Source organism: Curtobacterium sp. VKM Ac-2889 (genome assembly GCF_015350855.1).
GTDB classification, from domain to species: domain Bacteria; phylum Actinomycetota; class Actinomycetes; order Actinomycetales; family Microbacteriaceae; genus Curtobacterium; species Curtobacterium poinsettiae.
Genome location: NZ_JADKSC010000005.1, coordinates 1 through 57,671, shown reverse-complemented (window position 1 = coordinate 57,671; position 57,671 = coordinate 1). Strand labels below are relative to the sequence as shown.

45 protein-coding genes and 1 other RNA gene (1 of these 46 running past the window's edge) are annotated in these 57,671 nt (G+C 70.9%); 16 read left to right on the top strand and 30 right to left on the bottom strand.

Going from position 1 to position 57,671, the window contains the following annotated elements; all coding sequences use genetic code 11:
- Positions 1-760 carry the 5' portion of an alpha/beta fold hydrolase gene (locus ITJ50_RS15345; protein ID WP_017886109.1) on the bottom strand. 464 nt of this gene lie to the left of the window's left edge, so only the first 760 of its 1,224 coding nucleotides appear in the window; it begins with the start codon at positions 758-760; the stop codon falls past the left edge of the window.
- A 23-nt stretch (positions 761-783) separates the two neighbouring features.
- On the opposite strand from ITJ50_RS15345, the gene ITJ50_RS15340 reads away from it, so the two are divergent.
- The 4 genes from ITJ50_RS15340 to ITJ50_RS15325 all read left to right on the top strand — a co-directional run bounded on the left by ITJ50_RS15340 (position 784) and on the right by ITJ50_RS15325 (position 6,195).
- Positions 784-1,365, top strand: a complete 582-nt coding sequence (locus ITJ50_RS15340; protein WP_017886108.1) for a DUF3000 domain-containing protein — start codon at positions 784-786, stop codon at positions 1,363-1,365.
- Entirely contained in the window at positions 1,362-2,705 is a 1,344-nt protein-coding gene (locus tag ITJ50_RS15335; RefSeq protein ID WP_416354622.1) for an HRDC domain-containing protein, read from the top strand. Before ITJ50_RS15340 ends, ITJ50_RS15335 begins: the two co-directional genes overlap by 4 nt.
- Before the next feature lie 128 nt (positions 2,706-2,833).
- Positions 2,834-4,054 (top strand): thiolase family protein, encoded by a 1,221-nt coding sequence (locus tag ITJ50_RS15330; RefSeq protein ID WP_081612195.1) that lies wholly within the window; start codon positions 2,834-2,836, stop codon positions 4,052-4,054.
- 2 nt (positions 4,055-4,056) lie between these two features.
- Complete coding sequence (locus ITJ50_RS15325; RefSeq protein WP_159556376.1) at positions 4,057-6,195, top strand: 3-hydroxyacyl-CoA dehydrogenase NAD-binding domain-containing protein; 2,139 nt, start codon at positions 4,057-4,059, stop codon at positions 6,193-6,195.
- A 107-nt stretch (positions 6,196-6,302) separates the two neighbouring features.
- Here ITJ50_RS15325 and dxs read toward each other — a convergent pair whose 3' ends face one another.
- The 5 genes from dxs to dut all read right to left on the bottom strand — a co-directional run bounded on the left by dxs (position 6,303) and on the right by dut (position 13,361).
- Positions 6,303-8,240 (bottom strand): 1-deoxy-D-xylulose-5-phosphate synthase, encoded by a 1,938-nt coding sequence (gene dxs, locus ITJ50_RS15320; protein WP_194590858.1) that lies wholly within the window; start codon positions 8,238-8,240, stop codon positions 6,303-6,305.
- 132 nt (positions 8,241-8,372) lie between these two features.
- Positions 8,373-11,210, bottom strand: a complete 2,838-nt coding sequence (locus ITJ50_RS15315) for an aconitate hydratase (protein ID WP_194590857.1) — start codon at positions 11,208-11,210, stop codon at positions 8,373-8,375.
- Positions 11,211-11,338: 128 nt separating this feature from the next.
- Positions 11,339-12,118 carry a DUF3159 domain-containing protein gene (locus ITJ50_RS15310; RefSeq protein WP_017886102.1) on the bottom strand — a complete coding sequence of 260 codons (780 nt, stop codon included), beginning with the start codon at positions 12,116-12,118 and terminating at the stop codon, positions 11,339-11,341.
- A gap of 32 nt (positions 12,119-12,150) precedes the next feature.
- The gene (locus ITJ50_RS15305) at positions 12,151-12,873 is read right to left on the bottom strand and encodes a DUF3710 domain-containing protein (protein WP_017886101.1); all 723 of its coding nucleotides are present in this window, start codon (positions 12,871-12,873) and stop codon (positions 12,151-12,153) included.
- Positions 12,870-13,361, bottom strand: coding sequence for a dUTP diphosphatase (gene dut / locus ITJ50_RS15300; protein ID WP_017886100.1), 492 nt, complete (start codon positions 13,359-13,361; stop codon positions 12,870-12,872). Before dut ends, ITJ50_RS15305 begins: the two co-directional genes overlap by 4 nt.
- Before the next feature lie 63 nt (positions 13,362-13,424).
- Here dut and ITJ50_RS15295 point away from each other — a divergent pair, with 63 nt between their 5' ends.
- A complete protein-coding gene (locus tag ITJ50_RS15295) occupies positions 13,425-13,856 on the top strand; it encodes a DUF3093 domain-containing protein (RefSeq protein ID WP_194590856.1) in 432 nt (143 codons plus the stop codon).
- Positions 13,857-13,985: 129 nt separating this feature from the next.
- Here ITJ50_RS15295 and ITJ50_RS15290 read toward each other — a convergent pair whose 3' ends face one another.
- The gene (locus tag ITJ50_RS15290) at positions 13,986-14,285 is read right to left on the bottom strand and encodes a DUF4193 domain-containing protein (RefSeq protein WP_017886098.1); all 300 of its coding nucleotides are present in this window, start codon (positions 14,283-14,285) and stop codon (positions 13,986-13,988) included.
- A 297-nt stretch (positions 14,286-14,582) separates the two neighbouring features.
- Here ITJ50_RS15290 and sepH point away from each other — a divergent pair, with 297 nt between their 5' ends.
- A complete protein-coding gene (gene sepH, locus ITJ50_RS15285; RefSeq protein ID WP_159556382.1) occupies positions 14,583-15,611 on the top strand; it encodes a septation protein SepH in 1,029 nt (342 codons plus the stop codon).
- Between the two features lie 31 nt (positions 15,612-15,642).
- Here the strand turns inward: sepH and ITJ50_RS15280 are convergent, their stop codons facing one another.
- Complete coding sequence (locus tag ITJ50_RS15280) at positions 15,643-16,809, bottom strand: alkaline phosphatase family protein (RefSeq protein ID WP_194590855.1); 1,167 nt, start codon at positions 16,807-16,809, stop codon at positions 15,643-15,645.
- 43 nt (positions 16,810-16,852) lie between these two features.
- Here ITJ50_RS15280 and ITJ50_RS15275 point away from each other — a divergent pair, with 43 nt between their 5' ends.
- Positions 16,853-19,339 (top strand): DNA gyrase/topoisomerase IV subunit A, encoded by a 2,487-nt coding sequence (locus ITJ50_RS15275; RefSeq protein WP_194590854.1) that lies wholly within the window; start codon positions 16,853-16,855, stop codon positions 19,337-19,339.
- A gap of 176 nt (positions 19,340-19,515) precedes the next feature.
- Here the strand turns inward: ITJ50_RS15275 and ITJ50_RS15270 are convergent, their stop codons facing one another.
- Positions 19,516-21,642 (bottom strand): DNA gyrase/topoisomerase IV subunit B, encoded by a 2,127-nt coding sequence (locus tag ITJ50_RS15270; RefSeq protein ID WP_042537038.1) that lies wholly within the window; start codon positions 21,640-21,642, stop codon positions 19,516-19,518.
- Positions 21,643-21,809: 167 nt separating this feature from the next.
- Here ITJ50_RS15270 and ITJ50_RS15265 point away from each other — a divergent pair, with 167 nt between their 5' ends.
- A complete protein-coding gene (locus ITJ50_RS15265; RefSeq protein WP_017886093.1) occupies positions 21,810-22,034 on the top strand; it encodes a hypothetical protein in 225 nt (74 codons plus the stop codon).
- A 133-nt stretch (positions 22,035-22,167) separates the two neighbouring features.
- On the opposite strand, the gene ITJ50_RS15260 is transcribed toward ITJ50_RS15265, so the two are convergent.
- From ITJ50_RS15260 to ITJ50_RS15240, 5 genes are all read right to left on the bottom strand, one after another.
- The gene (locus tag ITJ50_RS15260; protein ID WP_194590853.1) at positions 22,168-22,941 is read right to left on the bottom strand and encodes a type 1 glutamine amidotransferase; all 774 of its coding nucleotides are present in this window, start codon (positions 22,939-22,941) and stop codon (positions 22,168-22,170) included.
- Complete coding sequence (locus ITJ50_RS15255; protein WP_194590852.1) at positions 22,938-24,197, bottom strand: MurT ligase domain-containing protein; 1,260 nt, start codon at positions 24,195-24,197, stop codon at positions 22,938-22,940. Before ITJ50_RS15255 ends, ITJ50_RS15260 begins: the two co-directional genes overlap by 4 nt.
- 6 nt (positions 24,198-24,203) lie before the next feature.
- Positions 24,204-25,478, bottom strand: a complete 1,275-nt coding sequence (locus ITJ50_RS15250) for an RNA polymerase sigma factor (protein ID WP_017886090.1) — start codon at positions 25,476-25,478, stop codon at positions 24,204-24,206.
- A 193-nt stretch (positions 25,479-25,671) separates the two neighbouring features.
- A complete protein-coding gene (locus ITJ50_RS15245) occupies positions 25,672-26,991 on the bottom strand; it encodes an MFS transporter (RefSeq protein WP_194590851.1) in 1,320 nt (439 codons plus the stop codon).
- A 159-nt stretch (positions 26,992-27,150) separates the two neighbouring features.
- Positions 27,151-28,080: a proteasome assembly chaperone family protein gene (locus ITJ50_RS15240; protein WP_194590850.1), complete on the bottom strand. Its 930-nt coding sequence runs from the start codon at positions 28,078-28,080 to the stop codon at positions 27,151-27,153.
- A gap of 76 nt (positions 28,081-28,156) precedes the next feature.
- On the opposite strand from ITJ50_RS15240, the gene ITJ50_RS15235 reads away from it, so the two are divergent.
- The 3 genes from ITJ50_RS15235 to sucB all read left to right on the top strand — a co-directional run bounded on the left by ITJ50_RS15235 (position 28,157) and on the right by sucB (position 32,753).
- Positions 28,157-29,647: a leucyl aminopeptidase gene (locus ITJ50_RS15235; protein ID WP_194590849.1), complete on the top strand. Its 1,491-nt coding sequence runs from the start codon at positions 28,157-28,159 to the stop codon at positions 29,645-29,647.
- A 156-nt stretch (positions 29,648-29,803) separates the two neighbouring features.
- Positions 29,804-31,177 (top strand): dihydrolipoyl dehydrogenase, encoded by a 1,374-nt coding sequence (gene lpdA / locus ITJ50_RS15230; RefSeq protein WP_111022800.1) that lies wholly within the window; start codon positions 29,804-29,806, stop codon positions 31,175-31,177.
- Between the two features lie 73 nt (positions 31,178-31,250).
- Entirely contained in the window at positions 31,251-32,753 is a 1,503-nt protein-coding gene (sucB, locus tag ITJ50_RS15225; protein WP_194590848.1) for a 2-oxoglutarate dehydrogenase, E2 component, dihydrolipoamide succinyltransferase, read from the top strand.
- An 87-nt stretch (positions 32,754-32,840) separates the two neighbouring features.
- Here sucB and ITJ50_RS15220 read toward each other — a convergent pair whose 3' ends face one another.
- Positions 32,841-33,647 (bottom strand): hypothetical protein, encoded by an 807-nt coding sequence (locus tag ITJ50_RS15220; protein WP_194590847.1) that lies wholly within the window; start codon positions 33,645-33,647, stop codon positions 32,841-32,843.
- A 128-nt stretch (positions 33,648-33,775) separates the two neighbouring features.
- Between ITJ50_RS15220 and ITJ50_RS15215 the strand changes: the two genes are divergently transcribed.
- Positions 33,776-34,492 (top strand): DUF4191 domain-containing protein, encoded by a 717-nt coding sequence (locus tag ITJ50_RS15215; protein WP_042537027.1) that lies wholly within the window; start codon positions 33,776-33,778, stop codon positions 34,490-34,492.
- Between the two features lie 507 nt (positions 34,493-34,999).
- Here the strand turns inward: ITJ50_RS15215 and ITJ50_RS15210 are convergent.
- Positions 35,000-35,455: an RDD family protein gene (locus tag ITJ50_RS15210; RefSeq protein WP_017886083.1), complete on the bottom strand. Its 456-nt coding sequence runs from the start codon at positions 35,453-35,455 to the stop codon at positions 35,000-35,002.
- 142 nt (positions 35,456-35,597) lie between these two features.
- Between ITJ50_RS15210 and glnA (ITJ50_RS15205) the strand changes: the two genes are divergently transcribed.
- Complete coding sequence (gene glnA / locus ITJ50_RS15205) at positions 35,598-37,022, top strand: type I glutamate--ammonia ligase (RefSeq protein WP_017886082.1); 1,425 nt, start codon at positions 35,598-35,600, stop codon at positions 37,020-37,022.
- 339 nt (positions 37,023-37,361) lie between these two features.
- Here the strand turns inward: glnA (ITJ50_RS15205) and ITJ50_RS15200 are convergent, their stop codons facing one another.
- The 6 genes from ITJ50_RS15200 to ITJ50_RS15175 all read right to left on the bottom strand — a co-directional run bounded on the left by ITJ50_RS15200 (position 37,362) and on the right by ITJ50_RS15175 (position 47,120).
- Positions 37,362-38,789, bottom strand: coding sequence for a UDP-glucose dehydrogenase family protein (locus ITJ50_RS15200; protein ID WP_056068455.1), 1,428 nt, complete (start codon positions 38,787-38,789; stop codon positions 37,362-37,364).
- Entirely contained in the window at positions 38,786-40,348 is a 1,563-nt protein-coding gene (locus ITJ50_RS15195; protein ID WP_156463743.1) for a glycosyl hydrolase, read from the bottom strand. Before ITJ50_RS15195 ends, ITJ50_RS15200 begins: the two co-directional genes overlap by 4 nt.
- A complete protein-coding gene (locus tag ITJ50_RS15190) occupies positions 40,341-41,987 on the bottom strand; it encodes a glycosyltransferase family 2 protein (RefSeq protein WP_017886079.1) in 1,647 nt (548 codons plus the stop codon). The genes ITJ50_RS15195 and ITJ50_RS15190 overlap by 8 nt, the downstream gene beginning before the upstream one ends.
- Positions 41,988-42,489: 502 nt before the next feature.
- Positions 42,490-45,441, bottom strand: a complete 2,952-nt coding sequence (locus tag ITJ50_RS15185; RefSeq protein ID WP_194590846.1) for a bifunctional [glutamine synthetase] adenylyltransferase/[glutamine synthetase]-adenylyl-L-tyrosine phosphorylase — start codon at positions 45,439-45,441, stop codon at positions 42,490-42,492.
- A 36-nt stretch (positions 45,442-45,477) separates the two neighbouring features.
- A complete protein-coding gene (gene glnA, locus ITJ50_RS15180) occupies positions 45,478-46,815 on the bottom strand; it encodes a type I glutamate--ammonia ligase (protein WP_017886077.1) in 1,338 nt (445 codons plus the stop codon).
- A 125-nt stretch (positions 46,816-46,940) separates the two neighbouring features.
- Positions 46,941-47,120 carry an SPOR domain-containing protein gene (locus tag ITJ50_RS15175; RefSeq protein ID WP_017886076.1) on the bottom strand — a complete coding sequence of 60 codons (180 nt, stop codon included), beginning with the start codon at positions 47,118-47,120 and terminating at the stop codon, positions 46,941-46,943.
- Between the two features lie 149 nt (positions 47,121-47,269).
- On the opposite strand from ITJ50_RS15175, the gene map reads away from it, so the two are divergent.
- From map to rnpB, 3 genes are all read left to right on the top strand, one after another.
- Entirely contained in the window at positions 47,270-48,133 is an 864-nt protein-coding gene (map, locus tag ITJ50_RS15170) for a type I methionyl aminopeptidase (RefSeq protein ID WP_031259254.1), read from the top strand.
- Between the two features lie 41 nt (positions 48,134-48,174).
- The gene (gene ppgK / locus ITJ50_RS15165; protein WP_042537019.1) at positions 48,175-48,924 is read left to right on the top strand and encodes a polyphosphate--glucose phosphotransferase; all 750 of its coding nucleotides are present in this window, start codon (positions 48,175-48,177) and stop codon (positions 48,922-48,924) included.
- A 173-nt stretch (positions 48,925-49,097) separates the two neighbouring features.
- Positions 49,098-49,458, top strand: an RNA gene (gene rnpB / locus ITJ50_RS15160) — RNase P RNA component class A.
- 722 nt (positions 49,459-50,180) lie between these two features.
- Here the strand turns inward: rnpB and ITJ50_RS15155 are convergent.
- The 8 genes from ITJ50_RS15155 to ITJ50_RS15120 form a co-directional block, all read right to left on the bottom strand.
- Positions 50,181-50,915, bottom strand: a complete 735-nt coding sequence (locus ITJ50_RS15155) for a zinc ribbon domain-containing protein (RefSeq protein ID WP_194590845.1) — start codon at positions 50,913-50,915, stop codon at positions 50,181-50,183.
- 2 nt (positions 50,916-50,917) lie between these two features.
- Positions 50,918-51,763 (bottom strand): Nif3-like dinuclear metal center hexameric protein, encoded by an 846-nt coding sequence (locus ITJ50_RS15150; RefSeq protein ID WP_017886072.1) that lies wholly within the window; start codon positions 51,761-51,763, stop codon positions 50,918-50,920.
- A gap of 165 nt (positions 51,764-51,928) precedes the next feature.
- The gene (locus ITJ50_RS15145; RefSeq protein ID WP_194590844.1) at positions 51,929-53,005 is read right to left on the bottom strand and encodes a hypothetical protein; all 1,077 of its coding nucleotides are present in this window, start codon (positions 53,003-53,005) and stop codon (positions 51,929-51,931) included.
- Between the two features lie 107 nt (positions 53,006-53,112).
- Positions 53,113-53,727, bottom strand: coding sequence for an RBBP9/YdeN family alpha/beta hydrolase (locus tag ITJ50_RS15140; protein ID WP_194590843.1), 615 nt, complete (start codon positions 53,725-53,727; stop codon positions 53,113-53,115).
- 64 nt (positions 53,728-53,791) lie between these two features.
- On the bottom strand, positions 53,792-54,775 hold the full coding sequence (locus ITJ50_RS15135; RefSeq protein ID WP_140448001.1) for a helix-turn-helix transcriptional regulator: 984 nt from the start codon (positions 54,773-54,775) through the stop codon (positions 53,792-53,794).
- Between the two features lie 124 nt (positions 54,776-54,899).
- Positions 54,900-55,313: an ATP-binding protein gene (locus ITJ50_RS15130; protein WP_017886069.1), complete on the bottom strand. Its 414-nt coding sequence runs from the start codon at positions 55,311-55,313 to the stop codon at positions 54,900-54,902.
- The gene (locus ITJ50_RS15125; RefSeq protein WP_017886068.1) at positions 55,313-55,648 is read right to left on the bottom strand and encodes an STAS domain-containing protein; all 336 of its coding nucleotides are present in this window, start codon (positions 55,646-55,648) and stop codon (positions 55,313-55,315) included. Before ITJ50_RS15125 ends, ITJ50_RS15130 begins: the two co-directional genes overlap by 1 nt.
- 59 nt (positions 55,649-55,707) lie before the next feature.
- A complete protein-coding gene (locus tag ITJ50_RS15120) occupies positions 55,708-56,916 on the bottom strand; it encodes a multidrug effflux MFS transporter (RefSeq protein WP_236559467.1) in 1,209 nt (402 codons plus the stop codon).
- Positions 56,917-57,671 lie beyond the last annotated feature (755 nt).

The window sequence follows — 57,671 nt, the reverse complement described above, 5'->3', positions numbered from 1 at the left end:
CGGCGCCACCCATCGACCAGCCCATCAGCACGACGCTCTGGGCGTCCTGCGCGGTGAGCCAGCGGAGCACGGAGTCGACGTCCTCCCACTCGGTGCTGCCGAGGCCGTAGCGACCGTCGACACTGGGCGGGGCGACGCCGTCGTTCCGCCACGAGGCGAGGACGACCGAGTAGCCGGCGGCGCGGAAGACCGGGACGGCGCGGATGGTCTCGGCGCGGGTGACACCACGGCCGTGCACCAGCACGGCCCACGGGGCGTCCGGATCGTCGGCGCGGACGACCCATGCCGGGGCAGGGCCGTTCGGGGTGGGGATGTCGACGTCCTCGACGGGCACGTCGAGTTCGCCGGGTGTCAGGTAGAACCAGCCGCCCCAGCGACCGCGACGGGCGGCGGTCGGGTCGCCGGCGTCGATGGCGATGATGCGGCGGGTGACGGTGGTGTCGGTCGTGCCGAGCACTTCGCCGACGCGCATGTGTCCGGTGCCGCCGCCGAACCAGAGCGAGTAGCGGCCCTGCAGTTCCGTGTCCGCGGTGCGCTCGATCGTGACGGTCTTCCGGACCGGGTCGACGGCGTGGATCGGCACGCGCTCGTTGCGCTTGCGGTCAGGCGTGACGACGGCGCGGGCGACGGCGGCGACGAAGCCACCGATGACGGCCGTCCCCACCGCTGCTGCTGCCAGACCGGCGCCGAGTGCGATGAACCCGGCCGATCGAGCGGTCTCCTGGACGACGTCCTCGGCGGGTCGCGCGGATCGGGACATGGCCCGGAGCCTAGTCTGCATGTGTGTCCGAAACCCGAGAGCCCGACGCCTTCGCGCGGCTCCGCGCGTTCGTGTCCGGCGGCAGCGGCCGTGCCGAGACCACCGTCACCGAGATCCCCTCGCCGACCCGGATCGCACCGTTCTCGATCGCCCTGGCGGCGGACGTGTCCGGCACCGCGCACGGGGTCGAGTCGGACCTGGGCACCGGGCGCTTCATCGCCCTGTACGACCCGGAAGAACCCGAGGGCTGGGGTGGCGCGTTCCGCGTCGTCTCGTTCGCCCAGGCGCCGCTCGAACCGGAGATCGGCGTCGACGAGTTCGTCGCGGACGTGACGTGGAGCTGGCTCGTCGACGCGCTCGAGTCGCACGGTGCGACGTACGACCACGCCTCGGGCACGGCCACCAAGATCATCTCGCGCGGGTACGGCGACCTCGCCGCACAGGGCGACGGCGCCCAGCTGGAACTCCGCGCGTCGTGGACACCACGCGGCGACGACCTCACCGCACACGTCCGGGCCTGGCAGGACATCGTCGCCATGCTCGCCGGTCTGCCTCCCGCATCGGACGGCGTGACCCTGCTGGCCCCGAGGAGGCTCGCCAAGTGACCGATCCCGCTCCCCAGGACGCCGCCAGCCCCGCTGCCGGCTCGGCTGCTCCGGCTGCCGCTGCCGGCACAGCTGCTCCAGCTGCCGCTGCCGGCTCGGCTGCTCCGGCCGCCGCTGCCGGCCCCGCCTTCGAGGCGTCGCACGACGCCGTCAAGGTCATCGACACGCACGACGAGTACCTCGACGCGGTCGCCGCCATCGCCGCCGGGCACGGCCCCGTCGCGGTCGACGCCGAACGCGCCAGCGGCTACCGCTACTCGCAGCGCGCGTACCTGATCCAGGTGTTCCGCCGTGGTGCCGGTGCGTTCCTGTTCGACCCGATCCCGATCGGCGACTTCTCCGCCCTGCAGGCCGCCATCGTCGACGAGGAGTGGCTGTTCCACGCCGCCTCGCAGGACCTGCCGTGCCTGCAGGAGGTCGGCCTCGTCCCGACCCGCATCTTCGACACCGAACTCGGCGCCCGCATCGCCGGCTTCCCCCGTGTCGGCCTCGGTGCCGTCGTCGAGCAGTTGCTCGGCATCACCCTGGCGAAGGCGCACTCGGCCGCCGACTGGTCCACCCGTCCCCTGCCCCAGTCGTGGCTCGTCTACGCATCGCTCGACGTCGAGCTGTTGCCCGATCTGCGAGACGCCCTCGCCGAGAAGCTCGACGAGGCCGGCAAGTCCCGCATCGCGGCCGAGGAGTTCGACGCGGTGCTGCACCGTGCACCGAAGCCGGCCCGCGCCGAGCCGTGGCGTCGGTTGTCGGGCATGCACGCGCTCCGTGGTGCCCGCGCCCTGGCGATCGCCCGGTCGCTGTGGCTCGCCCGTGACGAGTACGCCCGACAGGCGGACATCGCCCCGGGCCGCACCATCCCCGACGCCGCGATCGTCGCCGCTGCGGCCGCCGCACCCGAGTCGCGCGCCGAGCTGGGGGCGCTGAAGGCCTTCACGGGCCGCGCCAGCCGTTCCGAGCTCGACCGCTGGTGGGCCGCCGTCGACGAGGGCCGCACCACCGAGGACCTCCCCCGCCTGCGTGGTGCCGGCGAGGCGACGCTCCCGCCGCCGCGCGCCTGGGCCGACCGCAACCCCGCGGCCGACCGCCGGTACAAGGCCGCGCGCGCCGCGGTGACGAAGCGTGCCGAGGAGCTCGACATCCCGCTCGAGAACCTGCTCACGCCGGAGACACTCCGGCTCGTGTCGTGGGCACCGCCGTCGCCGGTGTCGACCGAACTGGTCGGAGCCGCCCTCGCCGAGCACGATGCGCGCCCGTGGCAGGTCGAGGAACTCTCGTCGATCATCGCGTCGGCCTTTGTCGTTGCTGCACAGCGGCCCGCCGCGACGGACGACGACGAGTCGTAGGAACTGCCCAACCGGCATGCGGCCGCCCAGGGTGGGGGCATAGCGTCGGCAGGGTCGCCGGGCGAGGCCCGGCCAGGCCGGAGCGACCTGCGTTCCGGCCCGATCGAAGAGGATCTGGGAGGCCCGGATTGCCAAAGGCATCAGACGTCGTGTTCGTGGACGGCGTTCGCACACCGTTCGGACGAGCCGGCGAGAAGGGGGTGTTCTGGAAGACGCGGTCCGACGACCTCGCGGTGCACGCGATGCGCGGACTGCTCGACCGGAACGACTCCCTCGACACCGCAGCGGTGGACGACGTCGCCGTCGCCGCGACCACGCAGCAGGGTGACCAGGGCCTGACGCTCGGGCGCACGGTCGGCATGCTCGCAGGCCTGCCGAAGTCGGTGCCCGGCTACGCGATCGACCGCATGTGCGCTGGCGCCATGACGAGTGTCACGACACTCGCGGGTGCCATCGCCTTCGGTGCCGCCGACGTCGCGATCGCCGGTGGGGTCGAGCACATGGGCCGCCACCCGATGGGCTTCAACGCCGACCCCAACCCGCGTTTCGTCGCGGAGCGCATGGTGTCGAGCGACGCCCTCGTCATGGGCGCCACCGCCGAGCGCCTGCACGACCGCTTCCCCGCGATCACGAAGGACCGCACGGACGCCTACGCCGTCCAGTCCCAGCAGCGCTACGCCGCCGCCTGGGCGAACGGCAAGCTGCAGCCCGACGTCATCCCGGTCGAGGTCAACAAGGGCGACGGCTGGGACGTCATCAGCACCGACGAGCCGCCCCGGCCGGGTACCACCCTGGAGGCGCTGGCCGCCTTGAAGACGCCGTTCCGGCCCCACGGACGGGTCACCGCCGGCAACGCAGCCGGACTCAACGACGGCGCGACCATGAGCCTGCTCGCGTCCGAGGACGGTGCGAAGCAGCACGGCCTGTCGACGAAGATGCGCATGGTGTCGTTCGCCTTCGCCGGCGTCGAGCCCGAGGTCATGGGCGTCGGCCCGGTCCCCGCCACCGACAAGGCACTGTCGAAGGCCGGACTGTCGATCGACGACATCGGCCTGTTCGAGATCAACGAGGCGTTCGCCGTCCAGGTGCTCGCCTTCCTCGACAACTACGGCATCGCCCAGGACTCCCCGAACGTGAACGCGTGGGGCGGCGCCATCGCCGTCGGCCACCCGCTCGCGTCGAGCGGTGTCCGACTCATGAACCAGCTCGCGGCGCAGTTCGCCGAGCGACCGGACGTCAAGTACGGCATCACCACGATGTGCATCGGGCTCGGCCAGGGCGGCACCGTCATCTGGGAGAACCCGAACCACAGCAAGTCGGCCGAGCGTTCCGCTCGGAAGGGGGCGTGACCATGACCATCGTCGACAACGACCGACTGGCCGAACTCAGCGAGGACGAGGTCGTCACCCACTCGTTCGTGAAGCACGTGACCATGCCCTCGGGCGGCACGCTGGCACTCATCACGCTCGACAACGGCAAGGACTACAAGCGGCCGAACACCCTCGGACCCCGCACGCTCCGTGAACTGTCCGGGGTGCTCGACACCCTGCGGACCGAGGCCGCCGCCGGCACGATCCAGGGCGTCGCGATCACCGGCAAGGAGTACTGCTTCGCGGCGGGGGCCGACCTGTCCCAGGCCGCAGCGGTCCCGTCGCGCGAGGCCGCGCACGACCTCGCCGCCCTCGGGCACGCCACGCTCCGCAAGTTCGCCGACCTCGGAGTGCCGTCGTTCGCGTTCGTGAACACCCTGGCGCTCGGGGGCGGGCTCGAGATCGCCCTGCACTGCACGTACCGGGCCTTCTCGTCCGCCGCGCAGGGCATCGGCCTGCCCGAGGTGTTCCTCGGCATCATCCCCGGCTGGGGTGGCGCGACACTGCTCCCCCGCCTGATCGGCCCGGAGCGCGCGCTCCGCGTCATCGTCGAGAACCCGCTCAAGAACAACCGCCTGATGGACGGTCCGGCCGCGGTCGAGATCGGCATCGGCGACGTCCTGGTGCCGTCCGTCACGTTCCTGCCCTCGTCCGTTGCCTGGGCCGATCGTGTCATCACCGGCGCGACCAAGGTCGTGCGGAAGAACGAGCCGGGCATGCTCGAGAAGGCGGCATGGGGCACCGTCGTCAAGGTCGCGCGTGGCCAGGTGGCGTCGAAGATCGGCACCGTGCCGAAGTCGCCGTTCCGAGCACTCGACCTGGTGGCCGCCGCCAAGTCGGGCTCGCTCGACGAACGGTTCGCCGACGAGGACGACGCCCTCGCCGACCTGCTGTCCGGCGACCAGTTCGCCGCGTCGATGTACGCCTTCGACCTCGTGCAGAAGCGCGCGAAGAAGCCCGTCGGCGCTCCGGAAGGTGTCGAACCGAAGAAGATCACCAAGGTCGGTGTCCTCGGCGCCGGGCTGATGGCCTCCCAGTTCGCACTGCTCTTCGCCCGCCGTCTCGGGGTCCCCGTGGTCATCACCGACGTCGACCAGTCCCGTGTGGACGTCGGTGTCGAGCGGATCCGCGGCGAGGTCACGAAGCTGCTCGACAAGGGCCGGATCTCCCCCGACGACGCCAACCGCATCACCGCACTCGTCCGCGGGTCGGTGTCGTACGACGCCTTCGCCGACGCCGACTGGGTGATCGAGGCCGTCTTCGAGGAGATGACCGTCAAACAAGAGGTCTTCCGGAAGATCGAGCAGGTCATCGCCCCGGACGCCATCCTCGCCACGAACACGTCGTCGCTCTCCGTCGACGAGATGGCGTCGGTCCTGACGAACCCGGAGCGGCTCGTCGGCTTCCACTTCTTCAACCCGGTCGCGGTCATGCCGCTGCTCGAGGTGGTGCGCGCGGCGAAGACCTCGGACGAGGCCCTCGTCACCGCCCTCGCCGTCGCGAAGACCCTGAAGAAGACCGCGGTCATCACCGCGGACCAGCCCGGCTTCGTCGTCAACCGGGTGCTCGCCCGGGTGCTCGGCGAGGCGATGCGCGGCGTCGAGGAAGGCACCTCGTTCGACACCGTCGCCCAGGGTGCCGCACCGCTCGGCCTGCCGATGTCGCCGTTCGAGCTGCTCGAGCTCGTCGGGCTGCCGGTCGGTGCGCACGTGCTCGACTCGCACCACGCCGCCTGGCCGGAGCGCTTCTACCCCGGCGACGGCCTGAAGAAGATCGCTGAGCACGGGACGATCCTGACCCGCGACAAGAAGGGCAACGCGACCGGGTACGACCCCGCCGCCGTGAAGCTCGTCGCACCGTCCAAGAAGGACGCGAAGCCCGTCGACGCCGCCGAGATGCAGCGCCGGTTCGAGGACGCCCTGGCCGACGAGCTGCACCGCATGCTCGAGGACAAGGTCGTCGAGCACGTCGAGGAGATCGACCTCGGGCTCATCCTCGGCGCTGGCTACCCGTTCCAGGCCGGTGGGATCAGCCCGTACCTGGATCGCTCCGGTGCCTCCGAGCGTGTCTTCGGCGGTACGTTCCACGAGCCCCGGATCGTCGGCCCCGCTTCCCGCTAGGCCCAGTACGCAAAACACCGGTGTTCGCGCACCGAACACCCGTAAACCGCGGAGTGCAGCGCGAACACCGGTGTTTTGCTGACCGGACCCGGGCCCGGGCCGAGCGGTCAGCGGTCGGACGCGGCCGACTCGCGGGAGCGCGCGGGCTTCGCCTGTGGCAGCTTCGTCCCGACGACCTGGTCGATGACGTCGCGGGCGATGGCCTGCGCCGTCAGCCCAGCGTCGGCGAGGATCTGGGACCGCGTCGCGTGGTCGATGAACGCGTCGGGCAGCCCGAGCTCGTTCACCCCGGTGTCGACCCCAGCGGCACGCAGGTCCTGCCGCAGCCGGGTCCCGACGCCGCCGACGCGCACACCGTCCTCGATCGTGATGACGAGCCGGTGTGAGCGCGACAGTTCGATGAGCGAACCCGGGATCGGGACCACCCAGCGCGGGTCCACGACGGTGACGCCGATGCCCTGCGCCTCGAGCAGCGCCGCGGCCTCGAGTGCCACCGGCACCATGGACCCGACGGCGACGAAGAGGACGTCCTCGACGTCGTCCGCGGCGGCGTGCAGCACGTCCACACCGTCGGGGAGACGACGGACCGCGGGGATGTCCGGCCCGACCTGCCCCTTCGACCACCGCAGCACGGTGGGGGCATCGTCGACGGCGATCGCCTCGCGGAACTCCTCACGCAGTGTCGCGGCGTCGCGCGGTGCGGCGATCCGGATCCCCGGCACGACCTGCAGCAGTGCGAGGTCCCACATGCCGTGGTGCGACGGGCCGTCCGGACCGGTGATGCCGGCACGGTCGAGCACGAACGTCACGCCGGCCCTGTGCAGGGCGACGTCCATCAGCACCTGGTCGAACGCCCGGTTCAGGAACGTCGCGTAGAGCGCCACGACCGGGTGGAGTCCCCCGTACGCCAGGCCCGCGGCGGTCGTCACGGCGTGCTGCTCCGCGATGCCGACGTCGTACACGCGGTCGGGGTGCTGCTCCTGGAACAGGTGCAGCCCGGTCGGCCGGAGCATCGCCGCCGTGATCGCCACGATCCGAGGGTCCGAGGCGCCGGCCTCGGCCAGGGAGGACGCGAACACCGAGGTCCACGAGGGGCCCGACGCGGCGTCGAGCGACTCGCCCGTCTCCGGGTCGATGTGGCCGACGGCGTGGAACTGGTCGGCCTGGTCGCGCAGGGCGGGCTCGAAGCCGTGGCCCTTCTCCGTGATGACGTGCACGATCACGGGAGCGCCGTACTCCTTGGCCTGCCGGAGCGCAGCCTCCATCGCCTGCTGGTCGTGCCCGTTCACCGGGCCGATGTACTTGATGTCGAGGTTCGAGTACAGCGCCTCGTTGTTCGTCAGTCGCGACAGGAAGCCGTGCAGGCCCCCGCGCATGCCGCGGTACACCGCACGACCCGGAGCACCGAACCGCGCCGCCACGGCCTGCGTGCTCTCGTACAGGGCCCGGTACTCGCGGCGGGTGCGCACGGAACTCAGGAACCGCGCCATGCCACCGATGGTCGGGGCGTACGAGCGGCCGTTGTCGTTGACGACGATGACCAGGCGCCGGTCGTTGTCGTCAGAGATGTTGTTGAGCGCCTCCCACGTCATCCCACCGGTGAGGGCGCCGTCCCCCACCACCGCGACGACGGAGCGGTCGGTCTGCCCGGTCTGCCCGAACGCGCGGGAGATTCCGTCGGCCCACGACAACGACGACGACGCGTGCGAGGACTCGACGATGTCGTGCTCGGACTCGCTGCGCTGCGGGTAGCCGGCGATGCCACCGCGTTCGCGCAGCTTGGAGAAGTCCTGCCGCCCGGTGACGAGCTTGTGCACGTACGACTGGTGCCCGGTGTCGAAGACGAAGGGGTCGTTCGGCGAGTCGAACACGCGGTGCATCGCGAGCGTCAGCTCGACGACACCCAGGTTCGGCCCGAGGTGCCCACCGGTCTTCGCGACCTCGGCGACCAGGAAGCGCCGGATCTCGGCGGCGAGGTCGGTCATCTGCGCGTCGGAGAGACGCTTCAGGTCGCGCGGCGACGTGATGCTGGCGAGCAGGCTCACGGGCGCTCCTTTCGTGGGGCTGTCGGCCCACTCTATTCTCGGGACCCGACAACGGACGGGAGGCCCGTGGCGGTGTCGCCACGGGCCTCCCGTCCGTCCTGTGGTCGCGTCAGCGACCCGTGCGCACGTCGCTCAGACGAGCGAGCGGAGCACGTACTGCAGGATGCCGCCGTTGCGGTAGTAGTCGGCCTCACCGGGGGTGTCGATGCGGACGACCGCGTCGAACTCCACCGGCTGCTTGCCGGCGGGCGAGTGCTCGCTCGGCGTCGCGGTGACGTGCACGGTCTTCGGGGTGCGGCCCTCGTTCAGCTCGGTCAGCCCGGAGATCGACACGACCTCGGTGCCGTCGAGGCCGAGGGACTCGACCGTCTCGCCCGCCGGGAACTGCAGCGGGACGACGCCCATGCCGATGAGGTTCGAGCGGTGGATCCGCTCGAAGCTCTCGGTGATGACCGCACGGACACCGAGCAGGTTCGTGCCCTTCGCCGCCCAGTCACGGGACGAACCGGAGCCGTACTCCTTGCCGCCGAAGATGACGAGCGGGATGCCCTGCTCCTGGTAGTGCTCCGAGGCGTCGTAGATGAACGACTGCTCGCCGTCCGGCGTCGTGAAGTCACGGGTGTACCCGCCCTCGACGCCGTCCAGCAGCTGGTTGCGCAGACGGATGTTCGCGAACGTGCCGCGGATCATGACCTCGTGGTTGCCGCGACGCGAGCCGTAGGAGTTGAAGTCCTTGCGGTCGACGCCGTGCTCGGCGAGGTACTGACCGGCGGGGCTGTCGGCCTTGATCGAACCGGCCGGCGAGATGTGGTCGGTCGTGACCGAGTCGCCGAGCTTCGCGAGCACGCGGGCACCGGAGATGTCCGCCACCGCGTCGGGCTGCATCGTCATGCCCTCGAAGTACGGGGGCTTCCGGACGTAGGTCGACTCCTGGTCCCACTCGAAGGTGTCGCCCGTCGGGGTCGGCAGGTTCTTCCAGCGGTCGTCGCCCTCGAACACGGAGCCGTACTCGTGGGTGAACATCTCGGTGTCGATCGAGGTGTCGATGACCTGCTGCACCTCGGCCGCGTCGGGCCAGATGTCGGTCAGGTAGACGTCGTTGCCGTCCTGGTCGGTGCCCAGTGCGTCCTTGTCGAAGTCGAAGTGCATCGACCCGGCGAGGGCGTACGCGATGACCAGCGGCGGGGACGCCAGGTAGTTCATCTTCACGTCGGGGTTGATGCGGCCCTCGAAGTTGCGGTTGCCCGAGAGCACCGCGGTGACGGCGAGGTCGTTGTCCTGCACGGCCTGCGAGATCTCCTCGGGCAGGGGGCCGGAGTTGCCGATGCAGGTCGTGCAGCCGTAGCCGACCGTGTAGAAGCCGAGCTGCTCGAGGTAGGTGGTGAGACCGGCCTTCTCGTAGTAGTCGGTGACGACCTTCGACCCCGGCGCGAGGGTGGTCTTCACCCAGGGCTTCGCGGTGAGGCCCTTCTGCGCGGCGTTCCGGGCGAGGATGCCGGCGGCCATCATGACCGACGGGTTCGACGTGTTCGTGCACGACGTGATCGCGGCGATCGCCACGGCACCGTGGTCGATCGTGAACGTGTCGCCGTCGGCGATGGCGACCGAGGTCGGCTTCGAGACGGTGCCGGGCGCGCTCGAAGCGTGCACGGGGACCTCGGACCCGGGGGCGTCCTGCAGGTCGTCCACGGCGTGCTCGTCACCGGGGGCCGCGGCCACCGGGTCGGACGCCGGGAACGTGTCGGCGACGGCCTTGTCCTCTTCGCTGTGGTCGATGCTCGCGTAGTTGGCGAGGTCGACCTCGAACTGGTCCTTGGCCTTCGACAGCTCGATGCGGTCCTGCGGACGCTTCGGGCCCGAGATGGAGGGCACGACCGTGGACAGGTCGAGCTCCATGTACTCGGAGTAGTTGGGCTCGACCGAGGCGTCGTGCCACAGGCCCTGGGCCTTGGAGTACGCCTCGACCAGGGCGATCTGCGCCTCGTCGCGACCGGTCAGGCGCAGGTAGTCGAGCGTGACGTCGTCGACCGGGAAGATCGCCGCGGTGGAACCGAACTCGGGCGACATGTTGCCGATGGTGGCGCGGTTGGCGAGCGGGACGGCGCTGACGCCCTCGCCGTAGAACTCGACGAACTTGCCGACGACGCCGTGCTTGCGGAGCTCCTGCGTGATGGTGAGCACCACGTCGGTCGCGGTCACGCCGGCGGGGATCTCGCCGGAGAGCTTGAAGCCGACGACCTTCGGGATGAGCATCGACACGGGCTGGCCGAGCATCGCGGCCTCGGCCTCGATGCCGCCGACGCCCCAGCCGAGCACGCCGAGGCCGTTCACCATCGTGGTGTGCGAGTCGGTGCCGACCAGGGTGTCCGGGTACGCGTAGGTCTCACCGTCGAAGTCACGCGTGTAGGTGACCTTCGCCAGGTACTCGATGTTCACCTGGTGCACGATGCCGGTGCCGGGCGGGACGACCTTGAAGTCCTCGAACGCGGTCTGGCCCCAGCGGAGGAACTGGTAGCGCTCACCGTTCCGCTCGTACTCCAGGTCGGTGTTGCGCTGCAGGGCGTCCGTGCTGCCGAACAGGTCGGCGATGACGGAGTGGTCGATGACCATCTCGGCCGGCGACAGCGGGTTGATCTTGTTCGGGTCGCCGCCGATGTCCGCCATGGCCTCGCGCATGGTGGCGAGGTCGACGATGCACGGCACACCCGTGAAGTCCTGCATGACGACGCGCGCCGGCGAGAACTGGATCTCGGTGTCGGGTTCGGCGTCGGGACGCCAGGAGCCGAGCGCCCGGATCTGCCCCTCGGTGACGTTCTTGCCGTCCTCGGTGCGGAGGAGGTTCTCGAGCAGCACCTTCAGGCTGTAGGGCAACTTCTCGTGCCCGGGAACCGAGTCGATCCGGTGGATCGCGTAGTCGACACCCCCAACCGACAGTGTGTCCTTCGAGCCGAAGCTATTGACTGCAGCCACCGTGCCGCCTCCCTACTGATCGGTTTGCCCTCATCCTCGCGGGCCGTGGACCGTCCCACCAGCAAGGCAAACCTAATCCCGCGGACACGTGCGCGCCCGGCAGGAACTATCTTGATGTCGAGAGAACTCTACACCGCGGCGACGTCGTCGCGCCGGACGAACACGGTGCGGACCAGCAGCCACGTCACCCAGAGCACCGCCGCGTACAGCGGCACGCCGAGGATGAGCTTCAGCCCGGCGAGCAGTTCGACCTGCGCTGTCAGGTAGAGCGGGACCTCCACCGCGAGCCGGACGGCGAACAGGCCGACCCATATCCAGGTGGCGACCGTCAGGACCCGCCGCTTGACCGGGTCGGCACGCCAGTCGACGTGCGAGCCGTCCTCGTTCGCGGGCAGCAGGAAGCCGACGACGAGCCCGATGAGCGGCCAGCGGATCGCCAGCGTGATCAGCAGCCCGACGAGCCAGACCGCGTTGATGATGATGCCGGGGATGAAGTTGCTCTCCGCGCGGCCGGTGATGAGCGCGAGGCCGGCCGAGACCGCGACGCCGAGGATGCCCGCGAACGACATCGTCACCGACTGCCGCTGCACCAGCCGGAGCACCACGAACACCAGGCCGACGACCACCGGGATCACGACGCTGGGCACGAGCTCCTTCGTGATCGCGTAGACGACCAGGAACGCGAACCCGGGCAGCACCGACTCGGCGAGCCCACGAACCCCGCCGACCGCGCCCAGCAGGGCCCGACCGGACGGTGCCTCGCCGGGCGCGACGCGGGCGATGCCGGCGTTCTGCACCGCGTCACGGAACTGCGCGGAGAACGACGGCGCCACCGACGACTCAGCTGCCGGTGCAGCGGGGTCGGGGCCAGCCGTCTCGGGTCGTGGGGTGTCGTCGTGGTCCGGCACCGTGCCTCCAGGCGGGGTTGCTCGTCAGGCCGTCAGATCGCGGTCTGCGTCGACTTGGGCATGTGCAGCGGGATGAGGTCGCGCGGCGGCATCGGCGTCGTGCCGCGCACGACGACGACGCTGCGGAACAGCTCCTCGATCTCGCTGGCGTCGTCGGGCTGCTCGGCGGCCTTGCCGGCGATCACGCCGCGCAGGAACCAGCGCGGGCCGTCGACGCCGACGAAGCGGGCCGGACGGGAACCGGCGGTGCCGCCGTCACCATCCACGGCGACCGGCACGGACGCCCGGAGCTCGGGGCCGAACGGGCCGTCGACCTCGGTCACGACACCGCCCTGGCGCTCGATCTGCTCGGCGATCTGGGCGCGGATCTCGTGCCACAGGCCGGTGGACCGGGGCGCGGCGAACGGCTGGACCTGCAGCGTGGAGTCGTCGTAGTCGAGCCCGACCGCGACGACGCGCTGCGAGCCCTCCTCGACCTCGAGGCGCAGGTGCAGGCCCTCACGCGGGAGCACCTTCACCCCGCCCAGGTCGACGTAGGGGCGGACCAGGTTCGCCTCGGTCTCGTCGTGGGGGCCGTTCTCGGCCCGGTCGTCCGGAGCGGACTTGTCCGTCGGGGCGACCGCGTCGACCTCGTCGTGGTCCGCGTCTGCATCGGTCGCGATGTCGACCTCGGGGGACGTGTCCGCGACCTCGATGTCGTCGGCGACGGCGTCCGCCACCTCGACCTCGTCCTGCTTGCGTCGGCCGAACTTCATGCGCGCGTCCCTTCCTGAGCGTCTGCGGCGGCACCGTGCACGGCGCCGCTCCGGTCACCGTAGCCCGACGAGCCGAACCCGCCCTGTCCGCGGACGCTGTCCGGCAGCTCGTCGACCCGGGTGTAGGTCACCTGCGGCACCGGCATCACGATCAACTGGGCGATGCGGTCGCCCACGTGGACCTCGTACGGTTCCGTCTGGTCCGTGTTGAGCAGCGCGACCTTGATCTCGCCGCGGTAGCCGGAGTCGACGGTGCCGGGGCTGTTCACGATCGTGATGCCGTGCTTCGCCGCCAGGCCGCTGCGCGGGACCACGAACGCGGCGTACCCCTCGGGCAGCGCGATCCGCAGTCCGGTGGCGGCCAGGTGTCGCTCGCCCGGCTGCAGCACGAAGGCCTCGGTGGAGACGAGATCGGCACCCGCGTCGCCGGGGTGGGCGTGGCCGGGAGCGTGCTCCCCGGTCCAGAGGACGTCGACTGGTTCGGTCACGTGACGAGGGTAGTGCAGCCGTGACCGTTCCGTGACCTCGTCCGCTCGTGATCGAATGGACCCGTGACCCTGTACCGCGAACGACTCTGGGCCCCGCCCGCCCTGTACCTGGCGACGGCGCTCGTGATCCCCGCCACCCTGCTCGTCTTCCTCCCCATCAGCGTCCTGGCCGGCGTCCTCGTGGCGATCGGGATGGAGCTCGGGGTCCTCGTGCTCCTGTGGGTACTCGCACCCACCATCGAGGTCACCGACACCGAGTTCCGCGCGGGCAAGGCACACCTCCCCCGGACGCTCGTGGGCACGACCGAGGCGTTCGAGGGCACGGCGGCCACCGAGCAGCGCGGCCCGGCACTCGACGCCCGCGCCTGGACCCTCTTCCGCGGCTACGTGCGGGGGGTCGTCAAGGTCGAGGTGCGCGACGACGCCGACCCGACGCCCTACTGGCTGATCAGCGTCCGCCACCCGGGCAAGGTCGTCGAGGCGCTGCGGTCCTGACGGACCATGGGCAACGGCCCTGGAGGCGCGGCTCGGCCCCGCCTCGCAGCCCACGACGAAGGCCCCGCATCCCATCGGGATGCGGGGCCTTCGCTGATCGTTGCGTCGAGGACGACGCGGCTGTGCTCGCTAGAGCGACGCGCACTCCGCGCAGACCGGTCCGAGCTTCGACTCGTGGTCGAGCTGGGAACGGTGCTTCACGAGGAAGCACTCGACGCAGGTGAACTCATCGACCTGCGGGGGCAGCACCACGACGTCGAGGTCGACGTCGCTGAGGTCCTGCCCGGCGAGTTCGAAGCTGCCGGGGTTGTCGGAATCATCGTCGACGACCCCCGACATCTTGTCGGGAACGCGCTCCTTGAGGGCCTCGATCGACTCTGAGTCAGAGTTGTCGTCGGTCTTCCGGGGGGCGTCGTAATCGGTGGCCATGCCCATCCATTCTCGTATCGAGAGGTCGTCGCCGGGTGATCGGCGGCGACAGTTTGCACCACGCCCCGCCGATGCGCAAACCGAGTGCTGCGGCGGGTCGTGCTGGCTGTGCAACCGGTGACCCGAACCGGACATTCCCGACACCCGTTGCCGGGCTCCGGCGCGCTCTCGGATCGGCCTGCGGATGTGCGCGGCACGCCCGTGCGCCTCCCCGGAAACCGTCCGTCCTCCCTGCATACTCACGGGGTACGACAGCAGGACCGTACGCGACGCTGGGAAGGCGGAACCATGCAAGACGTGAGAGTCATCGGAGTCGAGTCCGGCGCACTCCTCCTGGCGACCGACGGCGGCACCGAGTTCCGGTTGCCCGTCTCGTCGTCGCTGGCGGGTCAGGTGCGCCAGGCGAACCCCGACGCCGGTCCGCAGAAGCGGGTCTCCCCCAAGGACGTCCAGGCACGGATCCGCGGTGGCGCCGACGCCGCCGACGTGGCTGCCGCGCTCGACGTCGACGTCGAGTACGTCCGTCGCTTCGAGGGTCCGGTCCTGGCGGAGCGGGCCTTCATCCTCGACGCCTCGCACCGCGTCCCGGTCACCCCGGTCGACGACGAGGCCCCCGACACCTTCGGTCCCGCGATCACCGCGAAGCTCGAGGCCGGCGAGGCCACCGCGATCACCTGGGGCTCCTGGAAGCACCCGGAGAGCGGCTGGCAGGTCCGCGTCCGCTACACCGCGGGCGAGGTCGAGCACGACGCCCAGTGGCGTTTCGACCCGAAGACCTCGACCCTCGCGCCCGACAACGGTGACGCCCACCGGCTGTCGCACACCGACGACGAGGGCATCGCCCCGCGCCTGCGTGCGGTCGAGTTCGAGCAGCAGGACGACGACGGCACCCGCTTCGACTCCGGAGCCTTCCGCGTCGACGAGCCGGAGCAGCCGGCCGCCGAGCCCGAACCGTCCCAGCACGCACCGCTCCGTGCGCCGCTGCCCCGCATCGGCCAGGCCACCGTGGAAGAGCGTGCTCCCGGCAACGAGACCGCCGACCTGCTCGAGGCGCTGCGCCGTCGCCGTGGTGAGCGTGAGGCCGCGTCCTTCGGCGAACAGCGTGACGAGCCCGCCCGCGGGACCTCGATCAGCGTCGTCGACATCCCGCTGCAGGGCTTCGAGGACGGCGGCGCGAACGACACCGCACCGCAGTCGACCGACGGCCGTCCGGCCTCGGCGCCGGAGCCCGAGAGCCGTGGCGAACGCAAGAAGCGCAGCCGCCGCTCGATGCCGAGCTGGGACGAGATCGTCTTCGGCACCCGCCCGGACGACGACCCCGCCTGATCCGGACGACCGCGCGTCGGCGCCGACGCCCCTAGTGGGCGAAGGCGCCGGCGAGCCGGAGCGGGACGATCGTCTCCTCGTCGGTCATCGCGCCGTGCTGGCCGATCATGCGCTTCGGTGTCTCGTCCTCGCGCAGGGCTCGGTCGTCGTTGAACGCCCACGAGCCTCGCGCCACGACGAGCACGTCACCGATCCGCGGCACCACCTCGTCGGACACCTGCCCGAACCACCCGGCCTCGATCGCCTCGGCACGGCTGGCGACGGACGCCTTCTTGCCGTAGCGCGCCCGGAACGCGCCGACGAGGGCGCGGACGTCGGTGCCCGGTGCGACCGTGAGCTGTCGGCAGCGCGGGTCTCCTGCGACACCGACGACGTCGGTGAGCAGCAGCGGGTCGATCGCGATGTTCGCGTGGTCCGGCACGTCGAGCACACCGTGGTCCGCCGTCACCAGGACCCCCACGTCGTCGGCGCTGCGGGCATCGAGGCGGGCGAGTTCCCCGTCGAGCAACTCGAGCGCGGCCGTCCACCGGTCGGACTGCCAGCCGGACTTGTGGCCGATCGAGTCGAGCTCCGGCACGTACAGGTAGACGAACGACCGGCCGGAGTCCGTCTCGGCCAGGGCGGCGTCGACCCGCTGGGCGATCGAGTCCGCCGACACGTACCGCGCACCGCCGAGCACGTTCGCGGTCATCCCGGACGATCGGTACCGGTCCGGCCCGACGACGACCGGGTCGAGTCCGAGCTCAGCCGCCCGGGTGAACAGCGTATGCGTCAGGAACCAGTCGGCGGGCACCTCGGTGTCCCAGCCTCCGAGCAGGTTCATCACGGCACCGGTGTCCGGGTTCCAGCCGCTGTAGCCGATCACCCCGTGGGTGCCGGGCGAACGGCCCGTCGTGAGCGTGCTCAGTGCGGCCGCGGTCGTGGTCGGGAACCCGCTCCGCAGCTTCTTCGCGGTGCCGGTGCCCTTCGCGCCGGTCAGCCAGCGGGCGTGCCCGGCGCGCGCGGACAGCGCGGCGGACCCGAGGCCGTCGACCAGCACGACGATCGCCGAGCGGGCGGGGCGGAGGGTGATCCGGGCCTCCAGGCCGTTGCCACGCAACCACGCATCGTCCGCTGCACCGAGCGCGACGAGGCAACTCGGGAAGACGTCGGCGAGGTTCGCGACGCCGTCGGGGGCCGTCGGTACGCTTGTTCCCATTCCACGAGTCTTCCAGACGACTCTGGTCTTCCAGAAAGGTGCCATGGCACGCACGGATGTAGTCGGCCTGCCCGACGGTGAGCGCATCGAGGACGTCGACGTCTCCGAGGAGATGCAGGGTTCCTTCCTCGAGTACGCGTACTCCGTCATCTACTCGCGGGCACTGCCCGACGCCCGCGACGGCCTGAAGCCGGTGCAGCGCCGGATCCTGTACCAGATGGCCGAGATGGGGCTGCGCCCCGACCGCGGACACGTCAAGAGCGCCCGCGTCACCGGCGAGGTGATGGGCAAGCTGCACCCGCACGGCGACGGCGCGATCTACGACGCGCTGGTCCGGATGGCCCAGCCGTTCACGATGCGCGTGCCGCTCGTCGACGGCCACGGCAACTTCGGCTCACTCGACGACGGACCCGCTGCCGCCCGCTACACCGAGGCACGGCTCGCCGAACCGTCGATGGCGATGACCGAGGGCCTGGGCGAGGACGTCGTCGACTTCGTCCCGAACTACGACAACCAGATCATGCAGCCCGGCGTGCTGCCGGCGGCGTTCCCGAACCTGCTCGTCAACGGTGCCTCCGGCATCGCGGTGGGCATGGCGACGAACATGGCACCGCACAACCTGGGCGAGGTCGTCGAGGCCGCGAAGCACCTGCTCATGAACCCGCAGGCCACCCTCGAAGAGCTCATGGAGTTCGTGCCCGGACCGGACCTGCCGTCCGGCGGCACCATCGTCGGGCTCTCCGGGGTCCGCGACGCCTACGCCACCGGCCGCGGTTCGTTCCGCACCCGCTCCAAGGTGAGCGTCGAGAACCTCACCCCGCGCAAGGTCGGCCTCGTCGTCACCGAGCTGCCCTACCTGGTCGGCCCCGAGCGCGTCATCGAGAAGATCAAGGACGGCGTCCAGTCCAAGAAGCTCGTCGGCATCTCGGACGTCAACGACCTGACCGACCGCAACCACGGGCTCCGGCTCGTCATCGGCATCAAGAGCGGCTTCAACCCCACCGCCGTGCTCGAGCAGCTCTACAAGCACACCCCGCTCGAGGACGGCTTCGGCATCAACAACGTCGCCCTGGTCGGCGGGTCACCGCGCACCCTCGGGCTGCGCGAGCTCCTCGACGTCTACGTGCAGCACCGGCTCGACGTCGTCACCCGCCGGTCGCAGTACCGGCTTGCACGTCGCAAGGAACGGCTGCACCTGGTCGAGGGCCTGCTCATCGCGATCCTCGACATCGACGAGGTCATCCAGGTCATCCGCACGTCCGACGACTCCGAGGCGGCGCGCAACCGCCTGCGCGACGTCTTCGACCTGTCCGAGGTGCAGGCTGAGTACATCCTCGAGCTGCGCCTGCGTCGCCTGACGAAGTTCTCGCGGATGGAGCTCGAGGCCGAGCGTGACCAGCTGCTCGCCGACATCGCCGCCCTCGAAGAACTGCTGGCGTCCGACGAGCGCCTCCGCGCGCAGGTCGCCCTCGAGCTGACCGAGGTGTCCGACAAGTTCGCGACCCCGCGCCGCACCCTGCTCACCGAGGCGGACGCCCCGGTCAAGGGCGGTCGGAAGGCCGCGGTCGACCCGGAGTCCCTGCAGATCGCCGACTCCCCCTGCCGCGTGCTGCTCTCGACCACCGGGCGGCTCATCCGCGTCGACATCCCGACGTCGGAACTCGGCATCGTCCGCGTGCCGAAGCGCTCGAAGCACGACGCCGTCCGCTCCGCCGTGGTGAGCACGGTGCGCGGGCAGCTCGGCGCCCTGACCTCCACCGGGCGGGTCCTGCGGCTCTCCCCCGTCGACGTCCCCGCTGTGCCGCCCGCAGCGGTCCGGCTCGACGCCGGCGTCCGGGTCACCGACTTCCTGGCACTCACCAAGGGCGAGACGGTCGTCGCGCTCGTCGACCTCGGTGGGGCATCGTCGGACTCGCTGGCGATCGGTACCGCGCACGGCGTCGTGAAACGCGTCGTCCCCGGCGCCTGGCCGGACAAGCCCGAGTTCGTCGCCATCGGCCTGAAGCCCGGAGACGCGGTGGTCGGTGCCGCCCAGGCCCCGGAGTCCGACGACCTGGTGTTCATCAGCTCGAACGCGCAGCTGCTGCGGTTCCCGGCGTCCGCCGTCCGGGCGCAGGGGCTGCCCGCCGGTGGAGTGGCCGGCATGGCCCTGGCCGACGGCGCTGCTGTGATCTGGTTCGGATCCGTCGCACGCTCCGACGACGCCGTGGTCGCCACGGTGTCCACCACCTCGACCGCGCTGCCCGGCACCGACGTCGGCCGCGCCAAGGTCTCCGCGCTGTCGGAGTTCCCCGCGAAGGGCCGCGCGACCCAGGGTGTCCGGGCGCACGCGTTCCTGAAGGGCGAGGACGGGCTCACCGTCGGCTGGGCGGGCATCGCGCCGCCGCACGCCGTCGGCACCGACGGCGCCGCCCGTACCCTGCCCGACTGGCTGTCGAAGCGTGACGGGTCGGGTGCACCGCTCGAGGCCGTCATCGGCTCGATCGGCGGCAGCGCCGCGACGCTCGACGGCACCGCCGGCGAGGCGTAGGCGGGCGTCGGCCGTCCGTCCGTCCGCTGCGCGCGCTCGCTCGCTCGCTCGCTCGCGAGAGCGACAGTGTCCCGCGAACGGTTCGCGGGACACTGTCGCTTCGGCGGCACGGACCGCGCACGGAGGCGGCACGGTGTCGCTCTGGCGGCACCGAGACTCGGCCTGCCGCCGCGCCGCTACGCGTCGATGCGGTCGCGGTCGAGGCCCTCGCCGGCCAGGATGAACTCCTTGCGCGGCGCCACGTCGTTGCCCATCAGGAGCTCGAACACCTTCGCAGCGCCCTCGGCATGGGTCACGTTCACCCGGCGCAGGGTTCGGTGCGCACGGTCCATCGTGGTCTCCGCCAGCTGGTCCGCGTCCATCTCACCGAGGCCCTTGTACCGCTGGATCGGCTCCTGGTACTTCTTGCCCGTCTTCTCGAGCTTCTTCAGCACCGTCTGCAGCTCCTGTTCGGAGTACGTGTACAGCGTGTCGTTCGGCTTGCCGCGGTTCACCACGACGACCCGGTGCAGCGGCGGCACGGCGGCGAAGACCCGGCCCTGCTCGATCATCGGCCGCATGTACCGGAAGAACAGCGTCAGCAGCAGTGTGCGGATGTGGGCGCCGTCGACGTCGGCGTCGGACATGATGATGATCTTGCCGTAGCGGGCCTGGTCGATGTCGAACGTCCGACCCGAACCGGCACCGATGACCTGGATGATCGACGCGCACTCGACGTTCGAGAGCATGTCCGACACGGACGCCTTCTGCACGTTGAGGATCTTGCCGCGGATCGGCAGCAGCGCCTGGTACTCGCTGTTGCGCGCGAGCTTCGCGGTGCCCAGGGCTGAGTCGCCCTCGACGATGAAGAGCTCGGTTCCCTCGGTCTTCTGCGAGCGGCAGTCCGCGAGCTTCGTCGGCAGCGAGGAGTTCTCGAGCGCGTTCTTGCGCCGCTGGGTCTCCTTGTGCGCCCGCGCCGAGATGCGGGTCTTCATCTCGGACACGACCTTCTCGAGCAGGGCGGCCGACTGCGCCTTCTCGGTGCGCTGCGTCGAGGTCAGGATCTCGGTGATGCGCTTCGACACCACCTGGTCGACGATCTTGCGGACCGCCGGGGTGCCGAGGATCTCCTTCGTCTGCCCCTCGAACTGCGGCTCGGGCAACCGCACGGTCAGCACGGCGGTCATGCCGGCGAGGACGTCGTCCTTCTCGAGCTTGTCCTGCCCGACCTTGAGCTTGCGGGCGTTCGCCTCGACCTGGGCGCGGACGGCCTTCACGACACCGGACTCGAACCCGGCCTGGTGGGTCCCGCCCTTCGGCGTCGCGATGATGTTGACGAAGCTGCGGAACACGGTCTCGTAGCCACTGCCCCAGCGGAGTGCCAGGTCGACCTCGCACTCGCGCTCGACCGAGGTGGAGACCATGTGGCCCTTGTCGTCGAGCATCGGCACGGTCTCGGTGAAGGTCCCGGTGCCCTGCACACGCCAGACGTCGGTCAGGGGGCTGTCGACGGCGAGGTGCTCGACGAACTCGCCGATCCCGCCCTCGTACCGGAACCGCTCGACCACCGGGCCGGCAGCCACGGTGGTGCCCGTCGCCTCGGCACGGGCGGCAGCGGCGTCGATCGACGCAGCGCGCTCGTCGGTGATGGTGATGCCGAGCCCGGGCACGAGGAACGCCGTCTGGCGTGCACGGGTGACCAGGTCGTCGGTGCTGAACCGGGCGTCGGCGGTGAAGATCTGGCGGTCCGCCCAGTACCGGATCCGGGAACCGGTGACGCCCTTCTTGACCTTGCCCACCACACGCAGTTCACTGCCCGACGTGAAGGGCGCGAACGGGGCGTCCGGGCCGATGCCCTTGCTGTCGTCGAAGATGCCGGGCTCACCACGGTGGAACGACATGGCGTAGGTCTTGCCGCCACGGTCGACCTCGACGTCGAGACGCTCCGACAGGGCGTTCACGACCGAGGCCCCGACGCCGTGCAGCCCGCCCGAGGCCGCGTACGACCCGGAGCCGAACTTGCCACCGGCGTGCAGCTTGGTGAACACGACCTCGACCCCGGTCAGGCCGGTCTTCGGTTCGACGTCGACGGGGATGCCGCGGGCGGTGTCGCGGACCTCGACGGAGCCGTCGGCGTGCAGCACGACGCCGATCTCGTCACCGTGTCCCGCCAGGGCTTCGTCGACCGAGTTGTCGATGATCTCCCACAGGCAGTGCATGAGGCCGCGGGAGTCCGTCGACCCGATGTACATGCCCGGCCGCTTCCGGACCGCCTCGAGCCCTTCGAGGACGGAGAGATGGCGTGCGGAGTAGTCGGAGCTCACCGTCGGAGTTTACCGAGCGGCGCCGACAGCACCGTGTGGACACTCGCACTGGGGCCAAGCGATCCGCGCTGAGCGAAACAGGGCCCGACAATGCGTCGCTCTCAGGCATCACGTGTTGAAATGGTGCAACCACCCGGCACCACCTGCGATCCGTGAGGAGCACAGCAATGACCCAGACCGTGCAGGACCCCTCCATCGACGAAGTCAGCAACCACCAGCTGACCGCCGCCGACCGTTGCGACAGCTGCGGGGCGCAGGCCTACATCCGAGCCACCATGTCGAGCGGCGAGCTCTACTTCTGCGCCCACCACGGCGCCGAGTTCAAGGACAAGCTCGCGGCGACCGCCATCGAGTGGCACGACGAGAGCAGCCGACTCTACGAGTCGAAGTAGTCGCGACCGACACGCAGACAGGAGGCGGGGTGCCAGCTGGCACCGCGCCTCCTGTCCGTCTGCAGCCCGGCTCAGAACGCGCGGAGACGACGAAGGCCGGGCCCCCTCGGGACCCGGCCTTCTTCGTCGTGTGTCAGGCGATGCGCTTGAACGCCTTGTCGACGTACCGGTCGACCGTGGCGCGCGCTTCACGTGCGTAGCGGTCGATGGTCGCCGTCTGCTCCGCGTTCGGCGCGTACTCGCGGCCCAGCCGTGCAGTGGCTGCAGCGAGGACACCGTCGGTCAGCTGCGGGTTGAGCGGCAGGACCGGACCCTGGGTGTGCGTGCCGAAGGAGTTCCCGACGATCGCGCCCTCGACCGGCGAGCCGGCCTGGTTGCCGCCGCCGGAGACGACGTCGGCGAAGGGCGTCACGCCGGCTGCGAGCTCGATGCGGGTGGCGTGGTCCTCGAAGCCGGCGAGACGCTTCGGCGCTCCGGGGAGCAGCGGGTACCGGGTCTCGAGCACGAAGTAGTTCACGCGGCGCTCGGCACCGCGCACGGCACGGGCGTCGAACACACCGAAACCGGCGAGCGGCGCGCCCTCGGTCGGCACGACCTCGTTCGTCGCGAGGTCGAACCCGCCGCCGACGGCGACGACCGGCACGCCATCGGCCGCGAACGCACGGAGCGTTCCGCCGATGCGTGCGACGTCGTCACCCAGGGAGCGCATGGCGCTGAGCGGTCCGTTGCCGATCACGACGACGTCCGCCGTGGTCGGCAGGTCGTCGCCGGGCGCGTACTGCAGCACCTGCGTGTCGATGTCCGCGGCGGCCGCACGGCGTACCAGGGCCGCGACGTTGCCGCGGTCGCCCGAGACACCCATCTGCCGGGGGTAGACGTGCAGGATGGTCAGCCGGTCGGCCGTCATGCGGTCTTCTCCATGTCCGGGTGGCCGAGGGCCTTGCGGGCGATCATCATGATCTCGTAGTTGACGATGAAGTTCTTCGTCCCGCGGGTCGTCGAACCGAGCTGCTCCATGTGCTTGATGGCAGCCTCGACGTCGGGCTCGACCCGGCCGATGCGGACACCGGCATGCTCGAGCGCGATCGCGATCTGCCACGCCTTGTCGCCGGAGACGACGTCCACGTGGTCGAGCTGCGAGAAGTCGATGTCGTAGATCCAGGAGATGTCAGGCGTGCCCTCGTCGATCGCCATGAGGACCTGCTCGGGCTGGTCCGGCAGGGCGTCGAGGTTGAGCTGCAGGCTCGCGGCGTTCTTGAACATCGTGAACTCGGCGGACTCGCCCGCGATGGGGAGCCGCTCGCCACGGCCGTAGGCCGGCTTCATCGTGCCGAAGGCCTTCGTCACGGCGTCGGCGCGGAACTGCGCACCGATGGCCGCACTCGCCGTCGCGGTGGCCGCGGCGGCGTCGACCGCGTAGTGCAGGCCGCGGGCGGGCAGACGGACCGGGATCTCGGCGCCGTCGAAGCGGATCGTCGCGCCGTCGCCCGTGTGGGCCACGACCTCGGCGTCGGCGGTGTGCTGGGCACGGTCACCGGCGTCGAACGAGTCAGCGTTCTGCAGGCCGTTCGGCGCTGCGGCGATGACCTCGTCGCTCGCACCGAACCGCAGGACGCGCTGCCCCGGGGTGCCGCTGTAGCCGTCGAGGAACTGGTCGTCGTGGTTCGTGATGACGTTCGCCGTCGACAGTGCGGCGGTGTCGAGCATCATCGTCGCCACACGCTCGGTCTCGAAGAACCGGTACAGCTGGTCGACCTGCACGTTGAGCATCGTCACCGTCGAGGGCGACAGGATGCCGGCGAGCTCCACCGCGAAGGCCTCGTCGACCTCGAGGATGCCGATGTCCGCCTTGAGACGGCCGGTCAGCGAGACCTCGGACAGCAGGGCCGACGCGATGCCCTGCGGCAGGTTCGCGCCCGACGGGTTCGTGAAGACACGGAGCCCGTGGGCCCGGACGATGTCGGAGATCATGTGCGTCGTCGTCGACTTGCCGTTCGAACCGAGTACGAAGACGACGCCGTTCGGGAACTGCTTCGTCACGTGCTGCAGGAAGTCCGGCACGAGCTTCAGGACGATGAACCCCGGGTAGGCGGATCCACCGCCCCGCGCACGGGCGAGGGCACGGAGGATCCGCCCGATCAGGATCGGGATGAAGAAGCGCATGCCGGCTTACTCGAGGTAGTCGCGCAGCGACTGCGACCGCGACGGGTGGCGGAGCTTCGCCATCGTCTTGGACTCGATCTGACGGATGCGCTCGCGCGTCACGCCGAACGTGTCACCGATCTGGTCGAGGGTCTTCGGCTGGCCGTCGCCCAGGCCGAAGCGCATGCGGATGACGCCCGCCTCGCGCTCGGACAGGGAGTCGAGCAGGCTCTCGAGCTGCTTCTGCAGCATCGTGAAGCCCACCGCGTCGGCCGGCACGACCGCCTCGGTGTCCTCGATGAGGTCACCGAACTCGGAGTCGCCGTCCTCACCCAGGGGCGTGTGCAGCGAGATCGGCTCGCGACCGTACTTCTGCACCTCGACGACCTTCTCCGGGGTCATGTCGAGCTCGCGTGCGAGCTCTTCCGGAGTGGGTTCGCGACCGAGGTCCTGCAGCATCTGGCGCTGCACGCGGGCGAGCTTGTTGATGACCTCGACCATGTGCACCGGGATGCGGATGGTGCGGGCCTGGTCGGCCATGGCTCGGGTGATGGCCTGACGGATCCACCAGGTCGCGTACGTCGAGAACTTGAAGCCCTTGGTGTAGTCGAACTTCTCGACCGCACGGATCAGGCCCAGGTTGCCTTCCTGGATGAGGTCCAGGAACTGCATGCCGCGACCGGTGTAGCGCTTGGCCAGCGAGACGACCAGACGGAGGTTCGCGCCGAGCAGGTGCGACTTCGCACGCTGACCGTCACGGGCGACCCAGCGCAGCTCACGCTCGGCGGGCTTCGACAGCCCCGTCGAGTGCTGCAGCTTGTCCTCGGCGAACAGGCCGGCCTCGATGCGCATCGCGAGCTCGACCTCCTGCTCGGCGTTGAGCAGGGCGACCTTGCCGATCTGCTTGAGGTAGTCCTTCACCGGGTCGGCGGTGGCACCCGTGATGGTCGTGGAGTAGACCGGTGCCTCGTCGTCGTCGGTCTGCGAGATGACGAGCGCACCGGCGGCGACCGCGGCAGCGGCGTCCGGCTTGGCCGTCTTGTCGTCGGTGTCGTCGGCCTCGTCGGTCGGCTCCTCGACCGGCTCGTCCGAGGCGATGGCCTCGTCGACGGCGTCGGTCTTCTTCGCCTTGGGTGCTGCCTTCTTGGCAGGCGCCTTCTTGGCAGGGGCCTTCGTGGCGGGGGCCTTCGTGGCGCGCTTCTTCGGCGCTGCGGTGCCCTCGGTGGCGGTGGCGTCCTCTGCCACAGCGCCCTCGGGCTCGGTGTCCTTCGTGGGATCGATCGTCGTGCTCCGGGCAGCCATGCGATCACCTCTCTCGTCGTGCCACGTTCGTGGGGTCGTGGCTTCCCTCGCCGCCCAGGTCCCGCGCCGCAGTCCCCCGCGTCGTACGAGTCCTACCGTTCCGGGCAGCACTAGGACCCATGTCAAGTCCCCCGAGTTCACCGGCGCACCGAAGTGCTCCGACAGACAGGGGTCCCGAACGGGTCCGTGATCATTATTGCACGTGCCGCCTCCGCAGGCGTGCAACGAGTGCAACCCAGAGTGGTCCGACGCGTATTCCCTCTTCCGAGTGCAGCACCCGACGGGTCCGGCGGCGGGCGTGCAGGAGCATCCCGACGCCGAACCCGACCACGACGTACTGCACCGTGAGGGCGATCCGGAAGTTCTCCCAGGCGAACACCGTGGTGCCCGATGCCCGCGCCGCCACGTCGAGGACGACGCCGATCAGGTACATCATCACGAACGCCGCGAGGAACCCGCCGACGTTCACCACACCGTTCGCCGAGCCGAGCGAGCCGATCGGGTTGAAGGTCCGGGCGAAGTCGAAGCCGATGAGCGAACCGGGTCCGCCGATGCCCATCGCGACGACGAGCAGCACGAGCAGCCAGGTCGGCGGGTGCCCGGGCCAGAGCAGGATCGCCGTCCAGAGCACCGCGAGCAGCACGACCACGCCGAGCACCAGGTTCGACCGGCGCATCGGGAACCGTGCGCAGAGCACGCCGAGCACCGGGCCGGCGACGAACCCGACCACCACGATGATCGTGAGGAAGCCCGCCGCCTCGCCCGGGGAGTACCCGAGTCCCCGGAGCATCGGGACGCCCCACAGCAGCGAGAACACCGTGCCCGAGGACTGCGTGACGTAGTGCGACCAGAACCCGAGCTGTGTGCCGGGGCGCCGGAGCGCGTGCCCGAAGGTGCTGACCGCGGCACCCCACGAGTGCGGCAGCGGGATCGTGTCGGTCCGCACCGGCACCGGACCGTTCCGGACGAACACGGCGGCGAGCACGAGACCGACCGCGCTGGCCGCGGCAGCGACGCCGAACGCCGGGGTCCACCCCACCGAGTGCAGGAGCACGGCGAACGGGAACGCCGACAGGACCTGGCCGATCTGCCCGAGGTTGCCCGTCCACTGGGAGATCTGCGGCAGGATCCGACCGCTGAACCACATCGGCACCAGGCGGATCACCGAGATGAAGGTCATCGCGTCGCCGGCCCCGACGAGCACCCGCCCCGCGATGGCCGGCCCGATCGAGGGCGACACCGCGACGATCGCCTGTCCGACGACCAGCAGTGCGGCACCGAGGAGCACCAGCCGACGCGGTCCGACGCGGTCGAGCGCGATCCCCACCGGGATCTGCAGCCCCGCGTAGACGGCGATCTGCACCACGGCGAGCGTCGACAGGACGGCCGCCGAGACGGCGAACCGGTCCTGCGCGTCGACGCCGGACACTCCGAGCGAGGACCGTTGCACGACGGCGAGGACGTACGCGAGGACCGCGACGCCCCAGATCAGGAAGGCACGACGGGAGTTCACCGGACCAGGCTACCGACGCGTCCCCACGTCGATACGCGACAGCCGTCGCGAACGCGGGTCACGTCGTGCAGGTGACGACGGAACGGCCTGGAGGCGCGGTGCGGGCCCGCACCGCGCCACCAGGCCGTCCTGTCGGAGCGTCCGGATCCGCCGCGACGGTCAGTCGGTCGCGTCGCCCGGGGGGCGCCGGTCGGCCAGGAAGCGCTCGAGCTCGGCGGCGATCGCGTCGGCGGTCGGCACCTCGCCGTCGACGCCGGTGAGCGGCGACGCGACGGGGTTGCCCTCCATGTAGGTGTCGTGCCGTTCCTCGAGCACGGAGACCAGGCGCTGCAGCTCGGCGTTGCCGGCCACCTGCTCCTCGACGCGCGTCAGGAACTCGCGACCCGACTCGCGCAGGGCGTCCGTCGGGAAGATCAGTCCGGTCGCGGCGGCGATGCCGGAGAGCGCTGCGACGGCGGCGTCCGGGAACTCGGTGTCGGACAGGTAGTGCGGCACGAGCAGCACGAGCCCCGTCACCTGCGCACCCGTCTCGGCGAGGCGGTGCTCGACCAGGTGCAGGACGTTCGCCGGTGCCTGGGTCTCGGGCTTCCAGACGCTCATCTGCTCGACGAGGTCGGCCCGGGTGCCGGACACGGTGAGGCTGATCGGACGGGTGTGCGGGACCGGCATCGGGATCGACTGCACCCAGGTGGTGTCGGCGACCTGCAGGTCGGCGGCGAGCCCGGTGACGGCGCGGACGAAGCGGTTCCACTGGAAGTCCGGCTCGTAGCCCGACAGGAACAGGAACGGCTGGCCGATCTCGTCGCGCACCAGGTGCAGTGCAAGACGGGGCGGTTCGACGGCGCTGATGTGGTCGTGCTCGAAGGTGATGACCGGACGACGGGCACGCCAGTTGAGCAGCACGTCGGGGTCGAACTCGGCGACGAGCTCGGTGTCGAGGTCCTCGAGGATCGAGTTCGTCAACTGTGCGACGGCGGAACCGGCATCGGCGAACCCGGTCAGCCCGGCGACCAGGTGCAACCCCGCCGGGACGGTCGGGGCGTCCGCGTCGAACGTGTAGAGCTCCTCAGGGTGGTTCACCGTCCCCATGCTAGGCGGGGCCCCCGACGTCCCCGGTGCGCGACGACGACGCCGACAGCGAACAGGCCGTCGGTAGGGTTGGGGCATGGTCCGACCGACGCTCTCCACCACCAGTTCACCCCCCGAGACCACCACCGCCGACGTCCTCGTCGTCGGGGTCCGTCCGGGATCCTCCGGCGACGCGGACAGTGCCGCTTCCCTCGCGCCCAGCGCCCTGGGAGCGGTCGACGCCCTCGCCGACCTCGACCTCGCCGCGATCGGGGTCACCGGCGCGAAGGACCAGCTCGTCCGACTCCCCGCCTCCGGTGTCGGGGCGAAGTCGGTCGCGCTGATCGGCCTCGGCTCCGCCACGGGCGCCGCCGCGATCCGTGCAGCCGCCGGCAGCGCGGTCCGACAGCTCCCCCGCGTCGACTCGATCACGCTGGCACTGCCCACCGACTCCGCCGAGCTCGTCGAAGCCGCCCTCGAGGGCGCGGCGCTCGGCGCGTACGCCTTCACGCGCCACAAGGGCACCGGCACCAAGGCCCCGGCCCGTGGCGACCAGCGCATCGAGGTCGTCGCCCCCGCCGACGTCGCCGCCGACGCCGCGGTGCGCCCGGCGATCGTCGCCGACGCCGCGTCGCTCGTGCGCGACCTGGTGAACACCGCCGCCGGTGACCTCGGGCCGCAGGACGTCGCCGACGTCGCGACCGGGTTCGCCTCGGACCTGCCGCTCACGGTCGAGGTCCTCGACGAGAAGGCGCTCGAGGAGCAGGGCTTCGGCGGCATCCTCGGCGTCGGCCGCGGTTCCGCCCGGCCTCCGCGTCTGGTCGTCGTCCGGTACGCACCGGAGTCCGCGACGAAGCACCTCGCCCTGGTCGGCAAGGGCATCACCTTCGACTCGGGCGGCCTCTCGCTCAAGCCCGCGGCGTCGATGCTCGGGATGAAGACCGACATGACCGGTGCCGCCACGGTGCTCGCCGCGACCGTCGCCGCCGCCCGCCTGGGCCTCGACGTGCGGGTGACCGCATGGCTCGCCCTGGCCGAGAACATGCCCTCCGGCACCGCGACCCGCCCGGGCGACGTCCTGACGCTCAAGAACGGCACCACGGTCGAGGTCACCAACACCGACGCCGAGGGGCGCCTGGTGCTCGGCGACGGGATGGCCGCCGCATCGCTCGAGCAGCCCGACGCGCTCGTCGACGTCGCCACGCTGACCGGTGCCCAGGTCGTCGCGCTCGGCGACCGCACGACCGGCCTGATGGGCAGCGACGACCTCGTCGCGAAGGTCCGCGCCGTCGCCGAGGGCGTCGCGGAGCCGATCTGGCCGATGCCGCTGCCCGAGGAGCTCGAGGCCCGGCTGTCCAGCGACGTCGCCGACATCGTCAACGCCACGGTCGGCAACCCCGCCGGCGGCATGCTGCTCGCGGGCAAGTTCCTCGAGCGCTTCGCGGGCGAGGGTGTCCCCTGGGCGCACCTCGACATCGCGGGTCCGTCGGAGAACAAGGGCGGCGGGTACGCCTGGTTGGGCAAGGGTGCGACGGGTGTGATGGTCAGGACGCTCATCGCTCTCGCAGAAGACCTCCAGTCCGAGTAGTAGGTTTGGTACCGGTGGGAACGGCGCACTGACGCGCCTCCCACCGGTACTGCACGGGACGGGACCGGAACCACGCGGTCCGACCGTCGGACGCCGCCCTCCGCGGTGTCCACGTAGGGCCCGATCGGCCCGACACGCACGAGGGAGTTGCACCAGGTGACGGAACAGACTTACGACGTCGTTGTCCTCGGTGGCGGGAGTGGTGGGTACGCCGCTGCGCTCCGGGCCGCCGAACTCGGCATGAGCGTCGCGCTCATCGAGGGCGACAAGCTCGGAGGGACGTGCCTGCACCGCGGCTGCATCCCGACGAAGGCACTGCTGCACGCGGCCGAGGTCGCCGACGCGACGCGCGACGCCGAGAAGTACGGCGTGGTCGCGGAGTTCGCCGGTGTCGACGTGCCCAAGGTCATCGACTACCAGCAGGGCATCATCAACTCCAAGTACAAGGGCCTGCAGGGTCTGATCAAGGCCCGCGGCATCACCGTGGTCGAGGGCTGGGGCCGTCTGACCTCGCAGAACACCGTGCAGGTCGGCGACCAGACCGTCACCGGCAAGAACATCGTGCTCGCGACCGGCTCCTACTCGAAGTCCCTGCCGGGGCTCGAGATCGGCGGCCGCGTGATCACCTCCGAGACCGCGCTCCGCATGGACTACGTCCCGAACAAGGTCGTCATCCTCGGCGGCGGCGTCATCGGCGTCGAGTTCGCCAGCGTCTGGAAGTCCTTCGGCGCCGAGGTCACCATCGTCGAGGGCCTGCCGCACCTGGTCCCCGCCGAGGACGAGTCGATGTCGAAGCAGCTCGAGCGTGCGTTCCGCAAGCGCGGCATCGAGTTCTCGCTCGGTGTCCGGTTCCAGGGCGTCGAGCAGCACGAGAACGGCGTCGTCGTCACGCTGGAGGACGGCAAGACCTTCGACGGTGACGTCCTGCTCGTCGCCGTCGGCCGCGGCCCGGTCACGCAGAACGTCGGCTACGACGAGGTCGGCGTGGCGATGGACCGCGGGTTCGTCACCACGAACGAGCGTCTCGCCACGAACATCCCCAACGTCTACGCCGTCGGCGACATCGTCCCCGGCCTGCAGCTCGCACACCGCGGCTTCCAGCAGGGCATCTTCGTCGCCGAGGAGATCGCCGGCCTCAACCCGGTGGTCATCGAGGACAAGAACATCCCGAAGATCACCTACTCCGACCCCGAGGTCGCGTCGGTCGGACTCTCGCAGGCCAAGGCCGAGGAGCAGTACGGCGCCGACAAGGTCGACTCGTACGAGTACAACCTGGCCGGCAACGGCAAGAGCCACATCATCGGGACCTCCGGCTCCGTCAAGGTCGTGCGCGTCGTGGACGGCCCCGTCGTCGGTGTCAGCATGATCGGCGCCCGCGTCGGTGAGCTCATCGGTGAAGCCCAGCTCGCCGTCAACTGGGAGGCCTACCCCGAGGACATCGCTCCCCTGGTGCACGGCCACCCCACCCAGAACGAAGCCCTCGGCGAGGCGTTCCTGCACCTCGCGGGCAAGCCGCTGCACGCGCTGTGACCGGCACCGGCAAGCGCACTGTGACAATGACATCAACAACCACTGCAATCCCCCGCGAAGAGGAGTCCACCCGATGAGCGAATCCGTCAACCTCCCGGCGCTCGGCGAGAGCGTCACCGAGGGCACGGTGACCCGATGGCTGAAGAACGTCGGTGACCGGGTCGAGGTCGACGAGCCGCTGCTCGAGGTCTCGACCGACAAGGTCGACACCGAGATCCCGTCGCCGATCGCCGGCGTCGTCGAGGAGATCCTCGTGCCAGAGGACGAGACCGTCGAAGTCGGCACCGCCCTGGTGAAGATCGGTGACGGCTCCGGTTCGTCCGACGGCGGTTCGGACTCGTCCGACTCCGACGACGCCAACGCCGCCGCTGCCGAAGCCGAGGAGCCCGAGGCCGCTCCGAGCACCGATCAGGAGGCCGAGACCCCCGCGCCGGAGCCCACCGAGCCCGAGCCCGCCCCCGCCGGTCAGACGCAGCCCGCTGCCCCGCACGCACCGTCCGCGCCGCCCGCCGCAGCGCCGGTCCCGGCCGCCGCACCCGTCCCGCCGCCCGCAGCCGCTCCGCCGGCAGCCGTTCCGGCCCAGGCCGCTCCGGCAGCAGCTCCGGCGTCCGCGCCGAGCACCACGGCCGCCGCCGCGGTCCCGAACCCCACGCAGGACGGCGCAGCCTCCGGCTACGTCACCCCGCTGGTGCGCAAGCTCGCCAACGAGCAGGGCGTCGACCTGTCCACGGTCACCGGTTCCGGTGTCGGGGGGCGCATCCGCAAGGAGGACGTCCTCGCCGCCGCCGAGAAGGCCCCGGCCGCCCCGGCTGCAGCAGCACCCGCTGCCGCGTCCGGCCCGTTCGTCGCCGAGGTGTCGCCGTTGCGCGGCACCCGCGAGAAGATGACGCGGCTGCGCAAGGTCGTCGCCGAGCGTGCCGTGCAGTCGATGACCTCGACCGCACAGCTCACGAGCGTCGTCGAGGTCGACGTCACGAAGGTGGCGCAGTTCCGCGACGCCCACAAGGCGGAGTTCCTCGAGAAGACCGGCTCGAAGCTCTCCTTCATGCCGTTCTTCGCCCTCGCGGCGTCCGAGGCACTGAAGGCCCACCCGAAGATCAACTCCACGGTCGAGGGCGACGAGATCGTCTACCCGGAGACCGAGAACGTCTCCATCGCGGTGGACACCGAGCGCGGCCTGCTGACCCCGGTCATCAAGGACGCGGCCTCGCTGGACCTGGCGCAGTTCTCGAAGTCCATCGCGGACCTCGCCGAGCGCACCCGGAACAACCAGCTCAAGCCCGACGAGCTCGCCGGCGGCACGTTCACGCTGACCAACACCGGTTCGCGCGGCGCGCTGTTCGACACCCCCGTGGTGTTCCTGCCGCAGTCGGCGATCCTCGGCACCGGCATCGTCACGAAGCGTCCGGCGGTCGTGAAGGTCGACGGCCAGGAGGCCATCGCCATCCGCTCGTTCGTCTACCTGGCGCTGTCGTACGACCACCGGATCATCGACGGTGCGGATGCTTCGCGGTACCTCGTCGCGGTGAAGAACCGTCTCGAAGAGGGCAACTTCGCCCCGAACCTCGGGTACTGATCCCAGCAGCACGGCCGACGGCCCCGGTTCCCCTCGTGGGAGCCGGGGCCGTTCCCGTTCGGGGTGGGTTCGGCGTCACCAGCCGCGTCACCCGCCCCCGAGCAGGGTCAGGGCGGCGACCACCGACCCGACGGCGACGACGACTCCCACGAGCACGCGGCGGAGCGGGAGTCGTCGATCGGTTCCGAGCGGGACGCCGTGTTCGACCACGTCGCGGAGGCGCTCGAGCAGCCCGTCCTGCCGAATCGCCGTCGGCGACTCGGCGAAGTCGAGGTCGCTCGGCACCGGCGTCCACCGGAACGGGCGGGGTGCTGCACTTGCGCGGATCAGCTCGAGAGCCGACCGCGCGGTTCGGTCGTCGCCGTCGAGGGCGTCCTGCAGCGCGTCGTGCACCGGTCGCTGTGCGGGATCGGCCGGGTCGACGCGGTCCCAGACCGTCCGGGCTGCGAGGACGAGGGTCCGGGTGGCGTCCGTCGAGTGCGCGGTGCGCGTCGGGGTCGCGTTCGTCGGGCTCGTCGGGCTCGTCGCGTTCATCGGGCGGTCGCAGAGCACGACGGCGCCCGAGTCGTCGACCAGGACGTCGTCGATGCCGGCGGAACCGAGCAGGACGGCGCCGTCGTGCACGGCGACGAGGAGTTCCAGGAGCGGCACCGACAGCGTGACCGCGACGCCGGTGGTCGGCGTGCCGAGCCGATCGAGCGCCGCCACGAGCGGCGTGCCGGTCGGCCGGTCGAGGTCGACCCCGAGACACCCCGTCCGGGTCCTGCCGACTGCGGCCACCGGGACGAGGTGCCGCTCGGCGGCAGCGGAGCGGTCGGCGACCCAGGTGAGCACGTCGGTGTCGTCACCGGTCGCGATCCAGCGATCCGGGTGGTGGTCGGTCCTCGTCTCCATGGTGACCAGCGTGGCGGGGGTGTGGTGGGCCTCCAGGCTGTGCGGCACCACCTGTGGACAAGACGTGTTCGCACACAGCCGGACATGCGGCGGTCTCCCCCGGCGCACGGAGGCCGTATCCTGTTCCCATGGCACGCAGCTCTTCCACAGACAAGAAGGCGAAGGAGCCGGGGCGTCTCAAGCAGATGTTCCAGGTCTTCCAGATGACCCGCAAGGCCGACCCGTCGTCGGTCTGGTGGTTCGCCCTCGCCTTCGTCGTTCCGGTCGTCCTCGGTGTGCTGCTGGCGCTGCTCCTGCCGGGGCAGAACTGGCTCGCGGTCGTCCTGTGGATCGTCGCCGGTGTGCTGCTCGGTGTGCTGCTCTTCCTGATCGTGCTCACCCGCCTCGCTGAACGTGCCGCCTACTCGCAGATCGAAGGCCAGCCCGGTGCCGTCGGCGCCGTGCTGTCGAACTCGCTCCGTCGGCAGTGGCGCTCGAGCGAGATGCCGGTCGCGGTGCACGGTCGCTCACAGTCCGCGGTCTACCGCGCGGTCGGTCGCCCGGGTGTCGTGCTGATCACCGAGGGCCAGCGCGGCAACCTCAGCCGTCAGCTCGACGAGGAGCGCCGCAAGGTCCAGCGCATCGTGCCGAACGTCGCCGTGCACGTGCTGCACGTCGGTGATGGCACCGGCGAGAGCCTGACGCTGCACAAGCTGCCCCGTGCCATGAACAAGCTCAAGAAGTCGCTCAACCGCAACGAGGTCCTGGCGGTCGCGAACCGTCTCGACTCGCTGACGCAGAGCCCCGCGGCCTCGATCCCGAAGGGCATGGACCCGATGCGTGCCCGTGCCGGACGGCCGCGCTGACCCAGCCGCAACACACGAAGACGCCCCCGACCGATCCTGGTCGGGGGCGTCTTCGTGTGGACGTGGGGTGACGGCGGGTGCGGGCTGCGGCGTTCGCACGGGTCCGCACGGGTCCGCACGGGTCCGCACGGGTCCGCACGGTGCGACCTTCGCTGAACCGTGCGCGGTTGCCAGCTCGGTGCGGGTCTCCGGCGGCGCACGGAGCAGGGAACCTCCCGTCAGCTGAGCAACCTCGCACGGTGCGAGGTCCGGCGGCGGAGGCCCGGCGCGCAACCTCGCACCGTGCGAAGGCCGGCGTACAAACTCGCACCGTGCGAGGGCCTGCGGTGGAGGCCCGGCGCAATCTCGCATCGTGCGAGGTTGCCTCCTCGGTGCGAGGGGACGGGTCGCGCACGGAGTAGGCAGCCTCGCTCCGGACGATCGACCTCGCACCGTGCGGACAGCCACGGCCCTCGCGCCGCACACCCACGGCACCCGCGGCACCCGCGGCAGACGCGGCAGACGCGATCAGCGTCGGACGAGCACCGTCCCGGCGATGCGGTCGTGCGCTCCGCGGCTGTCACGGTCGATGATGAGCGCCGGCACCACCAGGCAGAGCAGCACGGTGCGGACGACGGGCCGCCACACCCCGACGTAGCCCCCACGCATCGGGACGACCCGCAGGCCGACGCAGATGTGCCCGAACGACCCGGACAGCAGGCAGATGAACAGGATCTGCAGGACGGCGAAGATCGCGAGCTGGATCCAGGTGTGTGCGATGTCGCCCGACCCGTTCACCGGTGACCACACGCCGGTGACGTAGGCGACGAGGTCAGCCAGGGCGCCGTCGATCAGGAGCGCCACGACGCGGCGGCCGATGCGCCCGACGCTGCGGGGCCCCTCCTCCGGCAGCCCGAGGTCCTTGCCCGGCCACCCGTCCGGGTGCTCGGAGGGCGCGGACGGACTGGAGGTGCTGCGGGCCATGGTCCCCAGCGTAGGCGACCACCTGGGCGTAACACGCCCGAAACAAACCAGTCATGTCCGGGAAACCCCGTGTCAATAGCCTCGTCGGAGGGTGCCTTGACCGGTGCCTCCGACATCACCCAACCCATTGGAGATCGGCCCCATGTTCAGCGATTCCTCCGAGGTCCTGGCCTTCATCAAGGACACCGACGTCAAGTTCCTCGACATCCGCTTCACGGACCTGCCCGGTGTGCAGCAGCACTTCAACATCCCGGCATCCACCGTCGACGAGGACTTCTTCTCGGTCGGCCAGCTGTTCGACGGCTCCTCCATCCGCGGCTTCGCGTCGATCCACGAGTCCGACATGCAGCTGATCCCCGATGTCACCACGGCGTACGTCGACCAGTTCCGCGCCGAGCGCACGCTCATCATGATCTTCGACATCTACAACCCGCGGAACGGCGAGATCTACGGCCGCGACCCGCGCCAGGTGGCGAAGAAGGCTGAGAAGTACCTCGCGTCGACCGGCATCGCGGACACCGCGTTCTTCGCCCCCGAGGCCGAGTTCTACATCTTCGACGACGTCCGCTACTCGGTCACGCAGAACGAGTCGTTCTACGCGGTCGACTCCGAAGAGGGCGCCTGGAACACCGGTCGTGACGAAGAGGGCGGCAACCTCGCCAACAAGACCCCCTACAAGGGCGGCTACTTCCCCGTGTCGCCGGTCGACAAGACCGCCGACCTGCGCGACGACATCACCCTGAAGCTGATCGACGCGGGCTTCGAGCTCGAGCGTTCGCACCACGAGGTGGGCACCGGCGGTCAGCAGGAGATCAACTACAAGTTCGACACGATGGTCCACGCCGCGGACGACATCCTGAAGTTCAAGTACATCGTCAAGAACACGGCCGACCAGTGGGGCAAGGTCGCCACGTTCATGCCGAAGCCGCTCTTCGGCGACAACGGTTCGGGCATGCACACCCACCAGTCGCTCTGGTCGGACGGCAAGCCGCTGTTCTACGACGAGAACGGCTACGGCGGTCTGTCGGACCTCGCCCGCTGGTACATCGGCGGCATCCTGAAGCACGCCCCGGCGCTGCTCGCCTTCACCAACCCGTCGATCAACTCGTACCACCGTCTGGTCAAGGGCTTCGAGGCCCCGGTCAACCTGGTCTACTCGGCCGGCAACCGCTCGGCAGCGATCCGCATCCCGATCACGGGCACGAACCCGAAGGCCAAGCGCATCGAGTTCCGCGCGCCCGACGCCTCCGGCAACCCGTACCTCGCCTTCGCCGCGCAGCTGATGGCGGGCCTCGACGGCATCCAGAACCGCATCGAGCCGCACGAGCCGGTCGACAAGGACCTGTACGAGCTCCCGCCGGAAGAGGCAAAGGGCATCCCCCAGGTCCCCGGGTCCCTCGACGAAGCGCTCGACGCGCTCGAGGCCGACCACGAGTTCCTCACGAAGGGCAACGTCTTCACCGAGGACCTCATCCAGACCTGGATCGACTACAAGCGTGAGAACGAGATCCTCCCGCTGGCCCAGCGCCCGCACCCGTTCGAGTACGAGCTGTACTTCGGCGTCTGAGTCTCGCTGACACAGGAAGGGCCCCGCACCGTCAGGTGCGGGGCCCTTCCTCTGTGCCGCGACAGCGACAGTGTGCCGCGAACCATCCGCAGGAATGTGTCGCTTCGGCGCGGGGTGCGGACGCGACCGCCTGGAGGCCCGGTGCCGGTCCGGCGGGCGGGCACCGGGCCTCCAGGCTGGTCGCGACGCACGTTCCTTCCCATTCCAGCTGGACTGGGAAGCGGAATCGGGCGTCCCTGGAGGAAACTTCCGACCATGGACGCCCGGACAGACCAGGCCCCGGGCGCACGGGAACGGGGCCCGAGCCGCCCGGCACGGACCCCGTCTCGCGAACGGTGACTAGCGGCTCGTGGCCAACGCGTCGTTCGTCCCCGCTGCGACGCTCACGGGTGCACCCGTGACCGGCGTGGGACGTCCCAGGGAACGGACGGTCCACCCCGCTTTGACCCAGTCGGCGACCGGGAGGCAGTTGCGCGCGTCGATGACGACGCGGCGGCCGACGAGGTCACCGAGGGCGACCGGGTCGGCAGTGATGATGTCGTCCCACTCGGTGAGCACGAGGACGACGTCGGCGCCCTCGATCGCGTCCGTCATCGACTCGGCGTAGCTCAGCGTCGGGAACGAACGCTTCGCGGGCTCCATCGCCTCGGGGTCCCAGAGCGTCACCTGGGCGCCGCGGAGGTGCAGCGCCGCGGCGACGTTCAGCGCCGGGGAGTCGCGGACGTCGTCGGTCAGGGGCTTGAACGCGGCACCGATGACGGCCACGCGACGGTTCAGCACCGATCCCCCGGCCGAGTCGATCGCCATGTCGATGACCCGCTGGCGCTGCCCCATGTTGATCTCGTCGACCTGTTGCATGAGCCCGACGACCTGTCCGGCGCCGATCTCGTTGGCGCGGTACATGAGGGCCCGGATGTCCTTCGGCAGGCAGCCACCGCCGAAGCCGAGACCGGCGTTCAGGAACTTCCGGCCGATGCGGGCGTCGTGGCCCAGGGCGTCGGCGAGCGTGGAGACGTCGGCGCCCGTGATGGCGCACATCTCGGAGATCGCGTTGATGAACGAGATCTTCGTGGCGAGGAACGCGTTCGCGCTGACCTTGACGAGCTCCGCGGTGGCGAGGTCGGTGGTGATGACCGGGGTGCCCTCGTTGATGGGTGCGGCGTAGACCTCGCGGATCACGGCGTCGGCAGCCTCGGACGCGCCGCCCCAGACCAGGCGGTCCGGGTGCAGCGTGTCCTCGACGGCCTTGCCCTCGCGCAGGAACTCGGGGTTCCAGATGAGTTCCGCCTCGATGCCGGCGGGGGTGAACTCGCGGACGATGCCGCGGAGCCGCGATGCCGTGCCGACCGGGACCGTCGACTTGCCGACGATGAGCCCGGGGTGCGTGAGGTTCTCGGCGACACCGCGGGTGGCGCTCTCGACGTAGGCCAGGTTCGCGGCGTGCGATCCGGCCTTCTGCGGGGTGCCGACGCAGACGAAGTGGACGTCCGCGGCGGCGACGGCCGAGGCGATGTCGGCGGTGAAGCGGAGCTTGCCGCTGGCGACGTGCTTCGTGATGAGCTCGGGGAGCCCGGGCTCGAAGAACGGGACCTCGCCGGCGGACAGCGCGGCGAGCTTCGACGGGTCGATGTCGACACCGATCGTCTCGAAGCCCATCTCGGCCATGGCGGCTGCGTGGGTGGCACCGAGGTAGCCGGTGCCGATGACGCTGATGACGGGTGCGGGACGGGTGTCGGCCGATGCGGTCGACTTCTTGGACTCGCTCATTGCGTGACCTCCTGCAGGTCGTAGTCGATGTCGTTGCGCTTGATGCCCTCGGCGAAGGCCTTGAGGGAATCGGCGCGGGAGTTGAGACGCCAGTCGTTCGTGGTGCGCTTGCCGTCGATGATCGTGGTCGCCGTCTCGCTGAAGTACGCGAAGCCGACGATGTCCTTGTTGGCGGGGTCTGCCAGCGCGTCGAAGAGCGAGTCGATCCACTGCGTCTTCTGCGGGTTCGCGACGCTGGTGCCGGTCTCGGTCGCCCCGATCTCGTTGAGCATGATGCCCTTGCCCGGCGCGATCTGGCGGAGCTGCGCGAGCGTCGCTCCGAACGTGTTCGCGAAGGACGGCTGCTCGTCGGCGTCGCGGTAGTAGCCGCTCATGCCGACCCAGTCCACGTAGTCCGAGCCCGGGTAGTACTGCCGCATGTAGTCGAGCGTCTGGTACTTCGGGTTGCCGAGCTTGTCGATACGGCTCGGGGACCAGTCCCAGATGACGTACTTGTTCGCACCGTTCGCCTGGAAGACGTCGTGCACGTGCTGCCACATCTTGACGTAGGAGCCGGCCGGGTTCTTCTGCGCGTCACCCTCGGACCAGTTGTACCAGGAGCCGTTCATCTCGTGGTCGAGACGGATGACCATCGGCTGCCCGTTGGCCTTCAGCGCTTTGGCGTACTTCGTCAGGTAGGCGTCGAACGATCCGCCGGAGATGTCCTCGTTGGTGTACCCGGGGACGTACTTCTGATCGTTGCTGGTCTGCGCCGGCACCGTCTCCCACGTCATCAGGGGCACGCGGCCGTTGGCCCAGGAGCGCTGCACCGCGGTGGCGTTGAACTCCTGGTCGAAGCCCTGGAAGAAGCCGGTCATGTTCGACGCGGTGCCGACCTGCTGGGAGACCTCGTCGTACTCGGCCCAGTTGAACGGCGACTGCGCGGTGTAGAGGCCGTACCAGCGCGACTGCTGCCCGAGGATCTCGGCCTTCGTCGGCGTCACGACCGGGGTGGCCCCCGGATCGGTCGAGGGGCCGGGGTTCGGCTTGGAACCGCTGCCCGAGCCGGATCCGTTGCCGGATCCGGAACCGCTGCCGGACCCGTTGTCGGACGGACCCGACCCGGACCCGCCGGCGGAACCCGCGCCGGATCCGCCGGAGCCCGACCCGTTGTTGCCGGAACCCGCGGCGTCGACCTTGGACGAGCCTCCCGAGCTCTTCGCGGCACCGAGCTGGGACTGGAGCGACGCGATCTGCGCCTTGAGCTCCGTGATCTGGTCACCGCGCGACCCGGCCTGGGCCGTGCGGGAGTCGAGCTTGCCCTCGAGCGACCAGATGCGCTCCTGGGCGGCGTCGAGCTGCGTCTGCAGCTCGGCGGCGGACACCTTCTTGGCCTTCGGCGCCTCGACGCCGAGCGCCTGGTGCACGGCGGTGGAGACGGGGCCGGAGGGCGAGATCCACACCGACCAGGTGATGAGGCCGAGGGCGAGCACGATGGCCGTCGTGCCGATGGCCGTCCGGCGGGCGTGCTTGCTGGACTGCGCCCACCAAGTACTCGAGGAACGGATGAAGTCAGACAATGAGGAACGCCTCCAGGGCGAAGATCGCGATGCCGATCACGTACGGGATCGCTGCGTACGGGTTGTAGCGGCGGGCTCGGGCGGGAGCCGGCGCAGCTGCTCGCTGTGCCTCCTGCTGCGCGACCGCGGCTGCGGCCTCGCGACGGGTGGCGAGCACGGTGGTGGTGGAGTTGGTCGCCGCGTCGGCGCCGAAGAGCTCGTCGAACGCACGGTCGACGGCCACCTGGTCGACGGTCTCGAGCGGGGACGGCGAACCCGAGCCCGAGCCCGAACCGGACGGACCTGCGCCCGCTCCGGCCATCCGGGCACGTTCCGCGTCGATCGGGCTGACCGGCACCTGCGCGGTGGACGACAACGGCTGGGCGGCGTCCGCCGGCTCCTCCTGCATCGGACCACCGGCGTAGGCGCCGGCACGGGTCCCCCAGCCGGACGCGTGCGCCAGGCGGAAGAAGCCGATGAGCCGGATCGGCATGAGGAAGAACGTCGACACGATGATGAACATCGGCAGGCGGAAGAAGTCGCTCGGCTTCTCGGACAGGTGCCGCATCTGGCGGATGGCCATGCTCAGCACGCTCGAGATCACCATGAGCGCCGCCACGTAGACGAAGCCGGTCGAGAAGCCGTACTGCGACAGGATGCCCTGGTACAGGTTCTCGCCCTGGCCGGTGAAGGCGCGGTAGATCCAGCCCGCGATCACGCCGAAGAGCATGAACGGCAGGATGATGTCGGTGATGAAGAACGCCGCCAGGATCGGGGCGTGGCCGAGCATCCACGGCAGCATCCGCAGCGTGTTGTACTGCGAGCCGCGCGCCCAGCGGAGCTGCTGCTTGAACAGCTTCTTCACCTGCAGCGGGGCGTCCGTGTAGACCAGCGACGTGTACTGGTAGACGGTGCGGTACCCCTCCTTGAGGGTGAGGTTCGTCAGCGTGCGGTCGTCGGAGACCTCGAGGAACACGCCCATGAACTTCTCGTGCATGAACCGGTCCATGACCCGCATGAGGATGCTCCGGCGGAACGCGATGGTGCGCCCGGGCAGGCAGCCGATCTGCCCGAGGACACTCTGTGCCGGCATCGAGTAGAGCGCCCGCGAGTTCTCGAGCCAGTCGGCCCAGCGGGTGATCCAGCTGCGCTCCGGCTCGAGGATGCGCTGCCGGGTCGTCACACCGCCGACGGACTCGTCGGCGAACGGCCGGAGGAGTTCCTCGAGCGCGCCGGGCGTCCAGACGGTGTCGGAGTCGACCAGCACGGTGATGTCGCCGTTGGACATCTCGGTGCCGACCTTGACGGCGTTCCGCTTGCCCGGGATGGGCGTGTGGGTCCAGCGGACGAGCGGGGCGAACTCGTCGCAGACCTCTTCGAGCGCCTCGTTGCGGGCTCCGTTGATGACGACGATGATCTCGCCGGGCCGCTGTTCGACCATGCGGCCGATGACGTCACGGAACAGGTCGAGCGGTTCGTCCACGACGGGGACGACGACGCTGGTGGTACCGACGAAGGTGCCGGTGAAGGGGCGGTAGCGGGCGGAGATGACGACCTTGAGCAACCAGAGCAACCAGATCACCGCGGAGTACACGGCGAACAGGTAGAACTCGGGGTGGCCTTCGACCATCTGCCTGATCTGCAGAATGAAGGTGAACACTGATCCCTGCTTCAACGTTCGAGGTGGAGATTCCGCTTCATCGGGGAATCAGGGCGGTTCGGGTGATGCCATTGATGCAGAACCTGGGGGCCGCCGCAACGCGACCCCCGTCCGGGGGCGTTACGGGCGTGTTACGGGGTACACACCGGTCCCCCTCTCGGCCGGTCGGAGCAGTCCCCCGTCGTGCTGACAGCACTCCTGCGGACCACTGTTCCGACGACCGTCGTCCGGATGGGCAACAGGTGCGGCCTGGAGGCACGGGCCGACTCCGACGGAAAGCCCAGGTCAGCAGGAGGTCACCGGGCGTGTCGGGGGACGTCGGAAAAGGTCCCCTGGCGGTCCGGTGGGAGTTCGGTCACGGCCCGGTAACGGCTCCGACAGCACTCCGGGCAGGGGTACGAAGGACGGGTCGTCGGGGGACGCAGCGCGACGCGGAGAATTCACCTTCGACGGGTGCTCAGGTCGGGTCCGTCAGAAGACATCCGGGCGTGTCGCGGGCGGGTCAGGCGCCGTAGAACTCGCGCTCGAACACCTGTCGGGCTCGCCGCGTGATGCCGAGGTAGTCGTCCTCGAGACGGCTCGCGGAGCCCGGCGGGTACTCCATCAGACGAGCGACACCCTCGAGCTGGACGCGGTCGACGGGCAGGACGTCGGTGGTCTTCCCCGACCACAGCACGAGGGCGCTGCGGGTGCGCGACGCGAAACGCCAGGCGGCTCCGAGCCGCTCGCCGTCCTCGGCACCGACCAGTCCGGCGTCGACCGCGGCGTCGAGGGCCTCGAGCGTGGACGTCGTCCGGAGCGAGGGGATCTCGAGCGCGTGCTGCAGCTGCAGGAGTTGCACGAACCACTCCACGTCGCTGAGCGACCCGCGCCCGAGCTTGAGGTGCCTGGCCGGGTCCGCGCCGCGGGGCAGCCGCTCGGACTCCACCCGGGCCTTGATGCGGCGGACCTCGCGCACCTGGTGGTCGTCGATCTGTTCCGGGTACCGGGTGCGGTCGGCGAGGTGCTCGAAGTCGCGGAGGAGCTGCGCGTCGCCGACGGCGCCCCGTGCGCGGAGGAGCGCCTGGGCCTCCCACGTGAGCGACCAGCGGGCGTAGTAGGCGCCGTACGACTCGAGGGTCCGTACGACGGGGCCGTTCTTGCCCTCGGGCCGCAGGTCGATGTCCAGGTCGAGCGGGTGGATCGTGTCCTCGGTGAGCCGGTTGAGCTCGCGCACGATCGTCTGGGCGGTCCGGGACGCGACCTCGGGTGCCAGGTCGGGTGCCCGGTATACGTACAGCACGTCGGCGTCGGACCCGAAGCCGAGCTCCCGTCCGCCGTACCGGCCCATCGCGATGATGCCGAACTCGAAGCCCTCGGGGGCGTCGCGGCGGGCGAGTGCGAGGGCTCCGGCAAGGGTGGCCTCGGTGACGTCGGTCAGGGCCGGGCCGAGACCGTCGACGTCGAGCGAGCCGAGGACGGCGGCCATGCCGAGCCGCAGGGTCTCGCGGCGGCGGGCCGACCGCAGCAGGGCCGCGGCGCCGTCGACGTCGTTGCCGTGCCGGGCGGTGGTCGCGGTCATCTCGGCGAGCAGCGAGTCCATCGGTCGTGGACGCAGCAGCGCCTCGGGTTCGTCGAGCCAGGCCACGGCCTCGGGGAACCGCTCGAGCAGCCCGGACAGGAACGCCGACTCGGACAGCACGGTGGTGAGCGAGTGCGCGGCACCGGAGGAGTCCCGCAGCATCCGGAGGAACCAGCTCGACTCCCCCAGGCCGTCGCTCAGCCGCCGGAAGGCGAGCAGGGCGCGGTCCGGTGCCGGCCCCTCGGCCATCCACCGCAGGAGCACCGGGAGCAGGTTCCGCTGGATCGCCGCACGCCGGCTCGTGCCCTGGGTGAGTGCGCGGATGTGACCGACCGCACCGGTGGGATCGACGAAACCGACGCCTGCCAGGCGGTCGACGACCTGGTCGTTGGTCAGGACGATCTCGTCCTCGGTCGAAGCCACGGCAGACAGCAGCGGACGGTAGAACAGGCGCTCGTGCAGCCCACGGACCTCGAGCTTCACGGCACGCCAGCGGGCCTCGAGCGCCGGCGCCGATGCCGCGACACCGCTCGACCGGGCGAGCACCCGCAGCTCCTCCTCGTCGGAGGGCATCAGGTGCGTCCGCTGCAGGCGGCGGAGCTGGATCCGGTGTTCGAGCACGCGGAGCAGGGCGTAGTCCGGCCCGAACCGCGCGGCCTCGGCACGGCCGACGTACCCGGCGTCGGTCAGCGCGTCCATGGCCTCGAGCGTCGACCGGACCCGGACGGACGGGTCGTCGCGGCCGTGCACGAGCTGCAGGAGCTGCACCGTGAACTCGACGTCACGCAGGCCGCCGGGGCCGAGCTTGAGCTGCCGGTCGACGTCGGCGTCCGGGATGTGCTCCGTCACACGCTCGCGCATCCGCTGCACCGACTCGACGAACCCCGGCCGGGTCGCGGAGTTCCACACGAACGACGCGACGGCCTCGGCGTAGCGGGCGCCCAGGTCGGCGGAGCCGGCGATCGGACGGGCCTTCAGCAGCGCCTGGAACTCCCACCCCTTCGCCCAGCGCTCGTAGTACGCCACGTGCGAGTCGAGGGTGCGGACGAGTGCTCCGTCCTTGCCCTCGGGGCGCAGGTTCGCGTCGACCTCCCACAGGGCGGGTTCGGCGGCGAGGTCGGTGATCGCGTGCATGGCGGCGATCGCGATCCGCGTGGAGACGAGCACGGCACGGTCGACGGCGATGTCGTCGGTGGACTCGGTGACGAAGATGACGTCGACGTCGCTGACGTAGTTGAGTTCGCGCGCACCGGCCTTGCCCATCGCGATCACCGCGAGCGGGGTGGCCGCGACGTCGGCCGCGGGGAACGGCACCTCGCGCCGGGCGATGTCGACGGCGGCGTCGAGGGTGGCGCCGGCCAGGTCGGCGAGGCCCGCCGCCACGGCGGGGAACGCATCGGTCGGCACGTCGTGCAGCACGTCGAACAGCGCGATCTGGGCCAGGTGCCGGCGGTAGCGCACGCGCAGGCGCATCCGGGCGTCCTCACCCGTGGCGCCGTCGACCGCCTCGGTCAGCGACGCCGTGTACCGCTCCTGCGACCACGGTTCGGCGACCGGCTCGAGCAGCAGGTCGAGTTCGGCGGGCCGTCGGTGCAGGAACTCCCCGAGGCCGATCGACGCGCCGAGCAGGTGGATCAGGCGCTCGGTCGCCGCGCCGTCCGTCAGGACGGGGCGCAGCTCGTCCGGTGCCCGCTCGAGCAGCCGCTCGAGCATCCGCAGGGCGCCGTCGGGATCAGCGGTACCGCCCCAGAGCCCGGCAGACCCCGCGACCGGCAGCGGCACGTCGGGGCCGAACCGGCCCTCCAGGTCGGCAGCGCGCTCCAGGCTCTCCGACAGCTCGGCGAACCCCAGACGGGCCAGCTCCGAACGTGACGTCGTCGTCCGACCGGTCATGTGGAACGTGCTCCCGAGGGGTCAGGGCGCTCGGTTCTAGAGCGCGCCGAGGTTGGTGTCGAGCTCGAACGGGGTGACCTGGTCGCGGTAGCGCTTCCACTCCTGCCGCTTGTTGAGCAGCACGAAGTTGAACACCTGCTCGCCGAGGGTCTCGGCGACCAGCTCGGAGTCCTCCATCAGGCTCAGGGCGTGGTCGAGGCTCGACGGGAGCTGGCTGTACCCGAGGGCCTTCCGCTCCGAGTCACTGAGGCTCCAGACGTCGTGCTCGGCTTCGGCGGGGAGGTCGTACTCCTCCTCGATGCCCTTGAGGCCGGCGGCGAGCAGCAGCGAGTACGCCAGGTACGGGTTCGCCGCCGAGTCGATGCCGCGGTACTCGATGCGTGCGGACTGGCCCTTGTTCGGCTTGTAGAGCGGCACGCGCACCAGGGCCGAACGGTTGTTGTGTCCCCAGGTCACGAAGGACGGGGCCTCGTCGCCGCCCCAGAGCCGCTTGTACGAGTTGACGAACTGGTTCGTCACCGCGGTGATCTCCGGCGCGTGCTTCAGCACACCGGCGATGAAGTGCTTAGCCGTCTGCGACAGCTGGTACTGGCCGCCCGCCTCGTAGAAGGCGTTCTGGTCGCCCTCGAACAGCGAGACGTGGGTGTGCATGCCGGAGCCGGGCTGGCCGGAGATCGGCTTCGGCATGAACGTCGCGTAGACGCCCTGCTCGATCGCCACTTCCTTCACCACGGTGCGGAACGTCATGATGTTGTCCGCCATAGTCAGTGCGTCGGCGTAGCGGAGGTCGATCTCGTTCTGCCCGGGGCCGGCCTCGTGGTGCGAGAACTCGACCGAGATGCCGAGGTCCTCGAGCATGCGGACGGACCGACGGCGGAAGTCGTGCGCGCTGCCACCGGGGACGTTGTCGAAGTAGCCGGCCTGGTCGACGGGCTGCGGGCCGCCGTCCTTCCACTCGCGGCTCTTCAGCAGGTAGAACTCGATCTCGGGGTGCGTGTAGAACGTGAACCCGCGGTCGCTCGCCCGCGCCAGGGTGCGCTTCAGCACGTTGCGGGGGTCGGCCACGGCGGGCTGCCCGTCCGGCGTCGTGATGTCGCAGAACATCCGCGCGGTGGGGTCGATCTCGCCGCGCCACGGCAGGATCTGGAACGTCGAGGGGTCCGGGTGCGCCAGGACGTCGGCCTCGTACGAACGGGTGAGGCCCTCGATCGCGGAGCCGTCGAACCCGATGCCCTCGGCGAACGCGCCCTCGACCTCGGCCGGGGCGATCGCCACCGACTTCAGCGTCCCGATGACGTCCGTGAACCAGAGTCGGATGAACTTGATGCCGCGCTCCTCGATGGTGCGGAGCACGAAGTCCGTCTGCTTGTCCATGCACGACCTTTCCGTGTATCGGGTGGCCGCTGGCGGGCCTCGTCCCAGGCTAGTGGTCCGGCGGTGTGCGCGGGGCCGTGCGACGCGCCGTCACCAGGGTGCCGACAGGCCGCCGACCGCGGTGCTCAGCGGTCCTCGGCGTCCCACTTCTCGTTGTTCGCGGCGATGCGGTCGAGCGCGTGCTGCGCCTCCTCGCGCGACTCGAACGGGCCGATCCGGTCGCGCTGCGGCGACTGGGGACCCTGCTCGACCTGGCCGGTCTTGTCGTTGAACCACCACTGGGACTCGATGCGTTCGTCGCTCATGGCGCCCACCGTACCCACCTGACCCCCTGGAGGCCCGGTGCCGGTCCGGCGGACCGGCACCGGGCCTCCAGGCGGTCGCGTCCACCCAGCCAGGCCGCACCGTGCAGCCGTTGCGCTCGGCGCGTCGCGCCGCGGCTAGAGTGGTCGCCATGCCCCGGGACGAACACGGACACCTGACCGCCGGCCGGATCTCCCCGCACCGCGCCGTCCCGAAGGACATCGAGCGTCCGGAGTACGTCGGGAAGGTCGAGCCGCACGAGCACGGCCTCGGTGACACCTACACGCCCGACGAGGTCGAGCGCATCCGGGTCGCCGGACGCATCGCGTCGCAGGCCATCGACGCCGTCGGGCAGGCGATCCGCCCCGGCGTGACCACCGACGAGCTCGACCGCATCGGGCACGAGTTCGTCGTCGCACACGGTGCCTACCCCTCCACGCTCGGGTACCGCGGCTACCCGAAGTCGCTCTGCTCGAGCCTCAACGAGGTCATCTGCCACGGCATCCCCGACGACACCGTCCTGCAGGAGGGCGACCTCGTCAACATCGACATCACCGCCTACAAGGACGGCATGCACGGCGACACGAACCGGACGTTCGTCGTCGGCCAGGCGTCGCAGGAGGTCGAGGACCTCGTGACCCGCACGCGACTCGCCCTCGAGCGCGGCATCAAGGCCGTCGCCCCCGGTCGCCAGGTCAACGTCATCGGTCGTGCCATCGAGGCGTACGCGAAGCGGTTCGGCTACGGCGTCGTCCGCGACTACACCGGACACGGCGTCGGTCGGGCGTTCCACTCCGGCCTGATCATCCCCCACCACGACGCACCGCAGTACGACACGGTGATCGAACCCGGCATGGTGTTCACCATCGAGCCCATGCTCACACTCGGCGGCATCGAAGCCGACATCTGGTCCGACGACTGGACCGTGTCGACCCGCGACAAGTCGTGGACCGCGCAGTTCGAGCACACGCTCGTCGTCACCGAACGCGGCGCGGAGCTCCTCACCGTCTCCTGACCGGACACCTCCGGCAGGCAACCGAAAGGCACGACAACCTCATGACCTCCCTCGCAGTCGGCGTCGACATCGGTGGTACGGGCATCAAGGGCGCGATCGTCGACGTCGCGTCCGGCGCCCTCACCACGGACCGCATCAAGAAGGCCACGCCCGAGGGCGGGAAGCCCCAGGACATCACGGCGGTGGTCAAGGAGATCATCGGTGAGCTCGCCCCCGGTGACGACGTCCCCGTCGGGGTCTGCTTCCCGGCGATCGTGCGGGACGGCAAGACGATGTCCGCCGCGAACGTGTCGAAGAAGTGGATCGGCTTCGAGGCCGAGGCGCTGTTCGAGAAGGAACTCGGCCGCTCCATCCACTTCGTCAACGACGCCGACGCCGCCGGGTTCGCCGAGCAGCAGTTCGGTGCGGCCAAGGGCAAGGACGGCCTGGTCATCGTGACGACGCTCGGCACCGGCATCGGCACCGCGCTCATCAACGACGGCGTGCTCATCGTCAACTCCGAGTTCGGCCACCTGGAGATCGAGGGGCACGACGCCGAGTCCCGCGCCTCGTTCGCCGCCAAGGAGCGCGACGACCTGTCGTGGAAGCACTGGGCGAAGCGCCTGCAGAAGTACTACTCGACGCTCGAAGCGCTGCTCTCCCCCGAGCTCTTCGTCGTCGGCGGCGGGGTCTCGAAGCAGTACGAGGAGTTCCTCCCGCTGCTCGACCTGCAGGCGGACATCATCCCCGCCACGCTCCGAAACAACGCCGGCATCATCGGCGCTGCGACCCTCGCCGCGCGGAGTCGGTAGCGCTGGGCCCGTCGCAGGCGTACCTGGTCGAAACGGGCCTACCCGGTCCGAACTTCCGACCAGGGACGACCGTTCTCATCAGCGACGCGCGCAAGTCGCGCGCACGTCCTGCGTCGGGCGGCGTCGGGCGCCGCGTCGGGCGCCGCGGACCCGGGTAGACTCGCAGCAGCGAATGGGTCGGTGAGACGGTCGCGTCGCTCCCCCGGGAGCGCCGAGGAACGTCCGGGCTCCACAGAGCAGGGCGGTGGGTAACACCCACCCGGAGCAATCCGCGAGACAGTGCCACAGAAAGCAGACCGCCGGCGGCAACGTCGGTAAGGGTGAAACGGTGGTGTAAGAGACCACCAGGGGTCCGGGTGACCGGATCCGCTCGGTAAACCTCGCCCGGAGCAAGGTCAGACAGAGGACGTTGAGGCTGCTCGCCGAGTCCTCGGGTAGACCGCTGGAGGCCGACGGCAACGTCGGTCCGAGAGAGATGGCCGTCACCGCCGCGCAAGCGGCGGGACAGAACCCGGCGTACGGCCGGCCCATTCGCCCCTTCTCGGTGCCGTGTTGGCCGGCGCGCGCTCGGCGCGCTCGGCGCGCGCGGTCACGACTCCCCGCTCGGGTTCGCCGAGTGGTCACGAAGTGTCGGCCGGCACCGCCGCAGCCGACAGTTCGTGACCAGTCGGCGCCACGCGAGCGACGCGTTGCGACCAGCCGACGGAACGGACTGGAGGCGCGGCGCGGTGCCGCCACGGGCCTCCCGTCGGTCGGCGCACGGGGTCACGACTCCCCGCTCGGGTTCGCCGAGTGGTCACGAAGTGTCGGCTGGCACCGCCGCAGGCGACAGTTCGTGACCAGTCGGCGCCACGCGACCGACGCGTTGCGACCAGTCCACGACGGACTGGAGGCGCGGCCCGGTGCCGCCACGGGCCTCCTGTCGGTCGGCGCGCGCGGTCACGACTCCCCGCTCAGGTGCGCCGCGTGGTCACCAACCGTCGGCCGGCACCGCCGCAGCCGACACTTCCTGACCGACCGGCGCAACGCGAGCGACGCGTTGCGACCAGTCCACGACGGACTGGAGGCGCGGCGCGGTGCCGCCACGGGCCTCCCGCCAGGCAGCGCGCGCGGTCACGACTCCCCGCTCAGGTTCGCCGCGTGGTCACCAACCGTCGGCCGGCACCGCCGCAGCCGACGCGTTGCGACCGGCCCACGACGGAGCGGAGGCGCGGCACCAGCCGGCACCGCGCCTCCGCTCCGGACGTCGCTCGCGTCTACAGCCCGGACTCGGCCGTCCGCACCAGGATCGCGTCGCTGTCGGGGCACAGCACCACGTCGTCGGGCGCAGCCCGGCGGATGGTCTGCAGGTCGGAGTTGTTGAGCGCCACGCCCGAGGCCGTCGACACGCCACCCTGCAGCAGTGAGGCGCCGAAACCGTAGCGCGCACGCTGCCGGTCGTACAGGGCGAGCAGCTCGGCCGGCACCTTCGCGGCGACGTCGGCGCGGGCCTGCTCGGCGGACTCGCGGTCGGCGGTCAGCCGGGCGATCTCGGCGTCGCGCTCGGCGACCAGACCGCTGCGCGCGGACTCCACCTCGGCGAGCTTGCCCTCGATGTCGCCGACCCGGGCACGGAGCCCGTCGAGGTTCTCCATGATCTCGAGCTCGGCGGTCTCGAGGCCCCCGATGCGCCGCTGCAGCGAGTCGAGCTCGCTCTGCAGTCCGGCGGCGTCCTTCGCGTTCGCGACGTTCTGCAGCATCGTGGTGTCGCGCTCGACACGGGCCTGCGCGACCGCGGTGTCGGACTCCAGACGGGCGAGGTCGCGCTCGGCGTCCTCGACCTCGCCCGTGGCGGCGACGAGTCCGCTGCGGAGGCCCGCGGCCTGCTTGCTCAGCTCGGTCAGCCGGTCGCCCTTCTGCAGCGACGTGATGCGGTGCGCGATGCGGGTGACGTCGTTGTCGAGACGCTGGACGTCGAGGAGGATGACCTGGTCCTCGGGTGCTGCCTTCATGGTCAGGCTCCTTCTGTGGGGGTGGTGGGTTCGGCGGCCGGCAGGACGGCGAAGTCCCACGGGTCGGTACGGAGGTCGCTCACGGTGACGCGGACCCCGGCGTGGGCGCGGAGCTGCTCTGCCGCGACGTCGAGCCAGAGCCACTCGGTGGCCCAGTGTGAGGTGTCGATGAGCGCGGGTCCGCCGCCGAGCAGTGCCTGTTCGCGGAACTCGGACGCCGGGTGGTGCCGGAGGTCGCTCGTGATGTAGACGTCGGCGTCCAGTACCGCCGGATGCCCGAGCAGGGAGTCGCCGGCACCGGCGCAGAGCGCCACGGTGTGGACGGGCTGGTCGAAGTCGCCGGAGACGCGGACCCCGGTCGCGGTGGGCGGCAGCAGGTCGACGAGCTTCCGGGCGAGCGCGCCGAGGGTGGTCCCCGCGGGCAGGACACCGACGCGACCGATGCCGGTGTCGGGGTCGGCTCCGGCGTCGAGCGGGCGCTGCGCGGTCAGCCCCAGGCGGTCTGCCAGGACGGCCGAGGTGCCGGTCGTCACGACATCGGCGTTGGTGTGCGCCGCGAGCAGGGCGCTGCCGCCGCGCACGAGGGTCGCGAGGACGCTGCCCTTGTAGGTGGACTCGGCGATCGTCGTCACCCCGCGGAGCAGCAGCGGGTGGTGCGTGAGGAGGAGCCCGGCGCCGAGCTCCACGGCTTCACGGGCGGTGGCGGGGACCGCGTCGACGGCGAGGTGCACGTGCTCGACGGTGGCGTCCGGGTCACCCGCGACGAGCCCGACGGCATCCCACGACTCGGCACCGGCGGCGGGCCACAGGTCCTCGATCACGGCCTGGAGTTCGCGGAGCGTCGGCATCCCGTCAGTCTACCGAGGCGACCGCCCCGCCACGGGCAGCCGGACCGTGTGGGGTGATCCGGGCCTCCAGGCGGTGCGACCGGAGAGGGTGCAACCGGAGGCAGTACAGCCGGACCCGGTGCGACCGGAGCCGGTGCAACCGGACGAGGGCCGGACCGAGGACGGTCAGCGACGACCGAGCAGGCCGAGCAGACGCTCGACGAGTCGCGTCCACCAGCCGGCCGGGCCCGGCGTCGTGGTGACCGCCGCGTCGGCGGCGTCCGCGACCGGAGCCGGAGCCGGGACGACGGGTGCGGCGACGGCGTCCGGTAGGACGACCGGCGTGCTCGCGGTGGTGCCCTGGTGCGCCGTGAGGGCGGCGGCGAAGGCCGCGCGGTCGATGACCGTCGGGCCCGTGGCGGGCAGGACGAGCGGGGTGGGTCGCGTGGACGCGGACACCGGCGACACGGCCGGGAGGCCCAGCACCGGTCGGACGGGTTCGTCGCGTTCCGGGGCGACGAGTTCCACGACCGGGGCGGGTTCCCGGGTGGGTGCCGAGTCCTGCGCTGTGGTCGCGTCCTGTGCTGCAGTTGCGTCGTGTGCTGCTGTTGCATCCTGCGCTGCGCGCGCCGGGAGGCGCGCGGGCCGGGTCACGAGCGCCACCGGCGCGGTCGCTGCGCGACGGGCTGCGGCACGGTCGCGGCGGTCCGCCTCGGCGGCGGCGTCGGCGAGCAGGTCGGAGAAGACGGTGTGGGCGAAGGCGCGGGCGGCCGTCACCTCGGGGTCGTCGGAGCCGGCGACGGTGGCCTCCCACGCGGCGAGGCGCGCGAGGTCCTCGTCACGGCGGCGGACCTCGTCCTCGAGCAGGACGATGCGGTCGATGGTGCTGCGACCCGTGGACCGCGAGACCTCGACGGCCAGATCCTCGATGCGCAGGGCCAGGCGCTCCGGCGGCTCGGGGAACGACGGGGCGCAGACGGCGGCGTGGCGGGCACGGTCGCGGCGGAAGGCCGGGGCCGCGACGGGAGCCGAGTCGGTCGTCGCGTCGACCGGTGCCGTGACGGCGACGGCAGCCAGCGTCTCGTCGGTGGTGGTCGTGCTGTCCGCGACGAAGCCGGGGCGCTGCACGGGGCCGGTGACCGGCGGGACGACGAGGTCCGGCACGTACGGCGCGCGGGTGGCCGGGGCGTCGCGGAGCCACTCCTCGAGCTCGCGGCCGAACGGGTCCACGAGCGGGGTGCGTGCGCCGGACTGGGTCTCCATGTCCGAAGGATAAATATCGCGCGGGCCGAAATGCGGGACATCCGCGGTGTGTCGCTGCACCGCCTGCCATATCGGGTCGGAAGTGAGCGGCGTGTCGCGGCCCGCCGTCACCGCGTCCGTCGGAGGCCGTCCTCGAAGGCCCGCAGCAGCTCCCGGCCGGCCGGCCAGCCGCCGACACCGCTGGCGACGTTCACGTGCCCCAGGGCACCCACACGGACGACGTCCGCGCGCATCGCGGCGGCGAACTCGAGGGCTCGGGATACACCGCAGTAGGGGTCGTCGTCGCTCACGACCAGGTGCGTCGGGACCTGCTGTTCCGGGGGCACCGGACGCGGCGGCGCGAAGCCCGATGCCTCGGCGGGGAACGCGTCGCCGAGCGGATCGGGCGGTGCGACCAGGAAGGCACCGGCGACCAGGGCGGGTGCGGTCGTCATGGTGGCGAGCCAGTCGGCCGCGGCCAGGACGCCGAGGCTGTGGGCGACGAGCACCGGGGGTTCGCTGCACGCGGCGACGGCCGTCGAGATCGCGGCGCGCCAGTCGTCCGCGACGGGGGCGCTCCACGAGTCGGGGGCGATGCGGACGGCGCGGCGGGTCTGCTGATCACGCTCGTCGTGCCGCTCGCGCTCGTCGTGCTGCCGGTCGCGCTCCCAGACGGACTGCCAGTGGTCGGGGTCCGAGTTCCAGATGCCCGGGATGACCACCCACGGTCGCGGTCCGCTCATCCGGGCAGCGTAGCGAACCGGCGACGCACCGAGCCGGAGTGTGACGCGGGGCGTCCTGCCCCGGTCAGGCGTGCGGCACCGCTCCCCGCGGCTGCTGCAGCGTGTCACGCGGGTACTGTCCGAAGCGCGAGGCGTACGCCGCCGAGAACCGGCCGAGGTGCGCGAAGCCCCAGCGCAGTGCCACGCTCGCCACCGTCAGGTCACCGGCCGCCCCGCGTCGGAGCTCCTCGTGCACGCGGTCCAGGCGGATCCCCCGGAGCATGGCGTTCGGTGCCGTGCCGACCTGCCGCTGGAAGGCCTGCTGCAATCCCCGGACGCTCAGTCCGACGTGCTCGGCGACGTCGGTCGTCGTGATCGGGGTGTGTGCGAAGGCGTGCATGAACTCGACGGCCTCGCGGACGCGCCCGGTTGCACCCTGCGGCAGTGTGACGTCGGGGGCGATGGACTCGTGCGGGAAGGTGTCGAGGAAGGCCAGCGCGGTCTCGCGCACCGTCTCGGCGAGGGCGAGGCCGGTGAGTGGCGCCTGACCGAGCACCACGGCTGCCGCACGCTGCACCTGGGCGTTCCACGCGCGGAGGTCCTGGGGCCGGGGCGCCGCGGTGTGGTCGAACACCAGGGGGCCCGGCCGGGTGCCGTGCACCTCGGCGGCGAGGCCTTCGAGGTACGTGCGGTCGAACTGCACCAGGCTCTGCCGGACGTCCTGCAGGTCGAACACGAAGGGGCGTCGCGACGGGAACACCCGGGGCGTCCCCGGTGCGAAGTCGACCTCCTGCCGACCGACGTCCACGCGGCCGCCACCGTCCGAGGTCCACATCACGACGTACTCATCGGGGACCTCGACCTCGCCGCGCATCCGCCCGTCGAACCGGGTGGAGCGGAAGGTCATCGCGTCGTCGCCCACGACCTGGAACCGGTACGCGAACGGACGACCGGTCCGGGACGCCGAGAACCCCGAACTCCCGTAGGCCTCTTCGTACAGTTGCACGGCCGCGTCGAGTCCGGCGCCGGACGTCTCGAACCGGATCCGGGGATCAGGGTCGACAGTCATCGCGCGAATCGTGACACGGTGTCCGGGAAACGCGTCAATCGTCTCCGCGTCATTGCGGTTTGCGGCCCGCGCAGTGCGCTGTGCGGATGAGCGGTCCGACTGCTGGTGCTGGTCCTGGCCCTGGTCAGTGCCGCGACCGCAGGACCGTCCAGCGGTTCCGGTCCGCGACGCGCTCGTACCGCAGGTCGTCGACGACCATGCGGACGAGGGCCAGCCCGCGGCCACCCTCGGCGAAGTCGTCCGGCAGCACGGCGGCATCGGGGTCCACGGTGGCGGCGACCCCGTCGTCGGAGAGCAGCGCCTGGACACGCTCGTTGCCGACCTGGAGCCGGAGTTCGCACGAGACACCGTCCGCACGCGCGCCGTGCTCGATGACGTTCGAGGTGAGTTCGACGAGTGCGAGCTCGAGGGCCATGCGGTCCTCGGCGGAGACGGTCGGCTCGTGCTGCCACACGCCCGCCAGGAACTCGTGCACGGCGGACACGTCGTCCGGCGGGCACGCCAGTGCGAGCATGTGCTCGGCGACGGGGGCGGTCATCACCAGTCGGTCACCGCGGCGTCCCCGTCGGGGTACGTCCGCAGGATCTTGTCGATGTTGGAGAGCTTGAGCACCATCTGCACCTGTTCCGACGGTGCCGCGATGCGGAGGTCGCCGCCGGCCTGTCGCGCGGTCTTCAGGCTGCCGACCAGTGCGCCGAGGCCGGAGGAGTCCATGAACTCGACCCCGGAGAGCTCGACGACGAGCCGCGACCGCCCGTTGCCGACGATCTGGGCGACGGTCTCGCGGAACGTGGGTGCGGAGACCATGTTGAGCCGGCCACTGCACTCCAGCACGGCGGTGTCGGTCTCCGCCTCGTGTACGACGATGTCCATCTCGGTGGGTCTCCTCAGATCGGTGCGCCTTGCAACCAGCAACCTACCGGCTCAGACCCTCAGGTGTGGGACCGGTTTCGCCGCGTCGCCGTCACCTGCACCACGACGGCCGCAGCCATCAGCGCCGCCATGACCCCGCCCATGGCCAGCGCGGTCCCGCCGAGGGCGCCGGCGAGCGGGGTGCCGAGGCCACCGATGCCGAAGGTCAGCCCACCCTGCAGCGCGGCCGCGGTGCCCGGGTGCGCCGAGCCGACGTGCTGCGTCCGGGTCATCGCAGCCGGCAGGACGAAGCCCCACGCGGCCGTCACGACCGCGAGTGCGCACCACACCGGCACCGGCCCGAGGTCGAGGATCGCGGACACCACCACGGCCGTGGCACCGAGGGTCCCGACGACCAGGCCGAGGGTCAGCAGGGCATCCTCGGTGACCCGCCCGACGAGCCGGCCGAACAGCAGCGTGGTGATGATCATCATCGACGCGTTCGTGGCGAAGACGAGCGTGTACAGCCCTTCGGAGAACCCGTACTCCGACTGGAACACGAACGAGCTCGTCGCGATGTACGCGAAGAACCCGACCGTCGACAGCACCCCGCTCAGCACGTACGCCCGGAAGCGCGGGATCGCCAGGAGCTCGCGGATGCGCCGCCCGTTCGCGGCGAACCCGACGCCACCGCGACGCTCGGGCGGCAGGGTCTCGCGGAAGCGCAGCACCACGGCCACGAAGAACACGGCACCGAGCACCGCCAGCACGACGAACATGAGCCGCCACGTGCCGATCGTCAGCACCGCTCCCCCGGCCAGCGGGGCGATCACGGGGCCGATCGCGTTGATGGCCGCGAGGGTGCCGAACACCTTCGCCATCCGGGTACCGCTCGTCACGTCGGACACCATCGCCCGCCCCGCGACAGCACCGGCCGCACCGGCGAGTCCCTGCGCCACGCGGGCCACCACCAGCGTCACGACGTCCGGGGCGAGTGCGCAGCCGACCGACGCCAGGGCGAACAGGGCGGTCCCGGCGACGAGCATCGGCCGACGACCGATCCCGTCGCTCACCGGGCCGACCAGCAGCTGACCCACCGCGAACGCGACGAGGAACGCCGTGAGCGACAGCTGCACGGCGCCGGGGGTCGTCCCGAGGTCCCGCGCGATGGCCGGGAGCGCCGGGATGTACATGTCGGTCGCGAAGGGCGAGACCCCGACGATGAGCGCCAGCGGCACGATCGGGGGCAGCACGGTCGTCGTCGGTCTCGGCATGCGCTCCGTCGTCACCTCGGACACGCTACGCGTCCCCGAATCGATTCGACAGGGCACTTCGTGAGCAGCAACTGTCGGGTCGCGGTGCCGGACGCGACCGTTGCTGCTCACGGATCGCGGGCCCGCGACGTGGGCGCGGACGGACGGGAGGCCCGGTACCGGCCCGCCACGGGCCTCCCGTCCGCCGCCGCGAGCGGTCACGACACCCCGCTCACGTCCGCCGAGCGGTCGCGTTCCGTCGCCCGGCGACCGCGCAGCCGACGCTTCGTGACCACTCGGCCGGGGCCACCCGACGTGTCGCGACCCCTCGGCGAGGGCAGCGGCGCGAAGCTCCAGCGGTCACGACACCCCGCTCACGTCCGCCGAGCGGTCACGTTCCGTCGCCCGGCGACGGCGCAGCCGACGCTTCGTGACCACTCGGCCGGGACCACCCGACGTGTCGCGCCCCCTCGGCGAGGGCAGCGGCGCGAGACACCGAGCGGTCACGACACCCCGCCCACCTCCGCCGAGCGGTCACGTTCCGTCGCCCGGCGACGGCGCAGCCGACGCGTCGTGACCACTCGGCCGGGGCCACCCGACGTGTCGTGACCCCTCGGCGAGGGCAGCGGCGCGAGACGCCGAGCGGTCGGGAGCCGTCGCGCGGCGACCGCGCGGCCGACACTTCGTGGCCGCTCGGGGGCGCGGCTCGGGACGTGCGCGGAGACGGACAGGAGGCCCGGTGCCAGCTGGCACCGGGCCACCAGTCCGGGGGGGGGGGGCGGCAGCCCGGG

What these genes read in the sequence shown, in the direction of transcription:
- ITJ50_RS15290 (WP_017886098.1), bottom strand. Translation starts at nt 14,285, where the DNA reads ATGGCCACCGATTACGACGCCCCCCGGAAGACCGACGACAACTCTGAC.
- ITJ50_RS15215 (WP_042537027.1), top strand. Translation starts at nt 33,776, where the DNA reads ATGGCACGCAGCTCTTCCACAGACAAGAAGGCGAAGGAGCCGGGGCGT.
- ITJ50_RS15240 (WP_194590850.1), bottom strand. Translation starts at nt 28,080, where the DNA reads ATGGGGACGGTGAACCACCCTGAGGAGCTCTACACGTTCGACGCGGAC.
- ITJ50_RS15125 (WP_017886068.1), bottom strand. Translation starts at nt 55,648, where the DNA reads ATGGACATCGTCGTACACGAGGCGGAGACCGACACCGCCGTGCTGGAG.
- ITJ50_RS15200 (WP_056068455.1), bottom strand. Translation starts at nt 38,789, where the DNA reads ATGAGCGAGTCCAAGAAGTCGACCGCATCGGCCGACACCCGTCCCGCA.
- ITJ50_RS15265 (WP_017886093.1), top strand. Translation starts at nt 21,810, where the DNA reads ATGACCCAGACCGTGCAGGACCCCTCCATCGACGAAGTCAGCAACCAC.
- ppgK (WP_042537019.1), top strand. Translation starts at nt 48,175, where the DNA reads ATGACCTCCCTCGCAGTCGGCGTCGACATCGGTGGTACGGGCATCAAG.
- ITJ50_RS15185 (WP_194590846.1), bottom strand. Translation starts at nt 45,441, where the DNA reads ATGACCGGTCGGACGACGACGTCACGTTCGGAGCTGGCCCGTCTGGGG.
- ITJ50_RS15325 (WP_159556376.1), top strand. Translation starts at nt 4,057, where the DNA reads ATGACCATCGTCGACAACGACCGACTGGCCGAACTCAGCGAGGACGAG.
- ITJ50_RS15220 (WP_194590847.1), bottom strand. Translation starts at nt 33,647, where the DNA reads ATGGAGACGAGGACCGACCACCACCCGGATCGCTGGATCGCGACCGGT.
- ITJ50_RS15140 (WP_194590843.1), bottom strand. Translation starts at nt 53,727, where the DNA reads ATGAGCGGACCGCGACCGTGGGTGGTCATCCCGGGCATCTGGAACTCG.
- ITJ50_RS15260 (WP_194590853.1), bottom strand. Translation starts at nt 22,941, where the DNA reads ATGACGGCCGACCGGCTGACCATCCTGCACGTCTACCCCCGGCAGATG.
- ITJ50_RS15275 (WP_194590854.1), top strand. Translation starts at nt 16,853, where the DNA reads ATGGCACGCACGGATGTAGTCGGCCTGCCCGACGGTGAGCGCATCGAG.
- ITJ50_RS15210 (WP_017886083.1), bottom strand. Translation starts at nt 35,455, where the DNA reads ATGGCCCGCAGCACCTCCAGTCCGTCCGCGCCCTCCGAGCACCCGGAC.
- ITJ50_RS15255 (WP_194590852.1), bottom strand. Translation starts at nt 24,197, where the DNA reads ATGCGCTTCTTCATCCCGATCCTGATCGGGCGGATCCTCCGTGCCCTC.
- ITJ50_RS15250 (WP_017886090.1), bottom strand. Translation starts at nt 25,478, where the DNA reads ATGGCTGCCCGGAGCACGACGATCGATCCCACGAAGGACACCGAGCCC.
- ITJ50_RS15155 (WP_194590845.1), bottom strand. Translation starts at nt 50,915, where the DNA reads ATGAAGGCAGCACCCGAGGACCAGGTCATCCTCCTCGACGTCCAGCGT.
- glnA (WP_017886082.1), top strand. Translation starts at nt 35,598, where the DNA reads ATGTTCAGCGATTCCTCCGAGGTCCTGGCCTTCATCAAGGACACCGAC.
- ITJ50_RS15305 (WP_017886101.1), bottom strand. Translation starts at nt 12,873, where the DNA reads ATGAAGTTCGGCCGACGCAAGCAGGACGAGGTCGAGGTGGCGGACGCC.
- ITJ50_RS15130 (WP_017886069.1), bottom strand. Translation starts at nt 55,313, where the DNA reads ATGACCGCCCCCGTCGCCGAGCACATGCTCGCACTGGCGTGCCCGCCG.
- ITJ50_RS15135 (WP_140448001.1), bottom strand. Translation starts at nt 54,775, where the DNA reads ATGACTGTCGACCCTGATCCCCGGATCCGGTTCGAGACGTCCGGCGCC.
- ITJ50_RS15145 (WP_194590844.1), bottom strand. Translation starts at nt 53,005, where the DNA reads ATGGAGACCCAGTCCGGCGCACGCACCCCGCTCGTGGACCCGTTCGGC.
- glnA (WP_017886077.1), bottom strand. Translation starts at nt 46,815, where the DNA reads ATGGACAAGCAGACGGACTTCGTGCTCCGCACCATCGAGGAGCGCGGC.
- map (WP_031259254.1), top strand. Translation starts at nt 47,270, where the DNA reads ATGCCCCGGGACGAACACGGACACCTGACCGCCGGCCGGATCTCCCCG.
- ITJ50_RS15280 (WP_194590855.1), bottom strand. Translation starts at nt 16,809, where the DNA reads ATGGGAACAAGCGTACCGACGGCCCCCGACGGCGTCGCGAACCTCGCC.
- ITJ50_RS15235 (WP_194590849.1), top strand. Translation starts at nt 28,157, where the DNA reads ATGGTCCGACCGACGCTCTCCACCACCAGTTCACCCCCCGAGACCACC.
- sucB (WP_194590848.1), top strand. Translation starts at nt 31,251, where the DNA reads ATGAGCGAATCCGTCAACCTCCCGGCGCTCGGCGAGAGCGTCACCGAG.
- ITJ50_RS15150 (WP_017886072.1), bottom strand. Translation starts at nt 51,763, where the DNA reads ATGCCGACGCTCCGCGAACTCCAGGCCGTGATCGAGGACCTGTGGCCC.
- ITJ50_RS15175 (WP_017886076.1), bottom strand. Translation starts at nt 47,120, where the DNA reads ATGAGCGACGAACGCATCGAGTCCCAGTGGTGGTTCAACGACAAGACC.